The following is a 57,671-nucleotide window of genomic DNA, read 5'->3' on the forward strand; positions in this document are numbered from 1 at the left end:
GCATCAGGTAAGAATTAAGCGAAAAGATGGGGGAATTAGATGGATAGATGCTAAAATGAAACCAACTCTTGATTCTAAAGGAGTTATGGTGCTTTTAGATGGAATTGTTACAGATATTACAGAACGTAAAATAGCTGAAAACCAATTAAGGGAAAGTCAAACTTTATTGAAAGACGCTTTAAAAATATCTAAATTATGCGCTTGGGAATATGATATAGAATTAGATAAATTTACTTTTAATGATCAATTTTATGGTTTATTTAAAACTACGGCAGAAATAGAAGGTGGTTATACGATGTCATCCAAAAGATATGCAGAAAGATTTCTACATCCAGATGATGTACAAGTTGTAAGTGAGGAAATTAAAAAAATTATTGAAACAGAAGACCCTAATTATTTTTCAGAATTGTACCATCGTATAATTTGTATTGATGGAGATGAGAGAATAATGAACGTAAATGTACGTGTTGAAAAGGATAAAGAAGGCAAAAGTATTAGATCAATTGGTGTAAGTCAGGATATAACAGAGCAAAAACGTTCAGAAAAAAAATTACGTGTTAGTGAAAAAAAATACCGTGCAATTTTTGAAAACGTAAAAGATGTCTTTTTTCAAACTGATTTAAATTGGAAGATTATTGATATAAGTCCTTCAATTGAAAGCTTATCTGGTTATTCTAGAGAGGAATTTATAGATGGAACTTTGGAGATTCTTTATTACAATCCAGCAGATAGAAATAAATTAATTAAAGAGACAATAGAAAAAGGGGAGTTGAAAAATTATGAAGTAAAATTAAAAACAAAAGAGGGTTTAGTTAAATTTATTTCAGTTAATTCTAATGTTATACTAAATAAATTTGGGGAACCTCATCATGTTGATGGTGTAATTAGAGATATTACCGAAAAGAAAAAAATGGTAGAAGAGTTGATCGTTGCCAAAAATAAGGCTGAAGAAAGTGATAATTTAAAAACGGCATTTTTACATAATATTTCTCATGAAATACGTACCCCAATGAATGCTATTGTTGGTTTTTCACAACTTATGAAGGATCCGAATTTACCTCAAAAAAAGAGGAGTCATTTTATTGATATTATCAACGAAAGTAGCGATCAATTACTATCTATTATTACAGATATTGTAAGTATTGCTACCATTGAGGCAAAGCAAGAAAAAACAGTATTAAAAGAAATTAACCTTAATGAAACATTGCAGGTAATTCTCGAAAACTTTTTATTGAAATCTAAAAACAAAGGAAATGTTGAACTTAATTTTACACCATTTTCACAAGAAGGAATTCACATAGAAACCGATAAAACTAAATTTATTCAGGTATTAAACAATCTTATTGGAAATTCTTTAAAATATACAGTAAAAGGATTTGTGAATTTTGGATATATAATAAAAGAAAGTGAGATAGAATTTTTTGTTGAAGATTCAGGTATTGGAATTGCTTCAAATATGTTAGATGAAATTTTTAATCGTTTTCGTCAGGTTGAAAACAGTGATGGTCCAATGCTTGGTGGATCTGGACTTGGATTATCAATTTCAAAAGCATATGTTGAGTTACTTGGTGGTAAAATTTGGGTAAATTCGGAACTAGGAAAAGGCTCAAAGTTCTTTTTTACGATTCCACATAAAAATAAAGTTAAACCAATTATATCGGTATTTAAAGACAGGCCTAAATTAAACTTTGACTTTAATGATTCAATAACAATGTTAGTTGCTGAAGATGAGGATTTTAATTTCATGTTAATAGAAGAATTGTTTTCAGAAACAAATATTAACCTTTTGAGAGCGGAAAATGGTATGGAAGTAGTAGAATTATGTAAATCCAATCAAGAAATTAACATTGTACTAATGGATATTAAAATGCCTTTATTAAATGGTTATGAAGCCACAAAACTTATAAAAGAATTTTCACCCAGTTTACCAATAATTGCTCAAACTGCCTATTCAACAGAAATGGACAAAAATAAAGCGTTAGAATCTGGATGTGATGATTTTATTAGTAAACCATTTAAAAAAGAAAATATTATTAATAAAATTATTGAACAATTAAACAAAGTTAAAAGTAATTAAATCTTTAAAGATGTTTTACTTAAAAAGCAATTTTGTTGATATTAAAAAAATATGTTAACTGAATATTTAAACAGATTAAACGAATTAAGTCCACTAAGTATTGAGAGTAAAAATTTGTTGCTCGAGCATATTTTTGTTAAAAAAATAAATGCCGGAGATTATATTTTAAAACAAGGCGATGTTTGTAAACATATATACTTTGTAAATAAAGGATTTGTACGCATTTTTTATTATAAAAACGGAAAGAATATAACCGAATGGTTTTCTAAGGAAAAGAGCTTTTTTTTCTCTATCGCAAGTTATTTTAATGAAACAGAAAGTAATTTAGTAATTGAAACATTAGAAGATTCAGAAATAATTTTTCTTTCAAAAGCTGGATTGGAAAAATTTAGAAAAACCAATCTCGAAATTGCTAATTTACTTATTGAGCTTTTTTCGGGCTCATTAATATTTTCGCAACAGCGGATGGAATCCATTCAATTTGAAACAGCAAAAGATCGTTACCAAAATTTATTAAATGAGCAACCAGGAATATTAAATAAAGTTCCTTTACATCACCTTGCTACTTTTTTAGGAATTACCCAAGAAACACTTAGTAGAATTAGAGCTAAAGTTTAAATGCTTTTTTGATAAATGTCAATTGAGATTAGATAATTAATTAAGAAATTTGAGAAACAATTAAAATTAATTAGAATGAAAAATCTCGCATTATGTCTATTTGTTGCATTTACATTTCAAGTTAGTGCACAAATTTCAGATGATAAATTAAATGAAATTATAGATCAACTTACTGTAGACGAAAAAGTTTATTTATCAATTGGAACCGGAATGGATATTCCGGGATTTTCAGATGAAAGTGACGCTCCACAAGCTGTTGTAGGTATTACACAAGATAAAGTACCAGGTGCGGCAGGAACAAGTTATACCAGTAAAAAATTAGGATTTCCGGCAGTAGTTTTTGCTGATGGACCTGCGGGAATTAGAATTAGCCCTGAAAGAAAAGAGGAGCCTAATCAAACTTTTTATGCAACGGCATTTCCAATTGGAACAAGTATTTCTTCGTCTTGGAATGTAAATTTAGCCAAAGAAGTTGGTGCAGCTTTTGGGAGAGAAGGTAAAGCGTATGGAGTAGATTTTTTATTAGCTCCTGCATTAAATATCCACCGCAACCCTTTAGGTGGAAGAAATTTCGAATATTATTCTGAAGATCCTGTTTTGGGAGGTAAAATAACGGCAGGATTTGTAAACGGAGTTCAATCAGAAGGTATTGGAGCAACTATCAAGCATTTTGTTGCAAATAATTCTGAAACCAATAGAATGCAATTAAATACAGTTTTAAGTCAGAGAGCTTTAAGAGAAATTTACTTAAAAGGATTTGAAATTGCTATTGAAGAAAGTAATCCTTGGGCTGTAATGTCTTCATACAATAAAATAAATGGAGTTTATACTTCAGAAAGTGAAGAATTATTAACTCAAATTTTAAGAGGTGAGTGGAAATATGAAGGTTTTGTAATGACCGATTGGTTTGCAGGAAAAGATGCTGTTGCACAAATTAAGGCAGGAAACGATTTATTAATGCCTGGAACTAATGAACAAGCAAAAAGTTTATTGGATGCAGTAAAAAATGGAGCTCTAAAAGAAGAAATTTTGGATAGAAACATAAAATATATTTTAAAACAATATTTTAAAACCTATTCATTTAAAAACTATAAACCAACTGGTAAACCCGATTTGGAAGCGCATAAAAAAATCGCTCGCAAAGCAGCTGCTGAAGGAATGATATTATTAAAAAATAATACTACTTTACCAATTGCTACGAAAGAAAAAATAGCTTTATTTGGTGTTACTTCATTTGAAACTATTTCAGGAGGTACAGGAAGTGGTGATGTAAATAAAGCGTATATGGTTTCAATTAAAGAAGGCTTAAAAAATGCGGGGTATACTCTTGATAAAGGTTTGGTTGCTAACTATGAAGCTTATATTAAAGTGGAAAAAGCAAAAATTCCACCCAAAAAAATATTCTTTGAAAAAGACATTTTAGTTGAAGATATACTATGGTCTAAAGAAAGACTAAAGGAACTTGCAAAAACAAATGATGTTGCTGTTTTTACATTAGGAAGAACTTCTGGAGAGTTTCAAGATAGAATAATAGATGGTGATTTTAATTTAACTGTGAATGAATTAGAATTAATTAAAAATATTAGTGCTGCTTTTCAAGCTCAAAACAAAAAATGTATTGTTGTTTTAAACATTGGAGGAGTTATAGAAACTGAAAGTTGGAAACAATATCCTGATGCAATATTATTAGCATGGCAACCAGGTCAGGAAGGCGGAAATGCTATTGGAGATATTATTTCTGGTAAAACAAATCCTTCTGGAAAATTAACTGTTACATTTCCAATCGCATTAAATGATGTTCCTTCAACCAAAAATTTTCCAGGAAAAGTTCTGGATCCAACGGCTCCTAAACCAACTAAACCTTTAGCTGCATTGCCAGCAAAAGAAATTTATGAAGAAGGTATTTATGTTGGTTATCGTTATTTTGATACATTTAATGTAAAAACATCTTATCCGTTTGGTTTCGGACTTTCTTATACTCAATTTGAGTATTCAAAACTAGATATAACGAAAGTTGAAGATGAAATTACAATATTATGTACGGTTAAAAATACTGGTAAAACTGCAGGAAAAGAAGTGGTGCAAGTTTATGTTAAAAGCCCAGAAGGAACAATTGAAAAACCGGCAAAGGAATTAAAAGGTTTTGCTAAAACTAAATTGTTAAATGTTGGAGAATCAGAAACAGTTAAAATTAATTTAAATGTGAAGCATCTTGGCTATTATAATACAAACTCACTTTCGTGGAAACTTGATGAAGGAGCTTATGAATTTTTAATTGGAAAAAGTTCTTTAGATATAAAACTTAATGCAAGCATTACACTTAAAAGTAAAATTATTGAAACAACATCAGATTTATTAAGTCCAAAAGTTAAAATTAATGAATTAAGTAAAAATTAATTTCAGTTTAAAAAACTGAATTTCTTATTGATAAATCTGTATTAAGGCTGTCTGGAAAGTTATTAAAACCTGTTTTGTCAAACTGAGCCTGTCGAAGTTTATATTAATTAAAAATGAGTTAATATATTTTGACAAACTCAATATGACTGGAGTTTTACTTTTAAGGCAGCTTTAATTTCATAGTTACATTTATTAGATAAAATTTATAATTAAATTTATTAAAGGAATCAATGTATTTTTCTTAATATTGATCCCATTAAACCAACTTTATAAAATTAAACTTATAGATGAAAAATAACAGTAAAGCTCTTATCATTTTAGCGTTTTTCTCTATTTATGTTATTTGGGGTTCAACTTATTTATTAAATAAAATTGCAGTAACAGAATTGCCTCCATTTATGTTGGCAGGGTTTCGATTTATAACTGCCGGAGTTCTTATTTTTATTATAGCGAAATTATTAAAATACAAAATTTCAATAACAAAAAAGCAATTTTTAAACTGTACAATTACAGGGTTTTTGTTTTTATCTTTTGGAAATGGCGTAATAGTTTGGGCTTTAAGATATGTTGATAGTGGTTTTGCTGCTTTAGAAGTTTCAGCTCAACCTTTAATTGTAATTCTATTAATGTTTTTTTTGGAAGGAAAAAAGATACAGTCAATGTCTTTAATTGGTGTTGTTTTGGGCTTTATTGGAATCTACTTATTGGTAAGCCAACAACATATTATAAATCAGGAAGGAAGTGGTTTAGGAATGATCATGATCTTTTTATGTATATTAAGTTGGGCCTATGGAAGTTTGTTTGTGGCTAAAGCAGATTTACCATCAAACTTTTTTGTAAATACTGGTTATCAAATGATTACTGGCGGGATTACATTAATAATTGCAAGTTTATTATTTAGAGAAGAATGGGTACCACTTTCAGAATGGAGTAATCCAGTAATATTTTCAATGATAGGTTTGGTTATTTTTGGAGGAATTGTAGCTTTTACTGCATTTAACTATTTGCTAAGAACCGTTTCTCCTGAAAAAGTAGCTACTACAACATATGTAAATCCTATTATTGCTTTAATTTTAGGGTGGTATTTTTTAAATGAACAAATAACACAACAATCTATAATTGCTGCTATTGTATTGTTAACAGGTGTTTATTTTATAAATACCAAGAAAAAACTAACTATGTACTCAAGGTTTAGAAGTAAAAAATCAAAATAAAAAGCAATTCTAAACTTCATGTTATTTGCTTTAAAAGAGTAACTATCTTTGCAAAAAATATTTTTTATGTCAAATCAGTTTTCCGATTTAGGAATTATAGATGCAATTCAAACAAGTTTAGCAACTTTAAACATAAGTAAACCAACAGAAATTCAAGAAAAAACCATCCCTGTTTTATTAAATAAAAAGGATGATTTTGTTGGATTGGCAAAAACAGGAACAGGAAAAACTGCTGCTTTTGGTTTGCCATTATTGCAATTAATAGATGAAGAAAACACAGCAATACAGGCTGTTATAATAGCTCCAACAAGAGAGTTAGGACAACAGATTTATTCTAATTTAGTATCATTTTCAAGTAATTTACCAAATATTTCAATTGCTTCAATTTGTGGTGGAACACCTATTAAACCTCAAATAGAGCTTTTAAAAAGTGATACTCATATTGTAGTTGCAACTCCAGGGCGTTTAATAGATTTGATAAAGCGTGATGCTATAAACATTAAAAATGCAAACTATTTGGTGTTGGATGAAGCTGATGAAATGGTAACTTCATTAAAAGAAGGTTTGGATGAAATAGTAAAAGAACTACCTAAATCCAGAAGAACATTTTTGTTTACTGCAACAATGCCTGGAACTATTAAGCAATTGATTCAAAATTATATGTCTAAACATGTAATTCAGGTAATTGCTGATATGGAAACGGTTGGACATCAGGGAATAGATCATCAATATGTTGTTGTTGAACCTATTGAAAAATTAGATGTTTTAATGCATTTTTTAAATTCAAAAGAAGGGGAAAGAGGTATTATTTTTTGTAAAACTAAGGCAGCTGTTAATAAATTAGCAAAAAACTTAGCAATTAACAAATTCTCTTCTGGTGCAATACACGGAAGTTTGTCACAACCAATTCGTGATCGAATTATGGGGCAATTTAGAGAAGGACATATTAATATATTAGTTGCTACAGATTTAGCAGCAAGAGGTATTGATGTAAAAGAAATTTCATATGTTGTAAATTACCATTTACCAGATGTTCCGGATACGTATGTGCATAGAAGTGGAAGAACTGCTAGAGCAGGGGCAAACGGACTTTCTTTAACTATTTTACAACAAGAAGAAGTAGATGACTTAGCTGATTTTGAATCAGAATTAGGAATTTCTTTTAAAGAATTCAAAAAAGCGGATGCTCAAAGTATTGAAGAAAATAATATGCTTTTGTGGGCAAAGAAAATTTTTAAAACAAAACCAAATAGAAATATTTCTGAAAGTCTAAAAGGAGAAATTAAAGCTATTTTTCATCACCTTACAAAAGAAGAATTGGTTGATAAATTGGTTTCAAATTATATTTCACAGCATTCAACACCCGCTTCAAAAACTGAAGCAACTAAAAATAAAAAAAAGTAGTTTATAATTATGGCAAATAACATTAAGGAACAACAGGATATTCTAGTAAAATTGAATATTACTGAGTTGAATCCAATGCAAGAAGAAGCGATTTCTGTAATTGAAACAACTACAAATACAATATTACTTTCTCCAACTGGAACTGGTAAAACATTGGCTTTTTTACTGCCAATTATAGAAAGTTTAGATCCAAATTTACATGAAGTTCAAGCGTTGATTTTAGCTCCTTCAAGAGAGTTGGCAATACAGATTGAACAGGTGGTTAGAAATATGGGATCTGGCTATAAAGTAAATGCGGTTTATGGTGGTAGATCAATGGCTAAAGATAAAATTGAATTGAAACATATTCCTGCAATTTTAATTGGAACTCCAGGAAGAATTTCAGACCATTTTAATAATGACCGATTTTCAAAAGAGTATATTAAAACATTGGTTTTAGATGAGTTTGATAAAATGCTCGAAATTGGTTTTGAAACTGAAATGAGTCATATTATCAATACAATGCCTTCTATAAATAAACGTATTTTAACTTCTGCCACCCAAGGTATTACAATTCCAAAATATGTGAGGTTAGACAATCCAACCACAATTAATTATTTAAAAGATGGACTTTCTAAATTAACAGTTAAAACGGTAATATCACCTTCAAAAAACAAACTGAACACATTGGTTGATTTACTTAATTTTTTAGGTAACGAACCAGGAATTATTTTTTGTAATTTAAAGGACAGTATTGAGGATGTAAGTGATTTTCTAAATAAAAACAGGATTAGTCATGGTTGTTTTTATGGCGACATGGAACAAATAGATAGAGAACGTTCCTTAATAAAATTAAGAAACGGAACCTATCAGGTAATTGTGGCAACAGATTTAGCGGCAAGAGGACTTGATATACCAGAAATGAAATATATCATTCATTATGAGCTTCCAATGCATGCGCACGAATTTACACATAGAAATGGAAGAACTGCCAGAGTAAATGCAAAAGGAACTGCTTATGTTTTAAAATGGGATAAAGAAAATTTACCCGATTTTATTAAAAATGCATCAGTTGAAAAAATTACAGATAAAACCAAGAGAAAACCACAATACTGGCAAACTTTGTTTATTTCTGGCGGAAGAAAAGATAAAATTTCAAAAGGAGATATTGCAGGTTTGTTTTTTAAGCAAGGAAACCTAAATCAAGATCAATTAGGAGTTATTGAATTAAAAAGAGATTGTACGTTTGTTGCTGTCCCTGTTACTATTGCAGAAAGTCTTGTCGAAAAATTAAATAATACGCGACTTAAAAAGAAAAAAGTAAGGGTAACTATTGTTTAATAGTTGAGTAATTTTAAATGTCTTGCTGAGCCTGTCGAAGCATCATTAGTTAGTACATTTAATTAAATGTTAATGTTTTATTGTCATTCCTGCGTAGGCAGGAATCCATTACACGTTTTGAGTAGTAAATTTATACCATAAGGAAATTTTAATAATAACGATTTGATAACTGCCTTCGTAGGTATGACAGCGTAAAGTGAAATAATTTGTTATTATTTATCTCAAACCATGTCATTCCTGCGTACGCAGGAATCCATTATGCGTTTTGATAAATAAACCCAAACAAAATAGAAACCTATAATCACCCTAATAAAATGAAATCCATACATCAATATTATGTATATATTTTAGCAAGTCAAATTAGAGGCACATTATATATAGGAATTACAAATAATTTACAAAAAGAGTTTTAGAGCATAGGCAAGGGGTTAAAAAAGGGTTCACAGAAAAATATGGAGTTCATAAATTGATGTATTTCGAAACTTTTCAAGATGTTAATGAGGCAATAAAAAGAGAAAAGAATTTAAAGAAGTGGAAACGAGATTGGAAAATTAAGCTCATTGAAGAAGAAAATAAAAAATGGTTAGATCTTTCAAAAGATTGGTATGATGATATTTTAAGTGATTAGTTTTATTATGTTGAACCTTGTCAAACTCAAACCAATTGTAATCTTTATTAACAGTGTGTGGATACCTGCCTGCGCAGGTATGACAGCGTAAAGTGAGTTTTTTGTTATATATTATGTCTAACCTTATCATTCCTGCGAAGGCAGGAATCCAATTTGATAAACGGATTGCTTCATTCCTCTACGTTTCATTCGCATATACAATCACAAATTAATAGTATCTTTTTAAAACCTATATTTGCAAAAGGTGCTTCAGTAATTTGATGCACTTTTTTTTTATGACGGAGAAAGAAAAAACAAATGTAGAAAAAGGAATTACTTCCGAAGAAATAACAAAATGTATTGCTGTGTTATCCCAATTGGTTGGTGATACAAGTCAAATTTTTGATATTGAAAAAGAGCAACGTACAGAATTAATTAAAGTTGCTGGTATGTTTTCCAGACCAAGCCGAGATGAGTTTTCGAGAAGAAAAAAAGACGGAAAAAAAGCTGCAAAACGTAAATTAGAAGCTAAAGAAAAAACTGCCCGTAAAGAAACAGGAATAAGAACAGCTCGCGAAGATGTTGTTTTTGTTGCTCCTAAATTATTAGTAGCGGCTGATTTAGAAAGTAAAGAACAATTAGAATTTGAAACTCCTAAAAACTGTTATGTTTGTAAAACATCGTTTAAAAAAATACATCACTTTTATGATACCATGTGTACCGAATGTGGTGATTTTAATTATGCCAAACGATTTCAAACTGCCAATGTAAAAGGTCAAATAGCAGTAATAACGGGCTCTAGACTAAAAATTGGATACCATATCACACTAATGCTTTTACGTAGCGGAGCAACAGTTATAGCAACTACAAGATTTCCAGTAGATTCTGCTTTGCGTTTTTCAAAAGAAGCAGATTTTAAAGAATGGGGACATAATTTAAAAATTCACGGTCTCGATTTAAGACATATTCCAAGTGTGGAAATATTTTGCAATTTTATAGAGCAGAAATACAAACGCTTAGATATTTTAATTAATAATGCAGCTCAAACGGTAAGAAGACCAGCTGGATTCTATCAACATTTAATGGCAAACGAAGAAGCACCAATAACTACGCTTCCAAAATTTGCACAAGACTTGCTAGTTGATCATACTGGTTGTTTAGAGGAATTAAAAAGCTTAACAACAGGCGCTTCTTCAACTAAAAATATGCCGGTTACCTGGCACGGACCTGAACCCGGAATTGGATTAAGAGCTTCTGCAAAATTATCGCAAATACCTTATAGTTTTGATAATACATTGGTTGCTAAAGAAGTATTTCCAGAAGGAAAATTAGATGCCGATTTACAACAAGTAGATTTAAGAAAAGTAAATAGCTGGCGTTTAAAATTAGGTGAAATTGAAACTACAGAAATGATAGAAGTTCAATTGGTGAATTCTGTGGCTCCTTTTGTATTGTGCAATCGACTTTCTGAAGTCATGAAAAAAGACAATACCGGTCAAAAACATATTATCAATGTTTCGGCAATGGAAGGGAAGTTTTATCCACTTTTTAAGGAAGACAGACATCCGCATACGAATATGGCAAAGGCAGCTTTAAACATGTTAACCCATACTTCATCTGGCACCCTGGCAAAAGATGGAATCTTTATGAATGCTGTAGATACGGGTTGGGTTACTGATGAAGATCCAATTGAATTGGCTACCAAAAAACAAAAAAAGTTCGATTTTCAACCACCTTTAGATATTGTAGATGGTGCAGCACGTGTAATGGATCCGTTATTTGATGGTATAAATACAGGGAAACATTGGTGTGGAAGATTTCTAAAAGATTACAAGCCAATTAGTTGGTAAAAAAATTACTATTTCTATTAATTTAATTCATAATATTATTACTTTCGAACTTTCTTTTTAGGTTTGAAATTAATACAAAAGAACTGTAAAATTTTTCTTCTTAAAAAAATAAACCAGTAACTAACAACTTTATACTTCCAATACAATGGCTGTTAAAAAAGCTATAAAATATATGCTTATCAGTACTTTAGCATTTGCTTGTATGAATGTTACCGTGAAATATTTAGAGCATGTGAGTGCCTATCAAATTGTATTTTTTAGATCTGCAAGTTCGTTATTTTTTACGTTTGGTTTTCTTTTAAAAAACAAAATTCCACTACTTGGTAACAATAAAAAGCTACTAGTTATTAGAGGATTGGTAGGTGTAACTTCTATGACCCTTTTTTTTATGTCTACTAAATACTTGTCAATTGGAACCGCTGTATCATTAAGGTATTTAGCTCCAATTTTTGCTGGAATTTTTGCAGTTATTTTTATGAAAGAAAAAATATGGCCTTTGCAATGGCTGTTTTTTATAATGGCATTTTTAGGAGTGCTCATATTAAAAGGATTGGATACCGAACTAAATACATACGGCCTTATACTTGTGCTGTTAGCCTCTGTTACAAGTGGTTTGGTGTATATAATTATTAGTAAAATTGGAAAAGGAGATCATCCTGTTGTTGTGGTTAATTATTTTATGGTTATTGCAACTTTAACTGGTGGAATTTTATCTATCAATAATTGGGTAAATCCTAAAGGTATGGAATGGCTTTTACTATTTAGTTTAGGTGTTTTTGGATATTTTGGACAGGTTTATATGACAAAAGCATTCCAAACTGGTAAAACTAATCAGGTTGCGCCGGTTAAATATGTTGAAGTAATTTTCACAGTGCTGTTAGGATTGTTATTGTTTAATGAAATTTATTCCTTTTGGAGTTTATTAGGTATTGCATTAATTATAGGGGCGTTGATATTAAATGTAGTGTACAAAGCTCGAAAAAGCGCTTAATTACTACAAGCTTACAATAGCATTAAACCTACAAAACAAATAAATGACCATAAGGTATAGATGATAATTGTGTTGCTAAAGAATAGAATTTCATCACTATCCTTTTTCATCATAATTGGAAGGATAAATGGAGGTGGTAGCAATATAAATGCGAAAAACGCTTTTAAAAACAATTCATCAATCTCTCCAACCAACAGCAGAATTAGATAATAGGTTCCAATTCCCACTACCATTACAGTTAAAAACCGAATAGCAACCAGTTTAACCGATGCTAACCAATTGGTTTCTTTTAACCGAATTGAATATCCAACAACAATTAAAATTAAAGGAACCGTAATAACTGAGAGTATATTTAAGGTGTTAAAAATGCTTCCACCTAAAACCGAACTATTAATTAGCGGATATAAATCTAAAATATTTACAATGATACCCGCAAAAATCGAAATAATTATAGGCGATTTTAAAAAGGAAATAAAACTTTGAAGCATATGAACTTCATGTGAACTTTTGTATTGCAACAGAGGCGCATAAACAAACCAAATAAATACTTCATGTCCCAGTGCAACTAAGGCAATTATAGGTAAATTTTCAACTCCCCAAATAGAGGAAAATAAGGCAACTCCCAACATTCCAAATTCAAAACCAGTAAAATATTCAGCAGTATATTCGTATTTAAGCTTCGGTTTTAAAAAATATCCAATTAAATAGAGGAAACAACAAAATAAAAATATCAGGATAAACAATAAAGAATATCGAACCTCGAGCGTAACATTGCTAAAAGCAAAAAATAAAACTGCCGGCAATGAAATTTTTAAGATGATAAATTTCAATCCATTTATTACTTTGGGAGTGATGTCTTTTGATTTTTGTAGTAAAACCCCAATAAGTAAGATGATTAGTAAGGGTATTAATTTCGAAATAATTAAATCCATAAGTTTGTAGAAATAGCCATTTATATTAACTAATTATTATATAAAGTTGAGTAATTTAGTTTATAATTCTTTATTAAATTCCTGAAGTTAAAAGCTATTTAATCTCAATAAAATCCAAGTCCAATACGTTAAAATTATTAGCCGCTTTCACTAATAATGTAGAACCTATGGTTTCAAATAAATGGTTTGTTTTTAATACAAATTCAGCTTGTTTTTCAATTTTATAGTTTGGGATTCCAACTACGGTTAAATCTGTTTTTTCAGAATATTCTTCAATAATAGTATAAAAAGGTTTCTGTTCAACGGCATTATTAATGATTTCAATGTCAACCAGTACCCTTAAGTCTTCAACCAGTTCACGAATTTTGGAACTTATAATTTCTTGATTCACATTGTTATTATTTACAAATAGGACTCTAATTTTAGTTTTGTTCCAGTTTGGTGAAGCAATTATAAAACGAGCAATATTCAACATCATTTCGGCATTTTTACTATCTGTTTCTCGCCACCAGAAATCAACTGTTTGGTACTTCCCAAATTTCTTTTTTCTGTCAAAATCCAGATACAGTAAATTATAATCTAAATGAAGTAATGTTTCCGTCATTTTAGAATATTCTGTTGAATTTTCCAATCCTTTTGGCCAACCCATCATTATCGTATTTGGTTCAACTCCAGAAAAACCGTAGGTTGTAGCAATATTTGTAATTCCGTTGTATATATTGTCAACTTTAACCTGTCTTGCAAAAATTCCTAATTCAGCAAAAGTATCATCTCTAACAATTTGATCTACTTTCTTTAATGGTTTGTTATTTTTTTTATCTAAAATCAGTTTAAAATTTGTAACAATACCAGTTCTTCCGGATACTGTTTTTCCTAATTCCAATAAATAAGATTGATGTTTACTTTCTCCACTAAATAAAATTATATTAGGATTCCAATTTAAATTTTCATCAATATTAGCGTCAATTTTTTTTAAGCCTTTATTTACAACATTTTCCCATACACTTTGCCAAACATCATTGGATTGCAGCCTAACTTCCTTGCGTTGAAGCCAAATATACAAGCCTGCAATAATCGCAAAAGCACCAAGCATTGCTAACATATCCAACTTAAACATAACAGCAAAACAGGCCATAAAACCAAGTAAACCTATCCAACTTTTAATTTTAAAAGATGGTTGAAAATCTGGATTCGCCCAGCTTTCTAAAAAATAGGAAATATTGATAAAGCCATAAGCGGTTAGATAAAACATTGAAACTACACGCGCAATTACATCTAATTCACCCACTAAAATACCAGCTTCAGCAATTACAAAAACTAAAAATAAAGCATTAACGGGTTCGTTGTTTTTTCCTCTTCCTTTTCTAAAAATCTTAGGAGTTACGTTATCAATGGACATTGCTTGTAAAATTCTGGGACCTCCAAGAATTCCTCCTAAAGCAGAAGAAAGTGTAGCTCCCCATATTCCTGCAAGAACAGCAGGAGCAAATAGTGCAATTTTCATTAAAATATTATAATCAGTTCTTAAAACTTCAGAACTCACATTAAAAGCTAAGAAAACAGCAACTCCTATATAAATAATAAGTCCAGTTCCTATTGCTAATAGAGTACCTTTTGGAATTGATTCTTTTGGATCTTTTAAATCACCGCTCATTGCAATACCCGCAGTAAAACCAGTAACGGCAGGGAAAAATATAGCGAAAACAACTTCCAAAGGAACAGCATCTACCGAAGAAAAAAGTTGAATCGTTTCTGGTTGAAAATTCGAGTTTCCAAAAAAGATGGCTACTATTGATATAATAATGGCTGCTAAAATAAAAAACTGTGCTTTTATAGCTACAGAAGTACTAATTAAAGCCAAACAGGTAAGTGTTAAAAGAGCTATAGTTCCTGTTAATCTTATGTCGTTAATAGTTAATCCAAATCCAAAATAGCCATTAAAACTTTCAGCAAAACCAATTAAATACAATGCTATAGATAATGCAGTACCAATATAAAGTGCAATCCCTATTGAACCACCAATTGGAATTCCCATACTTCTGGAAAGAATGTAATAAACCCCACCAGCACCAATTTTTTTATCTGTTGCAACTGAAGAAACACTTAGACCAGTTGAAATGGCAATTACATGTGCTAAAACAATAATCATTATAGCACCAATAAGCCCAGCATTTCCAACTACCCAGCCTAAACGCATATACATTATTACTCCCAAAATAGTTAAGATAGATGGTGTAAAAACACCTGCAAATGTTCCAAACTTTTTTCCTTGCATTTAGTTGAGTTGAAATTAAATTATAGGTTTTTCAAATATTAAATAAATATAATTAAACTTATTTAAAATAGGGGCAATCACAAACTCATTATTGATTCAATATTATTAAATACATTTGCAACGCTAATTTTTAAAAATACTTGATGAATATAATTACATTAACCGTGAATCCGGCTTTGGATAAAAGTGCTAAAATAGACGGACTGGTAGCTGAGCAAAAATTAAAATGTCACTCAATTAAATACCAGGCTGGTGGCGGAGGAATAAATATTTCAAGAATTTTAACAAGACTCAACATTGATTCTGATTGTGTTTTTACTTCTGGGGGTGATTATGGTAACTATTTGGAAAAACTATTATTAGAGGAAAAAGTACATATAACTGCAATCGCTACCGAGGAAAACACGCGTGAAAACTTTTCTATAATTGATACAAAAACAAACCTTCAATATAGATTTGGAATGCCGGGAAGCAAGATTTCTACTTCTGAACTCGATTTAATTATTGCTGAAATTAATAAAAAAGTGAAGGAACATGATATTTTGGCATTAAGTGGTAGTTTAGGAGAAGGAATGCCTGTCGATTTTTATTCTAAAATTATTAAATCGCTTGATAATAAGAGGGTTAAGATAATTTTAGACACATCGGGTCCTGCTTTGGTAAATGGTTTAGAGCAGCCAGTTTATTTGATAAAACCGAATCAAAAAGAGTTGGCATTGTTAGCAGGAAAGGAAGTTTTAACAGATAAAGAGCAAGAAGAATTTGCTATGCAGTTGGTAACTTCAGGAAGTGTAAAATATGTAGCCGTTTCTTTGGGTGCAAAAGGAGCTTTTTTAGCTTCTAAAGAAGGTGTTATTTATCAATCAATACCAACAGTTGAAGTGAAAAGCACCATTGGTGCCGGTGATAGTATGGTTGCAGGATTAATTTTTGGTATTAAACAAGGATATGCTGCTGATAAAATGTTAAAATATGGTGTGGCTTGCGGTATGGCAACCACCATGAGTGAAAGCACAAATCTTGCGTCCGCAAGTGCAATTAAAAGTGTACTACAATCATTAAAATAAATTAATTAAGAGTAATAAATAACCTGTAATTTATAGAGAAATTCGGCTTTAGTGTTTAGGAATTAATATCTTTTATTTGAAATTTTAAACACGTCAATAATTCATTTGAATTATAAAATAATATACTGATAATTAGAGTTTTAAACTATATTATCTAAATTAATAGTTTTAGCTTTTTTGTTGGTATTTAAATCTAAAAAACCTTAATAAATAACGTAGAATTCAAACGAAACAGAACCCGTTGTGCATTTTAATTAAATTTCATCAATTCGAGTGAATTTTCGATTTTTTAGGCTTAAAATTAATATCGAGAAAAGAAATTTTATTCATATACTCTTGTTCTCGACCTGCCTACCGCAGGCCGGTATAATTTTTTATCAAAAATCACTCGAACTGACACTGCTTCACGTATAAATAACCAAAAACTAAAACGCGTTATATTAATTATTGGTGCAATCATTTTTCAAAAAAACTACTGCAACTATTGTTATAGACTAAAGGATTTAAATTCAGAATAACTTTTATATATTTGATAGATATTCATTAACCATACATTTAATTGTATAAAAAGTTTCTTTTTAAATGAAAAAATCTATCCTTATCGCTATTGCATTCGTATTTTTAAGTCTGCAATTTACACAAGCCCAAAAATCAAAAAAAGAAGTAAAACAGCCACTGGAAAGTATTAAAACCGATGGTTTAAAATTTCGAAGTATTGGACCCGCTTTAACTTCTGGAAGAATTTCCGATGTAGCTGTAAATCCTAATAATCCATTCGAATATTACGTAGCATCTTCAGCAGGAGGTGTATGGAAAACTGTAAACTCAGGAGTTGAATTTACGCCAATATTTGACGGAGAAGGTTCGTATTCAATTGGTTGTATTACAATGGATCCAAACAATACCAACGTAATTTGGGTTGGTACTGGAGAAAATAACAACCAACGTTCCGTTAATTATGGAGATGGAGTTTATAAATCGTTGGATGGCGGAGCTAGCTGGAAAAATATGGGGTTAAAAACTTCAGAACATATTGGGAAAATTATAGTCCATCCAGAAAATTCTAATATCGTTTTTGTTGCTGCAATTGGACCGTTATGGAGCAAAGGTGGTGAAAGAGGTTTGTATAAAACAACCAACGGAGGAGAAACCTGGGAAGCCGTTCTTACAGTTGATGAACATACAGGTGTAAATGATGTGGTAATGGATCCTAGAAATCCAGATGTGTTGTATGCGTCAACTTTTCAACGTAGAAGACACGTTTTTACCTATGTTGGTGGCGGACCGGGTTCTGGAATGCATAAAAGTACCGATGGTGGAAAAACCTGGAACGAAATAAATAAAGGATTACCAACAACCGAATTGGGTAGAATTGGCTTGGCCATTTCACCTGCAAATCCAGAAATAATATATGCAATTGTAGAGGCTGCTGAAGGGAAAGGCGGTTTTTACGCTACTACAAATCGTGGTGCAAGTTGGGAAAAAAGAGGAAGCCATGTAACAAGTGGTAATTATTATCAGGAAATTATAGCTGATCCCGTAGATGAAAATACGGTGTATTCAATGGATACATGGATGTCTGTGAGTCATGATGGTGGAAAATCATTTTCAAAAGTAGGAGAGGTGTTTAAACATGTGGACAATCACTGTATGTGGATCAACCCACAAAACAACAAACATTGGTTAGTTGGTTGTGATGGTGGTATGTACGAAACTTTTGATGCTGCAAAAACCTGGGATTTCAAAGAAAATATTCCTGTAACACAATTTTACAAAGTAGCTGTTGACAACGATTATCCGTTTTACAATATTTATGGAGGTACACAGGATAACTTCAGTATTGGCGGACCTTCAAGAGTGCTTACAAATCACGGAATTACAAATTTTGACTGGTTTATAACAAATGGAGGTGATGGTTTCGAATCTCAAATTGATCCAAATAACCCGGATATTGTATATGCACAATCTCAATATGGATTTTTAGTGCGTTACGATAGAAAAAGTGGTGAAATTGTTGGAATTCAACCTAAAGAAAGAGCAAATGAAAATGCGTATCGTTTTAATTGGGATTCGCCATTAGCAGTGAGCAGACACGCAACAGGACGTTTGTATTTTGCTGCAAACAAAGTATTCCGTTCTAATGATTACGGAAACAGTTGGGAAGTTATTAGTGATGATTTATCGGCTCAAATAGACAGAAATAAACTAAAAGTATATGATAGAGTGGTAAGTATTGATGCTGTTGCTAAAAATGGTTCCACTTCATTGTATGGAAGTATTGTTGCATTGTCTGAATCTCCAATTGATGAAAATCTAATTGCTGTGGGAACTGATGACGGATTGGTTCATATCTCTGAAAATGGAGGAACTTCCTGGAGAAAAATTACGAATATCCCAGGTGCTCCAAATCAATCGTATGTAAATAGTGTGTACTTATCAAAACACGATGTAAATGTGTTATACGTAGCTTTTAATCATCATAAATATGGAGATTTTAAACCGTATATTTTTAAATCTGCAGATAAAGGAAAAAGCTGGAGAAGCATCAGTTCTAATTTGCCAGTAAAAGGAAGTGTGTATGCCATTGAAGAAGATCATAAAAACAGTGATTTAATTTTTTGCGGTACAGAATATGGAGCCTTCTTTTCACCAGACCAAGGAGCTAACTGGAAAGCCTTAAAAGCAGGATTACCAACTATTGCAGTTAGAGATATTGCCATACAAGAACGTGAAAACGATTTGGTACTGGGAACCTTTGGTAGAGGATTTTATGTGCTGGATGATTATTCTGCATTAAGAACTCTTAAAAACGCTGAACCTACTGCAAATGCTATTATTTACCCAATTAGAGATGCCTTAACTTGGGAAAAAAGTCAACCATTGGGTTTACCGGGAAAAGCGTTTCAGGGAGATAACTTTTTTACGGCACCTAATTTAGGTCCGGAAGCAATGATTACGTATTATTATAACGAGGATTACGAATCTTTAAAAGACAAACGTTCAAAAGCAGAGAAGGAGTTAATTAAGGCCAAAAAAGACGTTTCTTATCCAAATTATAACCAATACAAAGCTGAAAAAGACGAAAAAGCACCGGAATTGGTATTTACCATTAAAGATGCTGCCGGCAAGGTTGTAAAAAAGGAATATAAAAAACCAGCAAAAGGAATGCAGCGTTTTAACTGGGATTTAAGATATACGCTTCAAAACCCAATAGATTTAAGTAAATCATCTTTTTACAATCCTTGGGAAACTATAGATGAAGGTACGTTGGCGCAACCTGGAGTGTATACTGTAGAAATGCAATTGTACGCTAATGGTACGGTAACTAATTTGGTAAATCCAGTATCTTTTAATGTAAAAGCGTTGGATAATACGGTTTTGCCAGCTAAAGACAGAGCTGCTAAAGTAGCGTTCCAAAAGGAAGTTGCACAATTGGAAGCCAATTTTGGAAATGTACAAAATATGATGTCTGAAATGAACCAAAAACTAACCTATATAAAAGCTGCTATTGTTAGATCTGAACAACCTTTTGAAGCATATGCTAACTCCGTTTTAGCCATAGAAAACAAATTGAAAGCTATTAATGTAGCCTTATATGGAGATCCTATAAAATCTAAATTAGATGTAGATCAACCACAAACACCGGCAAACAGAATAGGAATTATTAGTTACGAGCAAAAGTATACCACATCTACACCAACAAAAACACACCAGGATAGTTATGCAATTGCCAAAACTGAAATAGACGTCCTTAAAAAACAAGTAGAAACTATTTATAACGTGGATATAAAACAACTAGAAGATAAACTAGTAAAATCTGGAATGCCGTATACACCAGGACGTGGATATGAGTTTAAGAATTAAATAAAAGAGAACAATTATTAATTATTTTTCTTCTAAAAGCCTTTTTACTAAAGTTGTTAAAACTGAAGTGAAAGGGCTTTTTTAGGTTTTGTTTTTTAAAAAATAAGTGAAATTTCCCCTTGATAAAGGGGGAAATACACTGTATGTGATTGATAATTATATTTTTATCTTAAATTTTTTAATAATTAAAATTTTTACATATGAAAAAAAGTTATTTCAAATTATTATTTCTGGCCTTTTTACTTCCATTATTTTATAATTGTGCTGCGGTGCCGCCCGAAGTTATAAAAACGCATCAAAAGGAGTTTGAGATTATCGAAAATCTTCAATCTTCTCATTTAGCAATGGTTGATGCATTTGTAGATCAAAAAATCTTAGTTTTTGAAAACTTTTTTTTCAACGAATATGGTCCTGTTTACCGCTCTAATTGGATAGATGCATTCAAAGAATATAATGAGCGAGATTATGATTCTGAAAGAGATTTTCCAAAACTTTACAATGATTTAGTGGCTGAATATCAAGAAGAGTTAGCTCCAATTGAAAAGATTCGATTCAATTTAAAAACTGCAATTGCATTAGAATATAAGAATGCTATTGATGCTCATACAACCGTTGAAAGGTGGTTAGATAATCTTAAAAAGCTCAATGATTCTCAGCGTACATCTATTAACTCTTTTTTAGGCTCTGTGAAACCTGGATTATCCATGAGTACTTTAGATGACACCATAAAAAACAGAATAGAAAATGTTAAAAGTAAGATGAGTAAAAAAAATGAATAGTTAAACTAATACTAATTTTAAATATTAATAAAATGGCTAAAAAAACTAAAATTGGAAAAAAAGCTAGTGAAAAAACGAAGGAGGAATTTGCTGATGAAATTTCAAGCCTAACAATTTTAACTTCTAAAGAAGTTCAAAAATTATTTCCTAAAGAAACAGATAGAGAAGAGCTAGAGGAGTTTTTTAAAATAATTAACGAAGATATAGATGATAAATTAAAAAAAATAAAACTAGTTAAAAATATTGAAAAAGTAGGAGGGGCTATTCTTAAAATTGGGAAGAAATTAATAGCGACAGTCTAATTTCTTAATGTTTAATTAATCTTTCAAATTATAATATTATATGGATAATATAAAAAGTAAATACGTATTCTACATAGTAATTATTAGTTTGGTAATTGGTATTGCTATTGGGTGGTTTTTCCAAAAAAGTGGTGGTAAATCTGGAGAATTTACATTGACGGATGGTACAAGAAAAGTGGTTATTAAATTAGATCAAGAACAAATTAATGAAGAAGCTCTTTTTAAACAAATTTTCGCAAAGGAATGGACAAAGGATGCTTCTATTTCATGGCTCAAAAAAAAAGAAGGAATTTTTCATTATCTTGATGCTAGCTTAACTGATAGTATTAAAATAATAAATCCGGATATAAATGAGCACGAACAAATCTCAAAGAATTTTAGAGAAATAAGTAGAAAAAGGTTAGGACCTTGGAAATATCAAATTGATACAATTAGCATTGGTTATCCAAATCCGCCGCCTTCAGTTGGTAAAGCAAATGCTTGTGAAAATGGAGATTTTTATAGACAAACAGTTAAACTAATATCACTAAACGGTAAAAATGAAGTTATAGTTGAAGTAACTGGAAAATATCAATGCCCAGAAAATCTAAGTTACCCAGATATTCAAATCAGTAAAGAAGACAAGCAAAAATTATTTAATAACACTCCATTTAGTAAAACAGAAAAAGTATTTGCCCTGATTATCAATGATTAAAAATAGGTAAATACCTTACAAATGGTGAGGGAAATCCTGACTGACTTAATCATTAATTGAATTATATTTAAATGGGATTTTTCTAAAGATTCTTTAATAAAAAACAATAAAAATGGAAGACGATTTTAAACCTTTTAAAAGTATAGGACTTTGTTTTAGCGGTGGGGGTTATCGCGCTACATTTTTTGCGCTAGGTGTTGTTTCATATTTAAATAAAATCAACTATAAGGAAAGTTCATTACTGGAAAATGTTGAGGCAATAAGTACAGTGAGTGGAGGAACGCTTCTTGGAGTTGCCTACTCAAAAGCTGCTCAAGAACCTGATTTCAATTTCGAATCATTTTTTAAAGAATTCTATAATTTGTTTGAATCTAGTAATGATAAATTATTAGAAACTGCAATATCTAAATTGGAAGATGATGCAGTTTGGGAAAAGCATCCTTATAAAAAAAGGTCGCTAATTAATGCTTTTGCACTTACGTATGCCGAAATGGATATTTTTAAAGGCGATTTTAAACCTTTTGAAAAAACCACTTCCAAACATCTAAAACATGTTTGTTTTAATGCTACGGATTTTTCGTTTGGTTTGGCTTTTAGATTTCAAAATACGGGAATGTTTGGTAATAAACCATTAAATAATAGTCATCTTAATAAATTAAAATATAATGTACAATTAGGAGATGTTGTTGCATCTTCTTCATGTTTTCCTTTAGGGTTTGAACCTTTAATATTTCCTGACGATTATTTTGCAGCTCAAAACACACCAGATTATAAATCTCTAAAAAGCTTAGATCGTTATATTGATGGTATTGGAATAATGGATGGCGGAATTACTGATAACCAAGGTATTGGTAGTATGATGAAAATAAGCGAGCAAAATGGTAGAGACCGCAAATTAGATTTAATTATTGTTAACGATGTTGGTAGTTTTAAAATGGAACCTTGGCAGTCAGATAATGCCCCAATTAATAATGGTTCTAGCTTAAAACATAACATTTCAAAAATTCTTAGCTATTTCCAAGTAAAACCTTTGTATTGGATTATACTTTTAATTGGTATTGTTATTTTGGTTCTTAATTCTTTTAAATTAATTAATAATACTGCTTGGGTTTCGCTTTATATTTTAGGAAGTATAATTACAGGTATTGGGCTAACTTTAACCTCTTTGGGTTTTATTGCAGGGATAGGGAAAAGCATAGGAATTGGTTGGATTAAAAATATATTTAAAAAGAGTGTGCCTGAAGCATTGATAGATGATGTAGTTAGCTTTGACAAGTTAAATATAAATCTTGTGAAACGGATGTTACAAGATAGAATGACTTCTACACTTAAAATGGTAAATGATATATTTCTAAAACAAATACGACGTTTAAATTATGACTTATTGTACTCTAAATCCTCTTTAAACCATAAAATTATAACTTCTACAGTGTATGAGTTAAATGGTGAAAAAACTGCTTATACAAACGCATTTAATTATAATAAAGAAATTAAACCTGCACCAAGCACGCTTTTAAAAAGTATTGGACTTACTGCTTCTGAAACACCAACAACATTATGGTGGAACAAAACAGATATTGCTAAAAACAGAATGGATACACTTATTGCTTGTGGGCAATTTACTACTTGTTATAAATTACTAGATTATATTTTAGAATTGAAAAACGATTCTGAAACAAAAAAAATTGATACAGATGCTATAAATAAACTGGAAAAATTACTTTTAAAAGATTGGAAAACCTTTAATAAGGATCCGTTGTTTGTTTTAGAAGAGTTGAAACCTGAAAAAAATAAAATATGAGTACAATAACACTTCCAAAATTAATATTGAGAATATGGTCAAAAACAGGTAATAAGAACTCAATAGATAACTTGATTGATAACTCTAAAGAAATCATACCAATATTAGTTAATTCAAGTCGAAATCATATTCTATTAGAAGCTGGTGGTGAGAAATACTTTTTTACTAGTAATAAAAATAATATTCCTGAAGTTCATAATTATGTATTACAAACAAATCGAAAACCTACTTTAGAAGGACTAATTTCTAAGGAAATCAAAATAAAAAAGTGGTTAAAACACCCTAAAAATAAAGTAAAAAGTAATTCCCAAATAATTAATTCTTGGAAAAATAACTTTTTATTTAAAGAAGAAAATATCGAAAAGAAAGAAAATGGTTTAAGAATACCTCAAATATCTGCGTTGTATGCTGTATTAAGCCATTTAAAAGTTTCATATAAAAGTGGAATTGTAGTTATGCCAACTGGAACTGGAAAAACAGAAACAATGTTATCAGTATTAATTGCGAATAGATGTCCTAAATTAATAGTAACAGTTCCTTCTGATGCATTGAGAACGCAAATATTCGATAAATTTTTAAATTTAGGATTATTGAAAGAGTTTGGAATAATAGGAGATAAATCATTATATCCTAAAGTTGGTATTTTAAAACAGAAATTTGATAGTTTAGATGAATTAGAAGATTATTTTAACAACTGTAATGTTATTGTTACGACTATGAATATTGTGGCAAATAGTTCCATCAAACATCAGACTAAGATTTCTGAACTATGCTCACATCTTTTTATTGATGAAGCTCATCACGTTAAAGCTACTTCTTGGGATTTATTTAGAAAAAGATTTGATGAGGAAAAAGTGTTAATGTTTACTGCTACGCCATTTAGAAATGATCAAAAAAGATTAGATGGTAAAATAATTTTTAATTTTTCATTATCAAAAGCTCAAGAACAAGGATATTTTAAAAAAATAGACTTTTTACCAATTAGAGAATATGATTTTGATAAAGCAGATAAATTAATAGCAGAAAAAGCAGTTTTAAGACTTAGGGAAGATATTTCAAAAGGACATAATCACATTATGATGGCTCGTTGTGGAACTAAAAATAGGGCGGAGTTCGTTTATGAAATATATAAAGAACATAGTGATTTATATCCCGTAATTATTTATTCTGGAATTACTAATAAAAAGGAAATTTTAGAGAACATTTTATCCAAAAAACATAAAATCATAATAGCTGTTGATATGCTTGGTGAAGGGTTCGATCTTCCTGAATTAAAAATAGCAGCTTTTCACGATATAAGAAAAAGTCTACCGGTTACATTGCAATTAGCAGGTAGGTTTACAAGAACTAAATATGACGAGCAGCTCGGAAATGCAGCATTTGTTGTAAATATAGCAGATGTAAACGTTAAAAATGAACTTAGTGAACTTTATGCTCAAGATGCTGATTGGAATTTACTATTATCATCATTAAGTTCTGGAGAAATAGACGATGAAATTGCCTATGAAGAGTTTATTTCGGGTTTTAAAAAATTAAATGAAGCAACAATTGCTCTACAAAATATTAGAACTCCATTAAGTGCAGTAGTTTATAAAAACCACACAAAATCTTGGTTTCCAAATAATTTTAAACAAGGAATGCCAAATTTTGATGAAAATGATTATAGGTTCTATGATATTAATAAAGAAAAAAAAGTATTAGTAATTGTAACAGCACAAAAAAACAATGTTGAGTGGGGAAATTTTAAGGAAATTTATGAACTTAATTGGAGTGTTTCTATCATTTTTTGGGAATCTAAAAACAATCTACTATTTATATATAGTTCGGATAAAAGTATGAATAAAGATATAGCCGAAGCATTAATAGGAAAAGATGCTGAATTAATTAATGAAATAAACGTTTTTAGATCGTTCGCCGGTTTGAAAAGAGTATCTCTTCAAAATGTTGGATTGAAAGAATTCTTAGGAAAAAATATACGTTTTCGTATGAGCGTTGGAACTGATGTTGAACAAGCACTTAGTATTGCAGAAAAGGAACGTGGTCAAAAGGCATTTGTATTTGGTGTAGGATATGAAAATGGTGAGAAAGTTTCGCTTGGTTGTTCATACAAAGGAAGAATTTGGAGTAAGTTAAGAGGTGGTCTTAAGGAATATACAGAATGGTGTAAAGAAATTGGTGATAAATTAACGGATGAAAGTATCGATCCAAATCAAGTACTTAAAGAAACTTTAATGCCAAAAGAGATTTCAGTAAGACCAGTTGGAATATTTCCAGTTTGGATTGATTGGCACGAAGAAATGTATAATCATTCTGAAATGAAATATACATTCAAAATTAATGATGTAAATTATAATTTATCTAATTGTGAATTGAAGCTTTCAAATCCTTCTGATAATGGACCTCTATTATTTAAGATTGCTACAATTGATAAAAACATAGAATTTGTTCTTGAACTTAGTGAAAAAATTATTAATGAGAATACAATTTGTGACTATAAAATTAAAAAAACTTCTATTGAAAATGTGATAGTTGAGTATGGAAATAAAGTAGTAGGTATTGAAAATTTCCTATATGAGTACATTCCAACTATTTGGTTTGCTGATGGTTCTGCTCTAACGGGGAATTATTATGTTGAATTAAAACAAATGATTAAACCTTTCTCAGAAGATAAAATTATACCTTGGAATTGGTCTGGGGTAGATACTAGTAAAGAAGCGCAAGGTGTAGACCCTAAAATTCCTAACTCAGTTCAATTCAAAGTTATTAATGAGCTAATGAAAGATGATTTTGATATAATTTATGATGACGATTATTCTGGGGAGATAGCAGATGTTATTGCAATAAAACAATATCCTGATAAACTAAAAGTTAATTTCTATCATTTAAAATTCGCTAAAAAAGGAAAAGTAAATAATAGTATTGATAATTTTTATGAGGTTTGTGGACAAGCACAAAAATCGATACATTGGAAACATAGAAATGGTTCTGAATTTTTTGATCATTTATTAAGAAGAGAAACTAAAAGAAGAAAAGGAAAAGAATGTTCTCGAATTGAAAAGGGGACAAGATCAGATTTAATTAAACTTTTAGGTATTGCAAAAAAAAGAATAACAATGGAATTTGAAGTATTTATTGTTCAGCCTAGTCTTTCTAAAGCAAAAGCATCGACAAATATTTTAACTGTTCTAGGTGTAACTGAGAATTACCTTAAGGAATTGGCAGATATAAATCTCAAAGTAATAGCAAGTTCTTAAATTATTATTTCTAAAACGGACTCATAAAAATTACCAAATGTTCTAGATCATTAAAAGTTTATTAATCTTTTATAGCTGTTCACTTTGTACCTTTAATTTTAAATTAATTAGTATATTTTTACTAAGAAATTAAAGTATTCAATCAATGGGCAAAATCCTAATTATTTATTATAGTAAAGGCGGCAATACAAAAAAAATGGCTGAGTATGTTTTGGAGGGCGTGCAACAAATTCCGGGTCACGAAGTGCGGTTAAAGTCGGTTACAGATGCAACCAAAGAAGACTTAGTTTGGTGCGATGGAATTGCTACAGGTTCACCAACATATTTAGGAACCGTTGCAGCTGAAATGAAGCAGTTTTGGGAAGACAGCCAGGTTGTATGGCAAGAAATAGATGGAAAAATAGGTTGTGCTTTTAGCTCACAAGGAGGTTGGGGTGGAGGTGCCGAGCTTACCTGCCAGGCTTTAACAACTATTATGATGAATTACGGTTTTTTGGTTTTTGGAGTCACCGATTATGTTGCCCATCAGCACACTGCACATTATGGTGCAATTTTAGCAGGAGAACCAAGATTGGAAAAAGAAAAAGATGCGTGCCGTATTTTAGGAAAACGCTTAGCAGAATGGGTTGCCGTTTATATAGATGGTCGTAAAGAATTACATCCTTTAAACGGACATTATAAGCGCAATCCTTAAGATTAATTGCTACGAATTAATTTTATCCATAAAAATTTAGATTCAGCGTAAAAAAAAACACACTTAATTTATGGTAAAAAAAAGTGTGTTTTATAAAATAAGTTATATTAATTACCTAAGCACATTCCAATTCCACGTGCGGTTTTAACCAATGATGAATCTGGTTTTATAATATTATATTTACTAATTGCTTCTAAAAATGGAACCGCTACAATACTAGGGTGTTGATAAGCTACCATTTTACCAAATTCGCCTTCAAGTGCTAATTCCATTGCTTTAACACCAAATTGAGTTGCTAAAATACGGTCAAATGCAATTGGAACTCCTCCACGTTGTAAATGTCCAAGTACTGTTTCTCTCATATCTGCATCGCAACCGGCTGCTTTTAAATCTTTCAATAATTTATTTGCAACACCACCTAATTTTAAATTTGCTCTACCAACTTCATCGCTTTCTGTTGCTAAAACATCACCTTCTATTGGTTTTGCACCTTCTGCAATAACAATAATTACGTGTCCTTTTCCGTCTTTAAAACGTTTATTTATTACGCCTAAAACTTTATTTAAATCGTATGGAATTTCAGGAATTAAACAAACTTCTGCACCTCCGGCCAACGCTGAACTTAAAGCTATCCAGCCGGCATCTCGTCCCATTACTTCAAGAATAATTACACGGTTATGTGATGCTGCAGTAGTTACTAATCTATCAACTGCTTCCGTAGCAATTTGAACAGCAGTTTGGTATCCAAAAGTATAATCTGTTGCAGATAAATCGTTGTCAATTGTTTTAGGAACTCCTATTATATTTAGTCCTTTTTCAAACAGTGCTTGTGAAATACGTTGTGATCCATCACCACCAATACTTATCACAGCTTCAACGCCCATATGCTTTAACTTGCGTATCATTTCATCAGAACGATCAATAAATGACCAGGTTCCATCATTTTCTTTTACAGGCCAAGCCAAAGGTCCACCTTTATTTGTAGTTCCTAATATAGTACCACCTTGATAATGAATACCAGAAACACGTTTTTCAGTTAAGTCCATTATTTCTGTAGGTTCGCGTAAAACACCATCAAATGATTGGATACTTCCAATAACTTCCCAATCTTCAGTTTGTGCAGCGCGTTTCACAATTCCTCTAATAACTGCATTTAATCCCGGGCAATCGCCTCCTCCGGTTAATACTAATACTTTTTTCTTCATTACTACCTATGTATTTTTTTAATATTGTCTTGTCAGTTTAACTAATTTCTAATCTCCAAAGCTAATTCCTACGCCTTTTGCCGTATGAATTAAGTTATGAGATAAATTAACCTTATTGTATTTGTCAATAACCTCCGTTAAATTTATATGTGTTAATTCAGAATTTTTATGAATAGCCATCGTTCCAAATTTCTTTTCTTTCACTAATTCAAAAGCCTTAACACCAAGTTCTGTAGCTAAAATTCTATCAAATGCATTTGGAGTTCCTCCACGTTGCAAGTGACCTAAAATAGTTTCTCTAATATCCGCTTCAAAATTTATTTTTTTTAAAGCAGCGGTAATTTTACTCGCTATATTTCCAGAAACAATGGCTCCTTTTTCATCTTTAAAATAAGCTCCTTCTGCAACTACGATGTTTGCAAATCCACGACCATCCGCTGAATACCTGGATTTTAATTTTTCTATAACCTTATCCATACTAAATGGAATTTCAGGAATTAAGCAAACATCTGCACCACCAGCAACGGCAGCGTGTAAGGCTATCCAACCTGCATCACGTCCCATAACTTCTAAAATTAAGACTCTATTATGTGAACTTGCAGTGGTTACTAATTTATCTACAGCTTCAGTTGCTACTTGAGCAGCAGTTTGAAAACCGAAAGAATAATCTGTTGAAGCTAAATCGTTGTTAATCGTTTTTGGAATTCCAATAATATTTACACCTTTTTGAGCTAGTTTAAGGGAAATTTTATGAGATTCATTTCCTCCTATATGGATGATCGCATCAAAACCAAAAACTTTAAGGTTGTAGATCAGTTTGTCTGAAACATCTTCATTTAATATAGTGCCGTCCTCTTGTTTCACAGGATAACAAAAAGGATTCCGTTTATTGTTTGTTGTTAAAATGGTTCCTCCATAAATATGAATGCCCTCAACAACATCTTTAGTTAATGGCATTATTTCAAGTGGTTCGGCTAAAAAACCGTCAAAACCATTGATACTGCCTATAATTTCCCAGTCTAATTCTCGTGAAGCGCGTTTAACAATAGCCCGGATTACTGCATTCATTCCAGGACAATCACCGCCGCTATTTACAATTAATATTCTTTGTTTCATCTTATTTCCTTTATCTAAAGGATTATTTATTTAAGTAATAAATTGATTTTTAAACCAGAGTAATGGAATACTCCGTAAAAGACTGTAAATTTATAAAACTGTTAAGTAATTTTCAATGATTAAAATCATACTAGCTGAAGTTTATTTTTATTCGTTTCTCATGAATAAGAGTATGTTATTTTTATAAGGTTGCCTATTATTATTTACAACATTATTAGCCGAAATTTATGGCTTATATATTTATTATAGATATCCATTAATAATTAGTGCAACTTTTATTTGTAAAATGAAAAAGTAATTAGTAAAAGTTTAATGTATGCAATGAAAAAAGAGGAAGATACTCTTAAAAAAACAGGAGGAGAATCCTTTAATATTTTATTAGTTAAATTTTAAAAAATCTAGCATCCCAAAATTAGCTTCGTTAAAGCTAATTAATGGCACTTTACCATAGTTTTCCATTTTTTTAACCAAATCTTTATGAAAGAGGTTTTTAAAAATACCGCTCTTTTCTCTTTCCAGCATAATTACCAAATCAGCATTAACATCGCCTAAATAAACCCTTAGCCGCTCAAATACATCTTCAGCGAATAATATTTCAAATCCTAATTTTGGATAACTTACAGTTTTTTTCAGCTCTTTTTTAAACAATTCCATTTGTGCTTCTCCTGCGTAATCTTTTTTTGTAACAATATGTACTACTTCTATTTTAGCATCAAATACTCTTGCAACTTCAGTTAGTTTTTTAATCACTTCAATGTCTTCATCCAGTTCAAAATCAGTAGCATACACTATGGTTGTAATTTCACTATAATACGTATCTTCAGGAATTGCCAGCACCAAACAAGGCGCTTTATTAATAAGTTTTTTTGTGGTGCTACCCATTATAAGATCTTTTAAAGCACTTTTTCCTTTCATTCCAACAACAATCATAAAAGCTTTAATTTCATCGGCTTTGGAGACAAGAGCCTTCACAACCGAATTATTTTCTATAACCTCTATAGTTACCTTGTTTTTATCGAAATCTGTTCCTAAATGCTCCTTACAAAAAGCGTTTAATTGTAGTTGTTCTTGTTTAAATGTTTGCTTCTCAAGTTCTGGGTAAGAAACTGTAAATTCTCCACCTAAAACTGTAGGGTAATTAAACACGTGAGTTACTAAAATACTGGCATTTAATTTTTTACACATTGTATTTGCGTATTTTAATGCCGTAATTGCATTTTCTGAATAATCGATGGCACATAGTATTTTTTTCATAATACTGTATTTATTTGAAGTTGTTTGCCAAAGTTATAAATACATTACTATCAATTAAATGACGATGGTCATACCATTACTTGGTTTAAGTACTTTTAAATGACAAAAGTCATTTAAAAGTAAAATTTAATCTGATTTAAAAGATGAGTCTCTCACAATTAAATTGGTTTTTATTTCAATTGTTTTATTTGATATTTGAGTATCATTATTAATTTCTTCCAGCAAATATCTAAAAGCTATTTCACCAATTTTATTACCTGGCTGATCAATAGTAGTAAGTTTAGGTTCAATTATAATGGAACTAATATTGTTGCTAAATCCAACTACTGCGATTTCACTTGGTATTGAAATTTTATTTTTATTCAAAGTTTTTATAACTCCGATAGCTGCCGAATCGGTTATTGCGAATACAGCGTCAGGTCTATTTTTCATACTTATTAAAACCGTTCCCAAGCGTTTTCCTTGTTGCATTGATATATCTTCGGAACTCAATACGATACTTTCATCCAATTCAATATTATTGGTTTTTAATGCTCTTAAATAACCCAAATAACGCATTTCAGAATTAAAAGATTTTTCAGTTTCTTTTATAATTGCAATTCGCTTTTTACCCAATTGTATTAAATGTTGAACGGCTCTAAATGCAGCATCTTCTTCATCTATAACAACCTGAGTGCAAGGTACTTTTGTTGATACCTTGTCAAACAAAATGAGCGGTCGAATTGCCAGGGTGTTTAGTATTTCATCAAAATTTGTGGTGGTTCTTGCTAAGGATAATAATATGCCATCAACTCCAAATTGATTCATAGTTTGTAGCATTTCTGCTTGTTTATATTCATTATTTCGTGATTCTGAAACAATTACTTTGTAACCATTTAGTTCCGCTTCTTGCATAATTCCTTTAAGAAGTGTTGAAGTGAAATAATGTGAAATATCCGGAACTATTACACCTATTGTAGATGTTTTATGAGATCTAAAACCTTTTGCAAAAAGATTTGGTACATAATGCAATCGTTTTGCTGTTTCATTAACGCGTTGCTTAGTTTCATCACTTATGTCGGGATGATTACTTAAAGCTCTTGAAACAGTAGAAATTGAAACCCCGAGTTCTGTCGCTATTTTTTTTAGAGTTGTTATGTTTTTCTTTGACATAATACATTCATTTTATAAATGCTTCGTAAATTAACAATAAAATAAATTTAATTGCAAACGTTTGCGGGAACGTTTGCATAAGTTTTTAGCTATTTTTCCAACTATCTTATCTGGTTTATGTTTTAATTTCACTTTAAAGTTTAACTAAACACTAATTTAAAATCATTTACTATTATGAAAAATTTTTTAACCTTTTGTTTATGTTTGATTGGGACATATGCATTTTCACAAGCTACCATTTCGGGTAAGGTTGTAGATCAATTTAACAATCCTATACCTGGTGCTAATGTTATAGTTACAGGAACTGAGGTAGGTGCAACTACTGATTTCGATGGACATTTTGAAATATCAACTCAATTATCAGGTATTCAAGAAATAAAAGTATTGTTTATCGGCTATACTACACAAACCAAAGAAGTTAATTTCTCAGGAAACGTAACAGTAAACTTTACTTTAGCAGAAAGTGTTCAAAGTTTAGATGCTGTATTATTAACTGCATCAAGTACTTTTAGATCTCAAAAAGAAGCACCTTTATCTATAAGTTCAGTTAGACAAAAAGAAATAACAAAACTTTCAGCAAATAGTCAGGCGGATATTCTTAGAAGTATCCCTGGTATTACTGCAGAAGGTGGTGGTGGTGAAACTGCTACAAATGTTTTTGTAAGAGGATTGCCTTCAGGTGGACAATACGTATTTAATCCATTACAATATGATGGAATGCCATTAATGAGTACTTTTGGATTGAACTCTTCAGCGCATGATGTATATGCAAGACCTGATATTGGATTTAAAGGTGTAGAATTTGTAAGAGGTGGTGCTGCAGTTCTTTATGGAGCAGGATCTGTTGCAGGTATCATAAATTATACAAGTAAAACAGGAGATTCAAATGCTGAAAATATACTTAATGTAGAATGGGCAGATAAAGGGCGTTTAAAAACAGATTTTTATTCAGGAGGGAAACTAGGTGGAGATGATTCAAATACTTATTATGCTTTTACAGGATTTGTTAGAAAAGATGATGGACCTATTGAAACAGGACTTCCTACAAAAGGGGTTCAATTTAGAGCAAATATTAAAAAGAAATTTGAAAATGGTTCTTTTACCGTTCACGGACAATTTATAGATGATAAAGCGCAGTTCTTTTTACCACTTCCTTTAGACGGAGCTAATAGAACTAGACTTAATGGGAATGATGGGAAAAAAGTATCTCAATTATTGTCAGGAGAATTAGCTCATACATCCTTTTTAACTCCTGGAGGAGTTTACGAAAGTCCTATTGAAGATGGAGTTTATACGCAAGGTGGTTATGTAATGGGAGATTTTAATTATAATTTCTCTGATGATTTAACATTCAAATCAAAAGTAAAATATGCAAATTATAAACATAATTTTGCGCTATATATTGGTGGAAATGGAGCCAATAACAATCCTATGACTTTAAATCAATATGTAGCCAATGTTGCACCTGGTAATTTAGGTTACAATGCCTCTTATCAAGGAACAACAGGTTCTATTAATGGATCTGATTTAGTGTTGGACAATTTACATATTGATAGATTAAGACCAATGACAGATTATTCTGGAGAAGCATCGTTAACAAAAACTGTTGAATCAGAAAATGGCACCCATAATATTACTGGGGGAGTATATTTAGCTCGTACCGAGGCTGAAGATGTTAATTATCAATATAGAGTTTTATCTGAATTTAACAACAACCCACGTTTGGTAAACTTAAGCTATACAGATGCCGGAGGTAATGACGTAACTTTTTCTCAAGGAGGTTTGTATAATAGAATTGGAATGACTTCAAATAAATTTTTATCTCAAAATAAATCAGCTTTTTATTTAACAGATGAGATGGTTTTTGATAAATGGCGTTTTGATGTTGGGTTTAGAGTTGAAAATACTGAAGGTACTTTTAGCAATGGGAACATTGTAGAAAGTACAGTTTATGATGACGCTTCGTTAACACCTGAGTTGGCAAATGTTAATTTTGCAGATGGTAGCTTTACAAGAGCTAATGTGAGTGCAACAGATTGGGCAGTTTCTTTGGCTGGATTGTATAAATTAAATACAGATGTTAATTTATATGCAAACTTTTCTAAAGGATTTTTCTTTCCACAACTTAGAGGTTTCACACCTATTGCAACTGGTGTTACAGGAAGTAAATACGATTCAGAACAAATTATTCAATTTGAAGCAGGAGCAAAATTAGGTACTGAAAAATTATCTGGATCTTTTGCAGCTTACTATGTAGGTTTAAGCGATAGAATAAAAATTGACCAAGGTTTTGTGGGTGGTTCTTTAGTAGACTTAACAAGATCTGAACAAAGTACTTCAACTATAGGTGCTGAATTAACTTTTGATTGGAGTTTTGCAGAGTATTTAAGCTTAAGAGGAACAAGTACATATCAAGCACATGAAATTACTAAAAATGTGTCTACCGATTTAGTGAGTAATACTTCATCTACAACTAATGAAGGGAATGAGTTAGCAAGACAGCCTAATTTTTTAGGAAGTATAGGTATGTACTATGATAATAGTAAGATTGATGCATTGTTTTCATTTAATTATACAGGAAGTAAATTCGCAGCTGATAATAATACTGTAGAGCTAGATGCAATTACAATTGCCCGTTTAGGTGCTGGATATTTATTTGATATGGGAGAAAATGAAGAAACATTGCGATTAGGATTCTCAGTCTTCAATTTATTTGATGACGATGGAGTAACTGAAGGTGATCCACGAAATGTAAACCAATCAGGTACTGCTGAGTTCTTCTTTGGAAGACCAATTTTACCAAGAAGATTTTTCTTAACTGCTACTTTAAACTTTTAAATAAAATTAAAAAATAGAAGAACGCATTAAAGTTGAAAGGTTTTAATGCATTCTTTATAAAAATTACAAATATGGATAAAGATTTAATTAAGAAGGCTAAAGCTGTATTGGACGGTAATTTTCAAGAAAAAGGATACTCAATTCCTTGCAAAGGGTTGTATCCATTCCAATGGAAATGGGATTCGGGCTTTATCGCTATAGGTTTTGCACATTACGACATGGGCAAAGCTAAACTAGAAATTGAAACACTTTTAAATGCCCAATGGGGAAATGGTTTTATACCTCATATTATTTTTCATGTAGATACTGATACCTATTTCCCAGGTAAGGATTTTCACCAATCAGAATTGCATCCTTTATCAAATAAAAAGTATCCTTCAACAGGAATGACACAACCGCCAGTTTTAGGTTTTACTTTGGAGAAAATGTATTCAATAGCAAAAAATAAAACGGATATTTTAAACTTTATTGAGAAAAATATAGATAAAGTTTACAATAATCATAAGTACTTTTATGAAAACAGAGATCCTCAAAATGAAGGATTGGTTTATATTTATCATAACTGGGAATCTGGCACGGATAATTCGCCACTTTGGGATGATATTTGGGAAACTATGGATTCGCCAGAATATACTTTTACAAGAAGAGATACAGATTTGGTTGATCCTTCACAAAGACCTTCAAAAAGAGAATACGATCATTATTTGCACATTATAGAAATAGCGAAACAGCATAATTATTCAGACGAAAAAATAGCTGAGTTATCTCCGTTTTTAGTGCAAGATCCGTTGTTTAATTCAATGCTTATTAAATCTAATTACTCATTAATTTCATTGTATAGAATTTTAGGGAATAATGAAGATAAAATTGAACAACTTAAGCAATGGCAAAAGAAAAGTATTGCTTCTTTTAATAAAAAATTATTTGATGAAGAGTTAGGCGCTTATATTCACTACGATTTACGAAATGAAAAACCAATTCGGTTTGTTAGTTCATCTTCTTTTTCACCTTTATTTGCTGGAATACCAAGTAAGGAAAGAGCTCAGATAGTAGTGAATACAATGCTAGCTAAATTTGGAGATGATAACATGTATTTATGTGCTTCTTTTGACCCGACAAATGAAAGATTCAATCCAAAAAAATACTGGAGAGGCCCCGTTTGGATTAATTTAAATTGGATCTTGTATTTTGGATTAAAAGACTATGGGTTTAATGAAGTTGCTCAAAGAGTAAAAGAAGATAGTATTGAATTAATTGAAAAAGCTGGTTTTTACGAATATTTTGATGCGAGAAAAGCGATTTATAATTCGGAAAAAGGGGGTTATGGAGGAAATAACTTCTCTTGGAGTGCTGCCTTGCTTTTAGATTTAATAAATAATTAATTTTAACAAATAAAACTAATAATATGAATTGGCTAGATTATTTAATTGTTATTGTATATTCCGTAGGTTTTTTAGGATTGGGTTATTTTTTTAAGGAGAATAAAAATGCTAAAGATTATTTTTTAGGCGGACAGGATATGGGCTGGTTCCCATTAAGTCTTTCTACAATGGCAACCCAATTATCTGCTATTAGTTTTATTTCTGCACCAGCTTTCGTTGGGTTAGCCCAAAACGGAGGTATGAAATGGTTGACTTTTGAATTTGCGGTTCCTATAGCTATGATTGGGATTATGTTAATTATTATTCCTCCATTATATCGTGCTAATATTGTTAGTATTTATGAATATGTTGAAAAAAGATTTTCTACTTCTACACGTATAATTTTAAGTGTAGTTTTTCAAATAAGCAGATCTCTTGCAACTGGTGTAATGGTTTATACAATCGCTATGATTTTACAAGCAGTTTTAAATATTAGTTTTCATTGGACAATTTTAATAATAAGTGTTATTACCTTAATTTATTCCTATCAGGGCGGAATGAAAGCGGTAGTATGGGGAGATGCAATTCAAATGATTATATTATTTACAGGTTTAATTATTTGTTTGTTTTATGGTTGGAATTTATTAAGTAATAATTCTGAATTTACTGGTTTTGCACCTGAAAGATTAACGGTTATTGAATTCTCTAATTATGGATTTGATGGAGGTGAATTTGGATTTTGGCCTATGGTTTTAGGTGGATTGTTTTTATACCTTTCATATTATGGAACAGATCAAACTCAAGCTCAAAGATTAATGTCAGCTAAAAATGAAGGCACTATAAAAAAATTATTACTTGCTAATGGGTTATTACGTTTCCCTATTGTATTAGTGTATTCAATTATGGGTTTAATAATTGGAGCATTGGTAACTTTAACTCCTGATTTTTTAGTTGAAATAACAGAAATGACTAAAATACATTATCCTGAGCAATTTGCGCTAGATGGAATAAAGCCCGATTTAATGATTCCCGTTTTTATTACAAAATATTTACCACATGGTTTAATTGGAATTCTTATCGTTGGTATTTTATCAGCTGCAATGTCTTCATTAAGTTCAACCATTAATTCTTTAGGAGCGGTAAGTATTGAAGACATATTTAACAGAGGTGCTAAAAAATTAAGCATTGCCAATTATATGAAATATTCAAAAATAGCTGTTATATTTTGGGGTGTCGTTTGTATTGCTGCAGCTTATTTATTTGGTGGAAGTAAAGGAACTGTAATAGAATTGATTAATATCATTTCATCTCAATTTTATGGACCAATATTAGCAACTTTTGTGCTTGCTATTTTGGTTAAAAGAATCAATCACATAGGAATGAATGTTGGTATAATTGGAGGTGTAGTTATCAATATTCTAATCAAAATAAATTTTGAAGATATTTTTTGGATTTGGTTTAACCTAACTGGTTTTGTAATTACAACAGTACTGGCTTTAGTATTTAGTGAATTGCACAAATCAAAAACGAAAGAAAGATATATTATTGATTTTTCTATTAAACGAGAAGATATTTTATCAAAGGAAGTACTTATTCTTTCTGTTTTCTTTGTTGCGATTATAGTATTTAGCTTGTATTTACCGTCAATACTTCAAACATTTTAAAAAAATAAGTTTTAACTTAATAAAACATTAATTTATGAGAGTTTTAATTGCACCAGATAAATTTAAAGGGTCACTTTCGGCACAACAAGTTTGTGATGCTGTTGAAAAAGGAATTAAGAGATTCGATTCATCTATTGAAATAATTAAACATCCATTGGCAGATGGAGGAGAAGGAACGTTAGAAATTTTACAAAACTATTTCAACTTAAAGCCAGTTTCTGTTGAAGTTCAAAACCCAATATTTGAAAAAGTAACTGCTCAATATATGATTTCTGGTAAAAATGCATTTATAGAAATGTCTAATGCCAGTGGACTTCAACTATTAAAAAAAGCGGCTCAAAATTGTTATAATACTTCTACAATTGGTACGGGTCAATTAATTTTAGATGCTATTGGAAAGGGAGCAAAAAACATTACCTTATTTATTGGAGGAAGTGCAACTAATGATGCTGGAATTGGAATGGCTTCAGCTTTAGGTTATAGCTTCTACAATTTTAAAAATGAATTAATTAACCCTATAGGAAAAGAGTTAATTAATCTTTCAAAGATTGATGCTGAAAATGTTAAAATTAATTTTTCTAAAATAAAATTTACAGTTGTTTGCGATGTAAAAAATCCTTTATACGGTAAACAAGGAGCTGCACATATTTATGGGAAGCAAAAAGGTGCATCAACAGAGGAAATAAAATCCCTTGATTTGGGATTGATGAATTTTAGCAAACAGGTTAAAGAGCACTTGAAAAAGGATATTAGTACGCTGGAAGGTGGAGGAGCAGCTGGTGGTTTAGGTGCAGGTGCTGTTTGTTTTTTAAATGCTGAAATTAAATCGGGAATTAATTTTGTTATAGAACAAACAAAATTTAAGGATCATTTAAATGATAAAATTGATCTTATTATTACAGGAGAAGGAAGTGTTGATAAACAAACTTTAGAAGGGAAAGTAGTTAAAGGAGTTAATGAAATTGCAACTAAATACAAAATCCCATTTTATATTGTTGCGGGAGTTGTAAAAGACAAAAAACTTATTAAAGAAAACCTAAACCCTGTAGGAATAAGTTCTATAATGGAACTTAATGTTTCATTTGAAGATGCTGTAAAAAATGCAGCTTTGCTTCTTAATAGCATTGCTTTTAAAATTGTAAGCGATTTATAGATTTCAAAGTTAGCCCATTGGTTTTTAATCAGAATTTCCTCATACCTTGCTATCGGCAGATAGGTTTGAAACTGTATTAACAAGATTATAGAATAAACACTTTTTTTATGAACTCACAAGAGGAGCGAAGTATCCTATTCTAAGACCTAAGAGAATTTAATAATGTTTTGTTTTGATATTTACCGATTTTTTTAAAGTCATTTAATTACATATGCACAATCGATTGCGTAAATTTGATTGATAATAATTAATAAAGATGAGAACTATAAAAAAAGGATTTAGAGCATTAATTTTTGTATCAATTACGTTGTTTCTAATTTCGTGTGGACACGACTTAAATGATGTAATTGTTGTTGGCGGTCCAACTTCAAAAGTAACAACTGAGCTCAACGTTAATTCATTTACCAAATATCAACTGATTAGAGGGTTTGGAGGCATAAATCATCCTGTTTGGAGACCTGACATGAATAATAATGCGCGTGAGAAAGTATTTGGAACCAATGCTGGACAACTTGGGTTTAGTATTCTAAGAGTACATGTTGATCCAGATGTTAACAGATGGAATGCAGAACTACCAACAGCACAATATGCCATTTCAAAAGGTGCAATTATTTTTGCCAGTCCTTGGGATGCAACACCTGCTTTACTTGATCCAAACAATACTGCAAAAGATAGAATTTTACCAGAAAATTACGGAGCTTATGTAAATCACCTCAATGAATTTAATAACTATATGGAGAATAATGGAGCTCCTTTATATGCCATTTCTGTTCAAAATGAACCAGATATTGGTGAATGGACACAGTGGACTCCAGATGAAATGCTGAAGTTCATGAAAGAGAATGCTCAGGATATTGAAAACAAGGTAATAGCACCAGAATCGTTTCAATTCAGAAAAAATTATTCAGATCCCATTCTAAATGATCCAGTAGCCGTTGATAATATTGATATTGTTGGAGGTCATATTTATGGTGGTGGTTTATCAAATTATCCGCTTGCTTTACAAAAGGATAAAGAAGTTTGGATGACTGAATATTTAATGAATTTAGATGCTACTTCTTCGTGGTCTCAATTGGAAGAGAAAGTAATATGGGATGAGTCTATGGAAATGTTATCCACTGTTCACCAGGCAATGATGAATAATTGGAATGCCTATCTTTGGTGGTATATACAACGCTATTATTCGTTTATTGGGGATGGCGAACAAGGAACAGTTAAAGATGAAATTTTAAAAAGAGGTTATGCATTTTCACATTTTTCCAGATTTGTAAGACCAGGATATATGAGAGTAAGTATCGAACTGAAAAATAGTAAAGGACTGGTTGCAACGGCATATACCGGAGCTAATAAAACGGTAATTGTAATAATTAATCCTAACGCTACTGAAGTAAAAGGAATTGGTGCAATGGTTGTAAATGAAGTGCCGGAAACAGCTAATTTGTATCTAACATCTTTATCTAAAAATGTTGAGGAAACCGTTCTTAAAAAGCTGGATGAAAATTTATTATTTGAGATGCCAGCTAAAAGTGTAGCTACATTAGTGATTCAAAATTAGTGAATCATAAAATTAACCTTATTTATATGAGCCCGTATTAAGCAGAATGGAGATAACATAGGAGGTAAGCATAATGCCCGCCTTTCAGCAGGCAGTTATGGATTAACACTTAGGAGATGAAATTTTTAGCACCCCATCTTTACAAGTAATAGCAAATGGTATGTCTTCTAAAGTACAACGAGGTTCAATTGTAAATTGAATTCTTCCAAATACTTCAAAATTATCTGTTGACTTTACCTTTAAAGCTTGTTTGTAGGTTGTATTTTCACGTACCCAATTTACGGTGCCGTTTATAAAAGGATGCATATCAACTTCTTCAACAGAAAGTGGGTTTTCTATAATAGTACCGTCAAAATCTGAGTCTTTGTAGCTCCCCAAATCCATATAGAATTTTCCTTTAAACGCTCTTTTAGCATTGGGTGAAACAAAATAACTGTTATTGTTTAACTCCATTGAAATTACTAAATAATGAGTGTTGTTCTCTGATGTTTCAATATTAAACATGATATTATAGGGTTCATCTATTAGTTTTGGAGCATCAACCATTATCGCATTTTCAAGATTAAAGGCTTCAGCTATTTGATTTGATTGTTGGCTGTAAGAAGTTAAACTAATACTTACGATTATTAAAAAAAGTGTTTTAAATGTGTTCATTTTTTTGAGTTTTTAATGATTATTAATTAGTAGTACTTGAGTATTACTTAAGAATTATTCTGATTGTAAAACTAGATAGACATTGGAATAAATATGTCAAAAAAATGTAAAAGAAGTGTCAACTATTGTAAAAAGTCCTAAAATTGTATGTTATTTACAGTAATTATGAGCAGAAAAACCATTTACGCTTTATTCGTTTTAGCTGTCATTGTTCTTTTTACTTGGATGTTTTTAAATTCAAGAGATAACAATGAACACTTTTCAGAAAAAGTAAAACTTTCTTTACGAGACGTTGGAAACCAATTATTGCTCTCAAATAAAGACTCATCATCTTTGGTATTACCAGTTGTTGCGTTAGAAAATTCAAAGTATCAATTATCTTTTCAAAATCAACTTGCTTTTGAACCAACTAATTTGGTTTCTATTGTAAAAAACAGCTTTCATAAATCTTCACTACCAAAGTATTATCGTGTTGAAGTTATTCAATGTTCAGATTACGAAGTTACTTATAGTTATGAGATAAAGAATGAAACCGAAAATGATATAATTCCTTGTATCGGTAGGTTTTTACCGAAAAACTGTTATTTAATAGAAGTCCGATTTATTGAAAATAAGGCTTCTGTTTTTAGTGAACAAAAGCTTTTATTTATTCTGATTGCTATTTTTTATATCTTACTATTTGTCTTTTTATATTTCAAAAGAAAAAAAGGTGTAAAATTAGAAAAAGACAACTCAACATATACTTCTATTGGTAGTTTTCAATTTTATCCTGAACAAAATAAATTGGTGAAAAAAGCCCGAGAAATCAGCCTTTCAAAAAAAGAGTGTGAGTTATTAGAAATTTTTGTTTCCAATCCAAACCAAATTATCAAACGAGATGAATTAACAAAAAGAGTTTGGGAAGACAATGGTGTTTTTGTTGGAAGAAGCTTAGACACGTATATTTCTAAACTGCGAAAGAAATTAAAAGAAGACACTACTATTAAATTAACAAACATTCATGGTGTTGGCTATAAGTTAGAGATTGATACAGGAGGTTAGAAAGAAAATAAAATCAATCAATTATTAGGCTTAACTTCTAGTTTTTAGATAGTAACCTATCCGATATACATATAATTAATTGAAAATAAGTCAATTAATATTTTGTGTATTAAAAAAATGGCACCATCTTTGCATATTAATAATTATTATAAATTAAAATACATTAAAATGAGTAAAGGAACAGTAAAATTTTTCAATGAGACAAAAGGATTTGGATTTATCACTGAAGAAGGAGTTGAAAAAGACCACTTTGTACACATTTCTGGATTAATCGACGAAATTCGTGAAGGCGATGAGGTTGAATTTGATCTTAAAGAAGGTAACAAAGGATTAAACGCAGTAAACGTAAAAGTTATTTAAATATATACTTCAAGTTTTACAAAAGCCCATCAAAATTAATTGATGGGCTTTTTTTTTGTTCATATACCGCACCATAATACGGCAACATTAGTATCCTTCATCTATACTATAATTCAAGTAAAAGAAATGTTGTTCTATTTTGTAATGCCCTTCTTTACGGAACATCTTGACTTTTGTCATATTTTAGGGATTATAAACATGTTACTTTTGTTACATAAATAGAGGAACTTCTAAAGTTTCACCAATCATAGTTTAAATCACAAAATGAAAAAAGAAGCTGAAAATTCGTACAAAAAACAACGAAAAAAATCTAGTGAATTTAATAATAGAGAAGAATATTTAGAACATGAATTATCGATTATGAAATTTCGTCGCTGGCGAATTCACCTTCCCTTTAGAGACTTTCATATTGAATTTGAAGATTTGGTACCAGCCTTAGCAGCTACTATAGGTAAAGTGGTAATGGTAACGGCAATGGTTGCTGCATTTGCAGTTCAATTTGGGTTATCTCCTGAATTTATTGCAGAGAATGTACGCTACGAGTTATTAATTGCTGGTGGAATTTTTGTAATAATTTTTTCAGCCATTTTAAACCCTAATGCAAATTTAGCAGGTACGCATGGGCCTATGATTCCTCTTATTCCTATTATTGCATTGGCAGGTGGACATCCACTTGCTTTAGGTATATTAATTGGTGTATTTGGAATTTTACTAAGTGTTACCAAAGGAGGCTCAAAACTCATGACATTAACAAGTGTTGGTGTTAGAGGTGGCTTATTAATATATTTAGGAGCTGTCGGACTTATTAGTCAAATTGGAAAGCTTGAAATATGGTCTAAAGGCACAAATATTATAGCACTTTCTTTTATAATTATTGGTGTTACCATTTTTATTTACGCCTATTTAGCACGAATAAACAAACGTTGGTTAGCAATTCCATTATGCTCATTAATAGCTGGTATAATTGCTTTTGCAATGGGGGCTGATTTCACTTTTACAACTGAACCAGGGTTACCTCATTTTAGTCCGCAATACTGGTGGGGAGAAGATACAGGGTGGCAACTTGGATGGCCTAATTTTGGACACTTTATTGCAGTGATTCCTTTTGCGATTTTAGCTGTAGCTATGTGGTCTCCCGATTATTTAGGGCATCGTGTTTTTCAGGAAATTAACTATCCTAAAAAAGCTAAAAATGTTTTAATGGATGTTGATGATACTATGACAGTAGCTTCAGTAAGACAAATTGTTGGATCAGTTCTTGGAGGTGGAAATATAGCATCGTCTTGGGGAACATATATGATTCCGGCTGCTATTGCAAAACGTCCAATTCCTGGAGGTGCAGTATTAACAGCAATCTTTTGTGTATTAGCTTCAGTTTTTGGATACCCAATGGATTTAGCAATGTGGGAACCTGTTTTAAGGATAGCATTAATTGTAGGTGTATTTTTACCCTTGCTTGAAGCTGGAATGCAGATGGTAAAAACTCAAAAGAATTCATTAAGTGCTGGTACTTGTATTTTTGGCTGTGCGTTTGTAAACCCAGTATTTGGTTGGGCTTTAGCAATGCTTTTAGATAATCTTGGATTGATTGGTGATCGTGAACGGGCAAAAAATTTATCTCTTAAAGAAAAATTAATTATTCCTGGGGTAATGTTTTTAGTATGTATCATTTCATTGGCTTTAGTTGGTCTTTTACCAGGTATTCCTGGCATTTTCTAAGTTGAAAAAAGTCAAGTAATATGTTGAATATCAAAAAAATGATACCATCTTTGCAATTCAATTATTATAATAAAATAAATTACATTAAAATGAGTAAAGGAACAGTAAAATTTTTCAATGAAACCAAAGGATTTGGTTTTATCACTGAAGAAGGAGTTGAAAAAGATCACTTTGTACACATTTCTGGATTAATTGATGAAGTTCGTGAAGGCGACCAAGTTGAATTTGATCTACAAGAAGGTAACAAAGGATTAAACGCAGTAAACGTAAAAGTTATTTAAATATATACTTCAAGTTTTGCAAAAGCCCATCAATATTGATGGGCTTTTTTTTGTTCAATTTTTAATATTTGAGAACCAAAAATTCATTTTCTTTTGTAAATGTGCCGTTTATCTATAGTAATTTGCATTTTATCGAAAGCTAATTATAAAAATAATTTTAAATAATAGTTTTAGATCAGTAAATGAAACATAAAGTAAATCTTGAATAAGATCAATAAAAAGAAACATTTACAATATTTAATATAATTTCTAATTAATGAGAAATATTAGGTGTTCATTAATATTTAATAAAAAAATAGTGCATTAAAAAAATAGTGATAATCCCATATTTAAAATTTACTTTACTAAATAGGAGTATAATTAATTATAAATATTTTTGCACCTTATTAATAATTCTGGTTTTTTTATAGATACAATGGCTATCTGTATTTAAAAATTACACTATATCGATTCAGGTTATGATTCACTAAATGGATCATTCTCGAAAGGGTGTGTTATACAATTTTGTCTTCCATAAAAAAGTTAAAGTACCCTTTTAATAATAATTATTTCAAAAAATTTAATAAATAGATTTTTATTGCTAATAAAATTATTTTATTAAAAATACTTTTGTTTAGTAAAAAAGTAAAAAGATTAAACAATTATTCGTACTTTTGTTTTTTATAAACAAAATATATTTCTATAGTTAAAAAATTATGTTCGGAATATTCAAAAAGAAATCAAAGAAAGAAAAATTACAATCTCAATATGAACAGCTTTTAAAAGAAGCTTATAAACTATCTAAAATTAATAGGAAAATGAGTGATCAAAAAAACTTTGAAGCTGCGGAGATCATGAAGCAAATTATAAAGTTGGATTAATATATTTTTAGTAAAAATGGTAGAAGAAAAAAAACCTGATAATGTAGTGTTCAATTCAGTAACTCAAAAGTACGATGCTGCTCTTAAACCGCATGCAACATCTATTGGAGCGCCTGTTATTACTGCTACTGATACCGTAGCTTGGAAAAAATAGAAGTATTAATAAAATAAATCATTAAGTAGAAGCTAGATTTTTAGAGTTAAAAAATGATGTGTGAGTTTGAGTACAACAGATTAATTTTTAATTCAAAATTTAATTTTGAACCTATTTTAGAAATGTTTATCATTTATATAAAAGAGATAATGAAGAAACTTTTTTATCAATTATTGCTCCAGATGAATGTAACTTTTATTCATTAGGAAGTTTTCGTTTAAACACCGGCCAAATATGGGAAAAAGTAGTTTAGAAATTATATTAGAAAAGGAACTAACAGATAGGCAACTAGATCGCATTATAGAAATGGCTTGGGAAGACCGCACACCTTTTGAAGCTATTGAATTTCAGTTTGGACTTCCAGAAAAAGATGTTATTAAGTTAATGCGTGGGAACCTTAAGGAGTCCAGTTTTAAACGCTGGAGAAAACGAGTAAATAGTGGAGTAAGTGCAAAGCACTTAAAAAAAAGAAATCAAGATATTACACGGTTTAAATGCTCTAGACAAAGGGCAATCTCGGGCAATAAAATTAGTAAACGTTAATGCATAATGTATTTAATATAAAAGTAAATTTTATAAAAGAATTTAGTGCTATACCCTATAGGATATATCATATTTTTGTTTAATTTATAAATCATAACTATAAACGAAAAATAATATCTAACTGCAAGAAATATCTAATCTATTATACATTTGTAAATTATTTTAAAAGTTTACTTTTTATTTAGGTTTAGGTAATTAAATTATTATTAAATAGAATTTAAAAATAAGTATGTCTAAATTACCTAATGAGCACAAGTTTGTAGACCTTTCAGATTACGGAAGGCCTATTGCAAGAATTATAGCTAATTCGTTAAAAGAAACTTCATATACGCCTATTCATGTAACAATTGGGTTTGTTATTTCTGGTTTGATAGCAATTTATTGCATACTATTTGATTATTTATGGTCGGCTGCTTTTTTCTTAATATTAAAATCTATTCTAGATGCTGCAGATGGGGAGTTAGCAAGATTAAAAAATACACCTTCATATACTGGCCGTTATCTCGATTCTATTTCAGATATAATTTTAAATTTTTTTATTTTTTTAGCAATATGGTATACAACAGAGGTTCATTTGACATATAGTTTTCTTGCGTTCATAGGAATTCAATTACAAGGTACTTTATACAATTATTACTATGTTATTTTGAGAAATAATTCAAATGGTGATACTACGAGTAGAATTTTTGAATATGATACTCCATTTGCGATGAAAGGAGAAACACAAGAAAATGTAAACTTGCTATTCGCTATTTATAAATTTTTATATGGAGCGTTTGATAAAACAATCTATATGCTAGATCCGAATGCATATAAAAGTAAACGTTTTCCTAGTTTTTTTATGACAGCTATATCAATTTTCGGATTAGGTTTTCAGCTCTTAATAACAAGTATGATGTTAGTTTTAGGATATAAAGACTATATCATTTCTTTTTTTATATTTTACACTTTACTGATTTTTTTGTTCATTGGTATTAGAAAATTTTTATGATTTTATAAAACTATAAATAGCTGCTTATTAAGAGATTATAGGTTCTAAAACAGTCCAAACATTATTTGCTAGTATTTTATGCCCATCAACTGTAGGGTGAATTCCATCTGCTTGGTTTAATGCAGGTATACCACCAACATCTTTTAATAAAAATGGAATTAAAGTTAGTTTATTTTTTGTAGCTAATTCAGGAAAAATAGTTTTAAACTCGTTAATATAATCTTGTCCCATATTTGGAGGCAGTTGCATACCAGCTAATATAATTTTAGTAGCTGCATTTTTTTCTAGCACAGCATCAATAATTGCTTGTAAATTTTCTCTGGTTTCTTTTAAAGGAACCCCGCGCAAACCATCATTAGCACCCAATTCCAAAATAAAAACATCAATTTTTTGATTAAGCACCCAATCTATTCTACTTTTTCCGCCAGCAGTTGTTTCACCACTCACTCCAGAATTAATAACAGTATAGCCCAATGAAAGCGAGTCTATTTTTGATTGAAGTAGCGCAGGAAAAGCATCATTTACATCATCCAGACCAAAACCCGCAGTTAAACTATCACCAAAAACTAAAATAGTTTTTGAAGTACTACTTTCTTGAACGTTACTTTCTGCTTCAACCAGCGCTTTTTCAGTAGTCTTTTCCTTTTTAGGAGTGTCTGCTCCACAAGAGAGTAGGATTAGTAATAGTGAAAAATAACAAAACTTTAAGAAAATCTTTATTACATTATTATTAAAATTCAAAATCAATTGTTTATTTTTCAAGTTCAGCATATTTTGAAAGGATATAAATTAAACAGGTACTATGACAAAGATATTAAAGATTCATGAACTAGAGAAAACTTATACAAGTGGTTCAAAAAAATTAACTGTATTATCAAATATTTCTTTTGAAGTTGAAAAGGGAAGTATTTTTTCTATTGTAGGCCCTTCAGGAAGTGGTAAAACTACCTTACTTGGTTTGTGCGCTGGTTTAGATAATCCAAGCGCTGGTTCTATAGAATTATGTGGAAGTAATTTAGAAAACTTAAATGAAGATGAACGCGCACAATTACGTAATAAAGAAGTTGGATTTATTTTTCAGAATTTTCAATTACTACCTACACTAACAGCGTTAGAAAATGTAATTGTTCCCTTAGAGTTGCAAGGTGAAAGAAATGCCGCTAAGGTTGGTATGGAATTGCTTCAAAAAGTAGGATTGGCAGATCGTTTTCATCATTATCCATCACAATTATCGGGTGGTGAACAGCAAAGAGTAGCATTGGCCAGAGCTTTTTCTAACAAACCTTCAATTTTATTTGCCGATGAACCCACTGGGAATTTAGATGAAGAAACAGGTGAAAAAGTGATTCAATTACTTTTTCAATTAAATAAAGAAGCAGGAACTACCTTAATTATCATTACCCACGATTTAGATTTAGCGAATAGAACGCAACAAATTTTGCGGTTAAAAGGAGGGAAAATTATGTCTAACGAAAAAACTATTGCAGGTTAATGAGTAAATTACCTTCAAAAACTTCCGTAAAATGGCTGTTTAAAATGGCTTGGCGAGATGGAAAAGCAAGCATTTCCAGATTAATGCTTTTTATGGCATCAATTATTTTGGGTATTGCGGCTGTTGTTTCCATTCAATTGTTTAGTGATAATTTAAAACAAAATATTAAAAATCAGTCCAAAGCACTAATGGGTGCTGATTTTATTATAGACAGCAGACAGCTTCCTACTAAAAAAGTGCAAGCAATTATAGATTCTTTAAATGTGGCAGCTTCAGAAGTTAATTTCGTTTCTATGGCTGCATTTCCAAAAAATGATGGCACAAAACTCGTAAAAGTTCGTGCAATAGAAGGTAATTTCCCTTTTTACGGAACCTTAGATACCGAGCCAGTGAACGCTGCTTCAATCTATCAGGAATTGGGTGGAGCATTGGTTGATGCTACGTTAATGTTGCAATTCAATATAAAACCCGGAGATTCTATTAAATTAGGCAAGCAAACATTTCCAATTATAGGAGCGTTAAAATCCATTCCGGGGAGTACCGCTTTTTCCTCTTCAGTTGCACCAACTGTATTGATTCCTTTTCGTTTTGTAGACGATACAGAATTGTTGCAATTAGGAAGTAGAAAGGAATATCAATACTTTTTTATTGCGCCACCAACAATGGATTTGGACTTATTAGATAAAAAAATAGATCCTGTTTTAGATGACGAAAATGCTGACTTGGATACACATACAAGTACTAGTGAGCGTTTAGGCAGAAGGTATGATAACGTAAGTAGATTTTTAAATTTAGCCGCATTTATTGCGCTTTTATTGGGTTGTGTTGGTATTGCAAGTTCTGTTCATATTTATATTAAAGAAAAATTGCAAAATGTAGCAGTTCTAAAATGTTTAGGAGCCACAAGAAAACAAACGTTTTTAATTTATTTATTGCAAGTTGTTGGAATTGGGCTAATTGGAGGTGTTTTAGGTGCTGTTATTGGCATTGGATTGCAATATGCCTTTCCTTATATTTTACAAGGATTTTTACCTTTTGACGTTCAAATAGCGATCACAGTACAGCCATTAATAATTGGAATAACCTTAGGTGTTTTAATGTCAGTATTATTTGCTTTGTTGCCATTGTTAGGCACTTGGTATGTTTCTCCGTTGGAAGTTTTAAGAGGTACAGATGAAAACTTAGTAAAACCAAGAAAAGCACGACTTTTTACGTTTGCAGCAATTTTACTTTTTGTGTTTTTATTTTCATTCTGGCTATTAAAAGATGCGATATTCGGATTGGTGTTTACGGTTGGTATTTTAATTACGTTTTCTATTATGGCGGGAATTGCAAGCCTTTTTATGAAAGCTATTAAAAAATATTTTCCAAGTAATTGGGGATTTACAAAACGTCAAAGTTTGCTGAATTTATTTCGCCCAAATAATCAAACAATGGTATTAATTTTAGCCATTGGTTTAGGTACTTTTTTGATTAGCACCTTATATTTTACCAAAGATATTTTGTTAGCCAAAACATCAATTGAGAATAATAAAGACAATGCGAACATCATTTTAATGGATGTGCAAAACACACAGAAAGAAGCTGTTATAAATACAGTGCTTCCAAAAGGTTTGGAGATAATTGATAATATTCCTATTGTAACTATGCGATTGCATCAAATTAAAGATCAATTGGTGAATGACATTAGAAAAGACACTGCTTCAACTATGAATCAATGGATTTTGAATCATGAGTTTAGGGTAACCTATAGAAAATCATTATTAGCTTCAGAAGAAATTTTAGAAGGAAATTGGTCGTCAGCAGTAGAGGAGGGCAAACCTATTTTAATTTCAATATCAGATAATATTGCCAGAGATGCTGCTTTAGAAATTGGAGATCAGCTAATTTTTAATGTTCAAGGAGTTTTAATGGAAACTATAATTGGAAGTATTCGAAAAGTAGATTGGGGACGGATGCAATTGAATTTCTCTGTAGTATTCCCAACAGGTGTTTTAGAAAATGCACCACAATTTAATGTGTTAACTACCTATGTGTCAGATGAAGCCAGTTCTGCAGACTTACAACGAGATTTGGTAAAGAAATTCCCTAATATTTCTGTATTGGATTTACGACAGGTGTACACTTTAATTGAAGATATTTTAAATAAAATTTCTTGGATTATTAATTTTATGGCTTTCTTTAGTATTCTTACAGGCATTATTGTTTTAATTGGTTCGGTTAGAAATAGTAAATATCAGCGAATTAAAGAAAGTGTGTTGTTAAGAACTTTAGGTGCAAAGAGTAAACAAATTTTACAAATTACAGCGCTGGAATATATTTATTTAGGAATGTTAGGCAGTTTGGTTGGTATTTTATTATCGCTTATTAGTAGTCAATTATTAGCAGTATTTTTATTTAAAGAGCCTTTTATTCCGTCTGTTGTTCCATTTTTAGTGTTTCTTCCAGGAATTACCATGTTGGTTTTATTAATTGGGTTAAGTAATATTAGAAGTGTTTTAAAAAGTCCGCCTTTAGAAGTATTGAGGAGAGAGGTTTAACTATTAGTCTTTACATGAAACGATTATAGGAGCAAATTACTAATGTTTATATTTAAAGTTCCAATTTATTGACGACTCTTAATAGATTTGACTTGCTGTTAAATAATTGATATTCGGTATCTATTATTTTTAATTGATTTTCTATTAACTTTACTTCTCTATAATTTACTAGAAATAAAGATCCCTCACCAAGACTAAATTTACGTTCTTCACTTTTTACTAATTGTTTATAATCTTTTATTAGGTCTATTAAAATAGCGTATTGTGCTTTATAAGATTCTATTTCTTGAAAAGTACTTTTAATTTTATTTTTCAAACTAATTTCGGTAGCAGAAATATCAAAATCAATATCTTTTAACTTTAGTTTTGCTAATTTTAAATCGGCACGCTCTTTCCTTAAAAAAAGAGGAAAGCTAATATCTAATCCTGTTTTATAGCTTGATGTATTTAATGAATTAATAGACTTAAATTCTGTAGTTAAAAAATTATATTGTAAATCAATTTTGGGTAATAAATTATTAGCTTTTAATCGTTTATCTATAGTCAAACTTTCCTTTTTAAACCCAAGTTCTTGTAGTTTAGGGTGATTTTGAATATAATAATCTTTCATATTTAAAATAGAACTATTTAAAACAACATCAATAGAAGAAATAGTGTTTGTGTCGGGTTTTATTTTATCTTCTAATTCTAAAGGTAAATTATTATCTAACCATAAATAATTAGAAATTTCTAGTTTTGATTTTATATAGCCAATTTTAGATTTTTCAAAAGAGAGCATTCTGTTTTTTAAATTAATACTTGCCTCTAGTGTATCTATGGCTGGTTTATCGCCTGCTTTATAACTTATGCTAACATTATTTAATCTTGTTTTAGCATTTGCCACATAATCGTTATAAATTAATTGAGTTTCATAATTTTTTAGCCAATTAAAGTAAGAAATAATGCTATTATATAATATATCATTAAGAACAAGTTTTTGTTTAGCTTCTGCCTGTTTGTTGTATAATTTGGCTTGTTTTAAAGTTGCCATTCGTTCATTTGTTAGTAAACCTTTTGCAAGTGATACTGATATACCTGCACTATACAAACCATCTGTAGGAACTGTAAATTCTGGATTTAGATAGGAACCTTCATTATTTTCATAATTCGCTTTTAATTCTACACCGTACCATGTTGGTATTTTAAATGTTGCATTTAACTTATCATAATACTCGGTATTCTTAAACTTTTTACTATTATAATCTACTTCTAACTTTGGATCAAAAGCACCTCTAGATTTTAGTAGCTTAATTTCACTTTCACTAGTAATAAGTTTTGCTTGTTTTACAATAGGATGATATTTTTTTACAAAACCTAAATATTCTTCCAATGTTAAAATAGAATCATTCTCTTGTGAAAACCCAATAAAATAGCTAAAACAGCAAGCAATTATCAATAATTTTCTCATCCTTTTTTAGTTTTTGAAGTGTCTTTTTCATCACTGGACTGATAGAAGTTAGGAGGGAAACTGTTTATTTGACGCCATAATTCAAACCAAATAGGAACATTATTTAGAAGTGCAATAGTCTTTGCTCCTGAACCAACTCGGATTGCTTTTGGCCAATTAACATCCGTATCGTCTGGAGCTAGCAGCACACGATATTTTCCATTATCACTAATAAAATTTTCTATCGCTACAATTTTAGCTCCATAAGTTCCGTGAGATACATTAGGCCATCCGCTAAATACTATAGCTGGCCAACCATCAAACAGAACACGCACATTTTCTCCAATATGAATGAGTGGCAAATCTATTGGACGTACATACATTTCTACTGCAAGTTCATAATCTGCAGGCATAATACTTATTAATTCTTGCCCTTCTTTAAATGTTTCTCCAATACCCGATATAATAGCTTTATTAATGTAACCATCTTGCGGAGCTGTAACAAAAAGTAAGCTACTTCTTTTTCTATAATTAGCCAAGTTTGTTTCTAATTTAGATGCTTGAGCTTGTGTATCAAAACCTCCAGATTGTGCTGTAAACAAATTACTTTGTGCTTTAGCTATTTTGTCTCCATAAGAGGCATTAATAGTTAAAATGACAAGCTCGCTATTAATCACATTGTTTTTAGTACTTAAAAATTTATTTTGTTGAGAAATTAATTTAGCATTGGCTTCTTGCAGTTTAGATAGTTTCTCTTCAACCTCTTTTACAGCTTTTAGTCCTTCTTTTTGTAGGGTTAAAGTACGCTCATATTGTGTTTTAGCAATATCTGCTTTTATTTTTATTACCTGTAAATCAATACTATCACTTTTAACTTTTAAATTTGATTGGATTAACTTATTTTTTGCTTGCTCTAACTTTAAAGAACGTTCCTGTTTTAGAGCCGAAATTTGACTTTGTAGCGCTACCCCTTTATTTTTATAAGCTTCAACAGATGATGATTTAGCATTGAGTTGGTCATCTGTTCTTTGAGTTAATTGTTCATCAAAATAATCGCTTTTAACTTCCGAAATACGAAGTATGGTATCACCCTTTTTAACAAAATCTCCTTCTTGTACAAACCATTGTTCTATACGTCCAGGAATCTGCGATTGTAATGTTTGTGGTCGTTGGTTTGGCTTTAGTGTTGTTACGTTTCCTTTACTAGTTATATTTTGTGTCCAAGGAAGAAAGAGAATAACTACTAAAATTAAAGAAAATACTAGTAAAAACTTTCTAAAACCCTTATGATATTCTTTATTAAACAATTCTTTTCCAGACTTATAATTGGTTAAATCTATAAAACTTGAGATTTTATTATTTGAAATATTTAACATAATTTATAATTTACTATTAAAAATTACTCCTCTTTTAAGAGTAATAATTTTATTACAGTTATTTTTCCAGTTTTCATTATTACTTATCACAATTAAACTCCAAGCTTGTGATTTTTTGGTTAAAAAATCTATTATTTCTTGTGCTTCTTGTTTCTGAAATTGGTCTAAAGGGTTCTCAAGAATTAATATTTTTGGTTTTTTTATAATAGCTCTAGCTAAAACTATTTTTTTAGCTGTAGTGTCTGCTATTTGCCTACCTTCAGGTTTTAAAATTGTATTTAATCCTTCTGACTGTTGTTTTAAAAATTCTGTTAAGCCCAAACTCTCAAAAACTTCATAAATATTACTATCTGAAATGTCTTTATCCCCAAAAGTTATATTTTCCCTTAAGGTACCCTCAAAAGGTGTTTCGTTAGAAAGAGATAAGCCTAGATTTGCTCTATATTGATTAATTAACAAGCTTTCCAAGGAAAGGTTATTGACATAAATATATCCATCACTTGGCATTATTATTCCAGAAATAAGTTGCAACAAGATAGATTTTCCTGAACCATTTTCTCCTTCAATTAAAATTCTATCTTTAGGTTTAACGGTAAAAGAAACATCTTTTATAATTGGTATATTTCTTTCAGAAACTCTATATGAAACGTCTTTAAATTCTATAGTTAAATCTTCGTCCGGATTAATTAATTCTCCATTTTGAGGTTCTAATGGTTTATCTATAATTTGGCCTAATTTTTCTATTGAAGTTAGCACATCGTAAAATGATTCTAGTCCTAAAATTAATTTTTCAACAGAATTAATTACTAAAATAATTATAATTTCTGCAGCTACAAATTGCCCAATATTCATTCTTTGGTTTAGTACTAAAAAGCCTCCAATTAATAATAAACCTGCTGTTACGAGTACCTTAAAACCAATCATTTGTATAAATTGTAATATCAGAATTTTAAAATGATTTTCTCTAGAATCTAGGTATTCAAGAACTAAATCGTCGGTCTTTTGCATAGCTAATTTTGTTTTTCCTGAAAGTTTAAAACTAATTACAGAACGAGACATTTCTTGTATCCAATGAGCTACTTTATATTTATTTTTAGATTCTTTTAAACTGGTCTCTAATCCTTTTTGCGCAGTATACTTAAATACAATATAAATTAAGAATAAAAGCAATAAACCAAAAACAATAAAGAATGGATGATAAAAAGAGAGTAGAAGTAGTGCAAAAATAATTTGTAAAAAGGCCGAAGGAACATCAATTAAAATCTTAGACAATCCTTTTTGAATGGTTAATGTATCAAAAAAACGATTTGCTAATTCTGGAAGATAATAATTGCGTAGTTCACTCATTTTTATCTTCGGAAAACGGTAACTTAATTCAAAAGAAGCTCTCGTAAAAATGCGCTGTTGAATGGTTTCAATAATGCGCATTTGCATTAATTTTAAAATACCCGAAAATGCGACACCTACAGTTATTAATATAATTAGTACAATCCAAGAGGCAGATATTTGAGCACCTTGTAATAAACCAATAATAGTCTGAATACCTAGAGGTAAAGATAACGCTATAACACCTTCAAAAATAGCATAATAAGCAATTTGAAAAATGTCTTTTCGTTCTAATTCTAATAAACCCAAAAAACGTTTCCAAGGTGATAAAATTTTATTTTTCATTGCATAATATCTTAAATGTTAAATCTTTAAAAAAGTCTGTTGGTGTCAATTTGCTACTGCAATTTGTAATTGATTTAAAGTGAACTTTTATAAATTGTTGATGTAATGCACTCTCTATAATAGTACTTGCTAAACTTAAAGGGTATTTATACAAATCGTTATAAGCTGAAATTATTTCTGCTATCCTTTGAACAATTCTTTTATATGGCATAAAGTAGCCTTCATTATTTTCTATATCCACATCTTTTGTTAAATACGATTTAGAGTTTTCATTAATTATTATTTGGTTAAGTAACACCTCATTAATATGACTAAATTTATTGTCTTGTTTGGTTGTTCTTGTAACCACTTCTATAGCTTTATTTAACTTGTCTTTTGAATTACTAATACTATAGGTTTCAATTACTAACTGATATTCAATCCAACTCCAATACCAAGATGTAAGGTAAATTAATAACTTGTGTTTACTTTCAAAATAGCGATATATAGAACTTTCATTAGAACCAATAAGTTGTCCTAACTTTTTAAAATTAAAATTTTCAAAACCAATTTCCTCAATCTGAATGATACTGTTCTCTATAATTTTTTTACCTAATGCAGATGATTCAGGGTCTTTAAGGTAGATACCATAGGGTACTTCTATTTTAATATTTGAAAGTAATTTATCCATAAATGTATTTATTTTGTGCAAATATAATAGTAATACTATTAAAAATAAAATTTTATTTGATAAATCCTAAAAATTAAGACTTGAATTATTGTTAATAATATTATATTAATAATTGTTTGTAAAATTCTAAAACCATTCAAGTTTTATTCAAATGTATAGCGTTGCTCTTCTGTTGAAGATGCATTTAGTAATTGGTGAAATGTAGTTATCTTATTAAAATTGCTGGTAATTTCTTTAGATACCGCAATTCCAGAAACACCTGTTTCTAATATGGCTTTAACATCATCTTTGGTAATGCCTCTAAAGCCAATAATTGGTGTCTCTGTTTTTAAGACATCTGTAATTGCAGTATAACCACGTAAACCTAAAACCGCAGGTATGTTGTCCTTGGTTGTTGTTAATCTAAAAGGGCCTAAACTAATGTAATCTACATCTTTAGCAATTAAAGCTTCGCA

The 57,671-nt window shown here is 30.4% G+C and carries 43 protein-coding genes and 2 pseudogenes (2 of these 45 only partly in view); 32 read left to right on the forward strand and 13 right to left on the reverse strand.

The window, feature by feature from the left end:
- The 9 genes and pseudogenes from CHB63_RS03345 to CHB63_RS03385 form a co-directional block, all read left to right on the forward strand.
- Positions 1-2,077: the 3' portion of a PAS domain S-box protein gene (locus tag CHB63_RS03345; protein WP_089377001.1), read on the forward strand. It extends 1,478 nt beyond the left edge of the window; the window shows 2,077 of its 3,555 coding nt (coding positions 1,479-3,555); the start codon falls outside the window, past its left edge; the stop codon is at positions 2,075-2,077.
- A 51-nt stretch (positions 2,078-2,128) separates the two neighbouring features.
- Positions 2,129-2,695 (forward strand): Crp/Fnr family transcriptional regulator, encoded by a 567-nt coding sequence (locus CHB63_RS03350; protein ID WP_089377002.1) that lies wholly within the window; start codon positions 2,129-2,131, stop codon positions 2,693-2,695.
- A gap of 75 nt (positions 2,696-2,770) precedes the next feature.
- Positions 2,771-5,092, forward strand: a complete 2,322-nt coding sequence (locus CHB63_RS03355) for a beta-glucosidase (protein ID WP_089377003.1) — start codon at positions 2,771-2,773, stop codon at positions 5,090-5,092.
- 287 nt (positions 5,093-5,379) lie between these two features.
- The gene (locus CHB63_RS03360) at positions 5,380-6,306 is read left to right on the forward strand and encodes an EamA family transporter (RefSeq protein ID WP_089377004.1); all 927 of its coding nucleotides are present in this window, start codon (positions 5,380-5,382) and stop codon (positions 6,304-6,306) included.
- 66 nt (positions 6,307-6,372) lie between these two features.
- The gene (locus CHB63_RS03365) at positions 6,373-7,710 is read left to right on the forward strand and encodes a DEAD/DEAH box helicase (protein ID WP_089377005.1); all 1,338 of its coding nucleotides are present in this window, start codon (positions 6,373-6,375) and stop codon (positions 7,708-7,710) included.
- Between the two features lie 9 nt (positions 7,711-7,719).
- Complete coding sequence (locus tag CHB63_RS03370) at positions 7,720-9,030, forward strand: DEAD/DEAH box helicase (protein ID WP_089377006.1); 1,311 nt, start codon at positions 7,720-7,722, stop codon at positions 9,028-9,030.
- A 314-nt stretch (positions 9,031-9,344) separates the two neighbouring features.
- Positions 9,345-9,658: pseudogene (locus CHB63_RS03375) on the forward strand (GIY-YIG nuclease family protein).
- A 275-nt stretch (positions 9,659-9,933) separates the two neighbouring features.
- Positions 9,934-11,487 (forward strand): SDR family NAD(P)-dependent oxidoreductase, encoded by a 1,554-nt coding sequence (locus CHB63_RS03380; RefSeq protein WP_089377569.1) that lies wholly within the window; start codon positions 9,934-9,936, stop codon positions 11,485-11,487.
- 145 nt (positions 11,488-11,632) lie between these two features.
- Positions 11,633-12,478: a DMT family transporter gene (locus tag CHB63_RS03385; protein WP_089377007.1), complete on the forward strand. Its 846-nt coding sequence runs from the start codon at positions 11,633-11,635 to the stop codon at positions 12,476-12,478.
- An 11-nt stretch (positions 12,479-12,489) separates the two neighbouring features.
- Here the strand turns inward: CHB63_RS03385 and CHB63_RS03390 are convergent, their stop codons facing one another.
- Together CHB63_RS03390 and CHB63_RS03395 are read right to left on the reverse strand one after the other, a co-directional pair.
- Positions 12,490-13,410, reverse strand: coding sequence for an AEC family transporter (locus CHB63_RS03390; RefSeq protein ID WP_141107258.1), 921 nt, complete (start codon positions 13,408-13,410; stop codon positions 12,490-12,492).
- A 94-nt stretch (positions 13,411-13,504) separates the two neighbouring features.
- A complete protein-coding gene (locus CHB63_RS03395; protein WP_089377009.1) occupies positions 13,505-15,685 on the reverse strand; it encodes an amino acid permease in 2,181 nt (726 codons plus the stop codon).
- A 143-nt stretch (positions 15,686-15,828) separates the two neighbouring features.
- On the opposite strand from CHB63_RS03395, the gene CHB63_RS03400 reads away from it, so the two are divergent.
- From CHB63_RS03400 to CHB63_RS03435, 8 genes are all read left to right on the forward strand, one after another.
- Positions 15,829-16,752, forward strand: coding sequence for a 1-phosphofructokinase family hexose kinase (locus tag CHB63_RS03400; protein ID WP_089377010.1), 924 nt, complete (start codon positions 15,829-15,831; stop codon positions 16,750-16,752).
- A 582-nt stretch (positions 16,753-17,334) separates the two neighbouring features.
- Positions 17,335-20,616: a glycosyl hydrolase gene (locus tag CHB63_RS03405; protein ID WP_089377011.1), complete on the forward strand. Its 3,282-nt coding sequence runs from the start codon at positions 17,335-17,337 to the stop codon at positions 20,614-20,616.
- A gap of 200 nt (positions 20,617-20,816) precedes the next feature.
- Entirely contained in the window at positions 20,817-21,395 is a 579-nt protein-coding gene (locus CHB63_RS03410; protein WP_089377012.1) for a hypothetical protein, read from the forward strand.
- 32 nt (positions 21,396-21,427) lie between these two features.
- Positions 21,428-21,697 carry a hypothetical protein gene (locus tag CHB63_RS03415; RefSeq protein ID WP_089377013.1) on the forward strand — a complete coding sequence of 90 codons (270 nt, stop codon included), beginning with the start codon at positions 21,428-21,430 and terminating at the stop codon, positions 21,695-21,697.
- A 40-nt stretch (positions 21,698-21,737) separates the two neighbouring features.
- Positions 21,738-22,391 (forward strand): hypothetical protein, encoded by a 654-nt coding sequence (locus CHB63_RS03420; RefSeq protein ID WP_089377014.1) that lies wholly within the window; start codon positions 21,738-21,740, stop codon positions 22,389-22,391.
- A gap of 112 nt (positions 22,392-22,503) precedes the next feature.
- The gene (locus CHB63_RS03425; protein ID WP_089377015.1) at positions 22,504-24,192 is read left to right on the forward strand and encodes a patatin-like phospholipase family protein; all 1,689 of its coding nucleotides are present in this window, start codon (positions 22,504-22,506) and stop codon (positions 24,190-24,192) included.
- A complete protein-coding gene (locus CHB63_RS03430; protein WP_089377016.1) occupies positions 24,189-27,446 on the forward strand; it encodes a DEAD/DEAH box helicase in 3,258 nt (1,085 codons plus the stop codon). The genes CHB63_RS03425 and CHB63_RS03430 overlap by 4 nt, the downstream gene beginning before the upstream one ends.
- A gap of 145 nt (positions 27,447-27,591) precedes the next feature.
- Positions 27,592-28,140 carry a flavodoxin family protein gene (locus tag CHB63_RS03435; RefSeq protein ID WP_089377017.1) on the forward strand — a complete coding sequence of 183 codons (549 nt, stop codon included), beginning with the start codon at positions 27,592-27,594 and terminating at the stop codon, positions 28,138-28,140.
- 107 nt (positions 28,141-28,247) lie between these two features.
- Here the strand turns inward: CHB63_RS03435 and CHB63_RS03440 are convergent, their stop codons facing one another.
- From CHB63_RS03440 to CHB63_RS03455, 4 genes are all read right to left on the reverse strand, one after another.
- Positions 28,248-29,345 (reverse strand): 6-phosphofructokinase, encoded by a 1,098-nt coding sequence (locus CHB63_RS03440; RefSeq protein ID WP_089377018.1) that lies wholly within the window; start codon positions 29,343-29,345, stop codon positions 28,248-28,250.
- Positions 29,346-29,393: 48 nt separating this feature from the next.
- On the reverse strand, positions 29,394-30,461 hold the full coding sequence (locus tag CHB63_RS03445; protein ID WP_089377019.1) for a 6-phosphofructokinase: 1,068 nt from the start codon (positions 30,459-30,461) through the stop codon (positions 29,394-29,396).
- 378 nt (positions 30,462-30,839) lie between these two features.
- A complete protein-coding gene (locus tag CHB63_RS03450) occupies positions 30,840-31,715 on the reverse strand; it encodes a universal stress protein (RefSeq protein ID WP_089377020.1) in 876 nt (291 codons plus the stop codon).
- A gap of 126 nt (positions 31,716-31,841) precedes the next feature.
- On the reverse strand, positions 31,842-32,867 hold the full coding sequence (locus CHB63_RS03455) for a LacI family DNA-binding transcriptional regulator (protein WP_089377021.1): 1,026 nt from the start codon (positions 32,865-32,867) through the stop codon (positions 31,842-31,844).
- Between the two features lie 174 nt (positions 32,868-33,041).
- Here CHB63_RS03455 and CHB63_RS03460 point away from each other — a divergent pair, with 174 nt between their 5' ends.
- From CHB63_RS03460 to CHB63_RS03480, 5 genes are all read left to right on the forward strand, one after another.
- Complete coding sequence (locus CHB63_RS03460) at positions 33,042-35,705, forward strand: TonB-dependent receptor domain-containing protein (protein WP_089377022.1); 2,664 nt, start codon at positions 33,042-33,044, stop codon at positions 35,703-35,705.
- Positions 35,706-35,776: 71 nt separating this feature from the next.
- Positions 35,777-37,087: an MGH1-like glycoside hydrolase domain-containing protein gene (locus CHB63_RS03465; protein WP_089377570.1), complete on the forward strand. Its 1,311-nt coding sequence runs from the start codon at positions 35,777-35,779 to the stop codon at positions 37,085-37,087.
- A gap of 23 nt (positions 37,088-37,110) precedes the next feature.
- A complete protein-coding gene (locus CHB63_RS03470; protein WP_089377023.1) occupies positions 37,111-38,730 on the forward strand; it encodes a sodium:solute symporter family transporter in 1,620 nt (539 codons plus the stop codon).
- 34 nt (positions 38,731-38,764) lie between these two features.
- The gene (locus CHB63_RS03475) at positions 38,765-39,883 is read left to right on the forward strand and encodes a glycerate kinase (RefSeq protein ID WP_089377024.1); all 1,119 of its coding nucleotides are present in this window, start codon (positions 38,765-38,767) and stop codon (positions 39,881-39,883) included.
- Positions 39,884-40,139: 256 nt separating this feature from the next.
- Complete coding sequence (locus tag CHB63_RS03480) at positions 40,140-41,438, forward strand: glycoside hydrolase (protein WP_089377025.1); 1,299 nt, start codon at positions 40,140-40,142, stop codon at positions 41,436-41,438.
- A gap of 102 nt (positions 41,439-41,540) precedes the next feature.
- Here the strand turns inward: CHB63_RS03480 and CHB63_RS03485 are convergent, their stop codons facing one another.
- On the reverse strand, positions 41,541-42,092 hold the full coding sequence (locus tag CHB63_RS03485) for a hypothetical protein (RefSeq protein ID WP_089377026.1): 552 nt from the start codon (positions 42,090-42,092) through the stop codon (positions 41,541-41,543).
- 147 nt (positions 42,093-42,239) lie between these two features.
- On the opposite strand from CHB63_RS03485, the gene CHB63_RS03490 reads away from it, so the two are divergent.
- The 8 genes and pseudogenes from CHB63_RS03490 to CHB63_RS03520 all read left to right on the forward strand — a co-directional run bounded on the left by CHB63_RS03490 (position 42,240) and on the right by CHB63_RS03520 (position 48,041).
- Positions 42,240-43,133, forward strand: a complete 894-nt coding sequence (locus CHB63_RS03490) for a winged helix-turn-helix domain-containing protein (RefSeq protein ID WP_089377027.1) — start codon at positions 42,240-42,242, stop codon at positions 43,131-43,133.
- A 168-nt stretch (positions 43,134-43,301) separates the two neighbouring features.
- Positions 43,302-43,493, forward strand: a complete 192-nt coding sequence (locus CHB63_RS03495) for a cold-shock protein (protein ID WP_089377571.1) — start codon at positions 43,302-43,304, stop codon at positions 43,491-43,493.
- A gap of 264 nt (positions 43,494-43,757) precedes the next feature.
- Positions 43,758-45,212, forward strand: coding sequence for a DUF3360 family protein (locus CHB63_RS03500; protein ID WP_089377028.1), 1,455 nt, complete (start codon positions 43,758-43,760; stop codon positions 45,210-45,212).
- An 89-nt stretch (positions 45,213-45,301) separates the two neighbouring features.
- Positions 45,302-45,493: a cold-shock protein gene (locus tag CHB63_RS03505; RefSeq protein ID WP_089377029.1), complete on the forward strand. Its 192-nt coding sequence runs from the start codon at positions 45,302-45,304 to the stop codon at positions 45,491-45,493.
- A gap of 695 nt (positions 45,494-46,188) precedes the next feature.
- Positions 46,189-46,353: a Lacal_2735 family protein gene (locus CHB63_RS17040; RefSeq protein ID WP_141107259.1), complete on the forward strand. Its 165-nt coding sequence runs from the start codon at positions 46,189-46,191 to the stop codon at positions 46,351-46,353.
- 16 nt (positions 46,354-46,369) lie between these two features.
- A pseudogene (locus CHB63_RS17460) lies at positions 46,370-46,760 on the forward strand (DUF2452 domain-containing protein).
- On the forward strand, positions 46,742-47,050 hold the full coding sequence (locus tag CHB63_RS03515) for a TIGR03643 family protein (protein WP_089377030.1): 309 nt from the start codon (positions 46,742-46,744) through the stop codon (positions 47,048-47,050). Before CHB63_RS17460 ends, CHB63_RS03515 begins: the two are co-directional and overlap by 19 nt.
- A gap of 229 nt (positions 47,051-47,279) precedes the next feature.
- Positions 47,280-48,041 (forward strand): CDP-alcohol phosphatidyltransferase family protein, encoded by a 762-nt coding sequence (locus tag CHB63_RS03520; RefSeq protein ID WP_089377031.1) that lies wholly within the window; start codon positions 47,280-47,282, stop codon positions 48,039-48,041.
- Positions 48,042-48,068: 27 nt separating this feature from the next.
- Here the strand turns inward: CHB63_RS03520 and CHB63_RS03525 are convergent, their stop codons facing one another.
- Complete coding sequence (locus CHB63_RS03525; protein ID WP_089377032.1) at positions 48,069-48,812, reverse strand: arylesterase; 744 nt, start codon at positions 48,810-48,812, stop codon at positions 48,069-48,071.
- Between the two features lie 31 nt (positions 48,813-48,843).
- Between CHB63_RS03525 and CHB63_RS03530 the strand changes: the two genes are divergently transcribed.
- Positions 48,844-49,533, forward strand: coding sequence for an ABC transporter ATP-binding protein (locus CHB63_RS03530; RefSeq protein WP_089377033.1), 690 nt, complete (start codon positions 48,844-48,846; stop codon positions 49,531-49,533).
- A 44-nt stretch (positions 49,534-49,577) separates the two neighbouring features.
- Complete coding sequence (locus tag CHB63_RS03535) at positions 49,578-52,073, forward strand: ABC transporter permease (RefSeq protein WP_089377572.1); 2,496 nt, start codon at positions 49,578-49,580, stop codon at positions 52,071-52,073.
- Positions 52,074-52,125: 52 nt separating this feature from the next.
- Here CHB63_RS03535 and CHB63_RS03540 read toward each other — a convergent pair whose 3' ends face one another.
- From CHB63_RS03540 to CHB63_RS03560, 5 genes are all read right to left on the reverse strand, one after another.
- A complete protein-coding gene (locus CHB63_RS03540; protein ID WP_089377034.1) occupies positions 52,126-53,520 on the reverse strand; it encodes a TolC family protein in 1,395 nt (464 codons plus the stop codon).
- Complete coding sequence (locus tag CHB63_RS03545) at positions 53,517-54,875, reverse strand: HlyD family secretion protein (RefSeq protein ID WP_089377035.1); 1,359 nt, start codon at positions 54,873-54,875, stop codon at positions 53,517-53,519. The genes CHB63_RS03540 and CHB63_RS03545 overlap by 4 nt, the downstream gene beginning before the upstream one ends.
- A 3-nt stretch (positions 54,876-54,878) precedes the next feature.
- Positions 54,879-56,546 carry a peptidase domain-containing ABC transporter gene (locus CHB63_RS03550; protein WP_089377036.1) on the reverse strand — a complete coding sequence of 556 codons (1,668 nt, stop codon included), beginning with the start codon at positions 56,544-56,546 and terminating at the stop codon, positions 54,879-54,881.
- Positions 56,536-57,216, reverse strand: a complete 681-nt coding sequence (locus CHB63_RS03555; protein ID WP_089377037.1) for a TetR/AcrR family transcriptional regulator — start codon at positions 57,214-57,216, stop codon at positions 56,536-56,538. Before CHB63_RS03555 ends, CHB63_RS03550 begins: the two co-directional genes overlap by 11 nt.
- A 143-nt stretch (positions 57,217-57,359) precedes the next feature.
- On the reverse strand, positions 57,360-57,671 hold the 3' portion of the coding sequence (locus tag CHB63_RS03560) for a thiamine phosphate synthase (protein WP_089377038.1). Its footprint extends 333 nt past the window's final position; only the last 312 of its 645 coding nucleotides appear in the window; its start codon lies beyond the right edge, outside the window; it ends in the stop codon at positions 57,360-57,362.

Origin of the sequence: Lutibacter flavus, assembly GCF_900188355.1 — a bacterium.
In the GTDB taxonomy this organism is placed as follows: domain Bacteria; phylum Bacteroidota; class Bacteroidia; order Flavobacteriales; family Flavobacteriaceae; genus Lutibacter; species Lutibacter flavus.

Excerpts from the sequence above, each read along its gene's own strand:
- CHB63_RS03350 (WP_089377002.1), top strand. The coding sequence starts at position 2,129 with ATGTTAACTGAATATTTAAACAGATTAAACGAATTAAGTCCACTAAGT.
- CHB63_RS03355 (WP_089377003.1), top strand. The coding sequence starts at position 2,771 with ATGAAAAATCTCGCATTATGTCTATTTGTTGCATTTACATTTCAAGTT.
- CHB63_RS03360 (WP_089377004.1), top strand. The coding sequence starts at position 5,380 with ATGAAAAATAACAGTAAAGCTCTTATCATTTTAGCGTTTTTCTCTATT.
- CHB63_RS03365 (WP_089377005.1), top strand. The coding sequence starts at position 6,373 with ATGTCAAATCAGTTTTCCGATTTAGGAATTATAGATGCAATTCAAACA.
- CHB63_RS03370 (WP_089377006.1), top strand. The coding sequence starts at position 7,720 with ATGGCAAATAACATTAAGGAACAACAGGATATTCTAGTAAAATTGAAT.
- CHB63_RS03380 (WP_089377569.1), top strand. The coding sequence starts at position 9,934 with ATGACGGAGAAAGAAAAAACAAATGTAGAAAAAGGAATTACTTCCGAA.
- CHB63_RS03385 (WP_089377007.1), top strand. The coding sequence starts at position 11,633 with ATGGCTGTTAAAAAAGCTATAAAATATATGCTTATCAGTACTTTAGCA.
- CHB63_RS03390 (WP_141107258.1), bottom strand. The coding sequence starts at position 13,410 with ATGGATTTAATTATTTCGAAATTAATACCCTTACTAATCATCTTACTT.
- CHB63_RS03395 (WP_089377009.1), bottom strand. The coding sequence starts at position 15,685 with ATGCAAGGAAAAAAGTTTGGAACATTTGCAGGTGTTTTTACACCATCT.
- CHB63_RS03400 (WP_089377010.1), top strand. The coding sequence starts at position 15,829 with ATGAATATAATTACATTAACCGTGAATCCGGCTTTGGATAAAAGTGCT.
- CHB63_RS03405 (WP_089377011.1), top strand. The coding sequence starts at position 17,335 with ATGAAAAAATCTATCCTTATCGCTATTGCATTCGTATTTTTAAGTCTG.
- CHB63_RS03410 (WP_089377012.1), top strand. The coding sequence starts at position 20,817 with ATGAAAAAAAGTTATTTCAAATTATTATTTCTGGCCTTTTTACTTCCA.
- CHB63_RS03415 (WP_089377013.1), top strand. The coding sequence starts at position 21,428 with ATGGCTAAAAAAACTAAAATTGGAAAAAAAGCTAGTGAAAAAACGAAG.
- CHB63_RS03420 (WP_089377014.1), top strand. The coding sequence starts at position 21,738 with ATGGATAATATAAAAAGTAAATACGTATTCTACATAGTAATTATTAGT.
- CHB63_RS03425 (WP_089377015.1), top strand. The coding sequence starts at position 22,504 with ATGGAAGACGATTTTAAACCTTTTAAAAGTATAGGACTTTGTTTTAGC.
- CHB63_RS03430 (WP_089377016.1), top strand. The coding sequence starts at position 24,189 with ATGAGTACAATAACACTTCCAAAATTAATATTGAGAATATGGTCAAAA.
- CHB63_RS03435 (WP_089377017.1), top strand. The coding sequence starts at position 27,592 with ATGGGCAAAATCCTAATTATTTATTATAGTAAAGGCGGCAATACAAAA.
- CHB63_RS03440 (WP_089377018.1), bottom strand. The coding sequence starts at position 29,345 with ATGAAGAAAAAAGTATTAGTATTAACCGGAGGAGGCGATTGCCCGGGA.
- CHB63_RS03445 (WP_089377019.1), bottom strand. The coding sequence starts at position 30,461 with ATGAAACAAAGAATATTAATTGTAAATAGCGGCGGTGATTGTCCTGGA.
- CHB63_RS03450 (WP_089377020.1), bottom strand. The coding sequence starts at position 31,715 with ATGAAAAAAATACTATGTGCCATCGATTATTCAGAAAATGCAATTACG.
- CHB63_RS03455 (WP_089377021.1), bottom strand. The coding sequence starts at position 32,867 with ATGTCAAAGAAAAACATAACAACTCTAAAAAAAATAGCGACAGAACTC.
- CHB63_RS03460 (WP_089377022.1), top strand. The coding sequence starts at position 33,042 with ATGAAAAATTTTTTAACCTTTTGTTTATGTTTGATTGGGACATATGCA.
- CHB63_RS03465 (WP_089377570.1), top strand. The coding sequence starts at position 35,777 with ATGGATAAAGATTTAATTAAGAAGGCTAAAGCTGTATTGGACGGTAAT.
- CHB63_RS03470 (WP_089377023.1), top strand. The coding sequence starts at position 37,111 with ATGAATTGGCTAGATTATTTAATTGTTATTGTATATTCCGTAGGTTTT.
- CHB63_RS03475 (WP_089377024.1), top strand. The coding sequence starts at position 38,765 with ATGAGAGTTTTAATTGCACCAGATAAATTTAAAGGGTCACTTTCGGCA.
- CHB63_RS03480 (WP_089377025.1), top strand. The coding sequence starts at position 40,140 with ATGAGAACTATAAAAAAAGGATTTAGAGCATTAATTTTTGTATCAATT.
- CHB63_RS03485 (WP_089377026.1), bottom strand. The coding sequence starts at position 42,092 with ATGAACACATTTAAAACACTTTTTTTAATAATCGTAAGTATTAGTTTA.
- CHB63_RS03490 (WP_089377027.1), top strand. The coding sequence starts at position 42,240 with ATGTTATTTACAGTAATTATGAGCAGAAAAACCATTTACGCTTTATTC.
- CHB63_RS03495 (WP_089377571.1), top strand. The coding sequence starts at position 43,302 with ATGAGTAAAGGAACAGTAAAATTTTTCAATGAGACAAAAGGATTTGGA.
- CHB63_RS03500 (WP_089377028.1), top strand. The coding sequence starts at position 43,758 with ATGAAAAAAGAAGCTGAAAATTCGTACAAAAAACAACGAAAAAAATCT.
- CHB63_RS03505 (WP_089377029.1), top strand. The coding sequence starts at position 45,302 with ATGAGTAAAGGAACAGTAAAATTTTTCAATGAAACCAAAGGATTTGGT.
- CHB63_RS17040 (WP_141107259.1), top strand. The coding sequence starts at position 46,189 with ATGTTCGGAATATTCAAAAAGAAATCAAAGAAAGAAAAATTACAATCT.
- CHB63_RS03515 (WP_089377030.1), top strand. The coding sequence starts at position 46,742 with ATGGGAAAAAGTAGTTTAGAAATTATATTAGAAAAGGAACTAACAGAT.
- CHB63_RS03520 (WP_089377031.1), top strand. The coding sequence starts at position 47,280 with ATGTCTAAATTACCTAATGAGCACAAGTTTGTAGACCTTTCAGATTAC.
- CHB63_RS03525 (WP_089377032.1), bottom strand. The coding sequence starts at position 48,812 with ATGCTGAACTTGAAAAATAAACAATTGATTTTGAATTTTAATAATAAT.
- CHB63_RS03530 (WP_089377033.1), top strand. The coding sequence starts at position 48,844 with ATGACAAAGATATTAAAGATTCATGAACTAGAGAAAACTTATACAAGT.
- CHB63_RS03535 (WP_089377572.1), top strand. The coding sequence starts at position 49,578 with ATGGCTTGGCGAGATGGAAAAGCAAGCATTTCCAGATTAATGCTTTTT.
- CHB63_RS03540 (WP_089377034.1), bottom strand. The coding sequence starts at position 53,520 with ATGAGAAAATTATTGATAATTGCTTGCTGTTTTAGCTATTTTATTGGG.
- CHB63_RS03545 (WP_089377035.1), bottom strand. The coding sequence starts at position 54,875 with ATGTTAAATATTTCAAATAATAAAATCTCAAGTTTTATAGATTTAACC.
- CHB63_RS03550 (WP_089377036.1), bottom strand. The coding sequence starts at position 56,546 with ATGAAAAATAAAATTTTATCACCTTGGAAACGTTTTTTGGGTTTATTA.
- CHB63_RS03555 (WP_089377037.1), bottom strand. The coding sequence starts at position 57,216 with ATGGATAAATTACTTTCAAATATTAAAATAGAAGTACCCTATGGTATC.